Raw genomic sequence first — 56,433 nt, forward strand, 5'->3', positions numbered from 1 at the left:
CAATGGTAGCAAATAATGCCGCGTTTGAGGTAGCCTTTTTCCAGAAGAAGCCCAAAATAAACATGGCAAATATACCCGGCGATACAAAGCCGGTGTACTCCTGTATGTATTGAAAGCCCTGCTTGCCTTCGCCCATTAACCGCTCACCAATAACCAGCGACATTATAACGCCCAGTGCCATGGCAACAACCACGGAGTATTTACCCAGCTTTACCAGCTTAGCGTCAGTAGCTGCAGGGTTAATTGCTTTTTTATAGATATCCAGTGTGAAAATGGTGGCAATACTATTTGCTTTACCAGCCAGCGAAGCCACTATAGCCGCTGTAAGCGCCGCAAATGACAACCCCTTTAAACCGGCAGGCAACAGGTTTAACACCGATGGATAAGCTTTATTTACATCAGTAACACCCGATGAACTCATCATCTCCTGGTGGAACATTCCCTTTTGGTATAGTAAATATGCGGCAATACCTGGTAATACCACTATTATCGGCATCAGCAACTTTAAAAAAGCAGCGAATAAGATACCGGCACGTGCTGTTTTTAAGTTTGCGCCTAATGCGCGTTGGGTAATGTATTGGTTACAACCCCAATAGTTCAGGTTCACTATCCACATACCACCTATTAGTACTGATAGGCCCGGCAGATCCATATAATTAGCATTATCTTTTTTGAAGATCATATGGAAGTGGTCGCTTGCTTCGCTTCGCATAATGCTAAGGCCGTTCCACATACCTGTAGTACCCGAAACTTCGCTTATTTTATTTAATGCTAAATAGGTTGCAACCAAGCCGCCTAATACCAAAACAAATACCTGTATAACATCGGTATAACCAATAACCTTCATCCCTCCCAAAGTAATAACAACCGCAAATACTGCCAGCAGGGAGATACATAAGGTAACATCAAGCCCGGATATACCCGATATAGCCAATGCACCCAGGTAAAGAATAGACATGAGGTTAACTATGATGTATAGCAATAACCAAAATATGGCCATAACCATTGCCACCGTACCGTTATACCGCTGATGCAGAAACTGCGGCATGGTGAAGATCTTATTTTTAAGATAAATTGGGATAAAGAAAATAGCTACAATAATTAATGTAGCGGCAGCCATCCACTCGTAAGTAGAAATGGCCAAACCCATTTTAAATGCAGACCCGCTGGTGCCTATAAATTGTTCGGCAGAGATGTTGGATGCGATCAGCGATGCACCAATAGCCCACCAGGTAAGTGAACCTTCGGCCAAAAAATAATCTTTTGAAGTAGCATCGGCGTTGTGCTTACGTTTGTATATCCAGTATCCGTATAGAGATACAATTATAAAGTAAACAAAAAATACAGCGTAATCGCCATTAGATAAGGTCTTCATTTAACTCTTCAGTTTAAAAATTTGATTCAATTATTGGGAGGGCTATTATAGTTATATATATCGGTTAATCAAATTTTCCAGGTACTCCTGTTTCCCGCTTTTCGCGGCAGGTTCGCCATTTGTAGCAGCATAGTTACGCAAGTCTTCTAACGACAATTTACCGGCTTCAAAATCTTTACCTGCGCCGCTATCAAACGAAGCATAACGATCGGTCCTTATCTTTTTGTAGTCTGATTTTTGGAGAATATTATCCGCGATTATCAGTGCCCTTGCAAAAACATCCATGCCACCAACATGCGCATAGAAAAGATCGGTAGGGTCTGTAGAGTTACGGCGGATCTTGGCATCAAAGTTTATCCCTCCGCCTGCAAAACCGCCGGCCTCTAAAATGATCAGCATATATTCAGTAACCTCGGTAACGTCATTCGGGAACTGGTCAGTATCCCAGCCGTTTTGGGTATCACCACGGTTAGCATCAATTGAACCTAATAAGCCGTTATCTGCAGCTACCTGCAGCTCATGCTGAAAAGTATGGCCGGCAAGCGTAGCGTGGTTAACTTCAAGGTTCAGCTTAAAATCATTCATCAGGTCATATTTCTGCAAAAAGCCTAATACGGTGGCTGCATCATAATCATACTGGTGCTTGGTAGGTTCACAAGGTTTTGGTTCAATAAAGAAAGTGCCTTTAAAGCCTTGCTTGCGTGCATAGTCTTTTGCTGTATGTAAAAATTTAGCAAGGTGTTCCTGCTCACGTTTCATATCTGTGTTCAGCAAGCTCATATAACCTTCTCTTCCACCCCAGAAAACATAGTTCTCTCCGCCTAAGGCGATGGTGGCATCCAAAGCCGCCTTTACCTGTGCACCAGCATGTGCCAATACATGAAAATCGGGATTGGTAGATGCTCCGTTCATATACCTGCGGTTGCTAAACAGATTGGCGGTACCCCAAAGCAGCTTTACACCACTTGCGGCTTGTTTTTGTTTAGCATATTCAACCATAGCCTGCAGGCGACGATCGTTCTCGTTCACATCGTTAGTATAATCAACCACATCCACATCATGGAAACAGTAGTATCCTAATCCCATTTTGGTGATGAACTCAAAGGCAGCGTCCATTTTATCTTTAGCGCGTTCAACAGCATCGGCCTTAACAGCCCATGGAAACAAGTGGGTAGGCTCACCAAACGGATCGGCACCATTGCCACAGAACGAGTGCCAGTAAGCACAAGCAAAACGCAGGTGGTCTTTCATAGACTTACCTGCTACCACCTTATCTGCATCATACCAGCGGAATGCCAGTGGATTATCAGATTGTGGCCCTTCATACTTAATTTGTCCTATCTCTTTAAAAAATTCCTTTTCTCCGGTTACAATTGACATAGTAGTAGATTTATGATTTTTAATTATTTATTAGATAAATGCTGATCAAGTACTGCTTTCCAATCCTGGTAAACCTCTTCAAAAGCATCTGTTGCGGCAGGTTCAACATAAGCAACCACTTTACTGTTACTAAAAGCCTCTGCCGCTGATGAAAATATTTCGGCACCGATGCCTGCACCCAGCGCTGCGCCCATGCTGCCATCGTTATTGTACAGCTCAACCGGGACACCGGTAGCGTTCACAAAAGTTTCGGTAAACAGTTCGCTCAGGAACATATTGGTTTTACCCGCACGTATCATTGTTGGCTGCATACCGTTTTCGCGCATAATATCCAGCCCATATCTAAACGCGCAGGCAATACCTTCCTGCGCTGCCCTAAAAATGTGTGCTTGTGTATGTAAGTTAAGATCTATGTTTTGTAAGTGGGCGCCCACCTGCTTATTGTTTAGCATGCGTTCGGCACCATTGCCAAATGGTAACATGCGCAGACCGTCGCTTCCCAGTGGTGCTTTTTTTGCGATCTCGTTCATTTGCGGGTAGCTTACCGCCGAACCAAAGGCGTTTTTAACCCATCGGTATAAACTCCCTGTGCCGTTTATGCATAGTAACACGCCTAATCGTTTACGTTCATTGGCATAGTTGACATGCGCGAAAGTATTTACACGTGATTGCGGATCATAAGCCAGCTGATCGCTTATTCCATATATAACACCAGATGTGCCCGCTGTGGCTGCCACTTCGCCGGGCTTTAGCACGTTTAAGGATAATGCGTTATTGGGCTGGTCGCCGGCTTTGTATGTAACAGGGATACCTGTAGTTAATTGCAAAGCCGCTGCAACTTCTGTGGTTATGCGGCCATGCGACGAAAATACGGGCTTAACAGTTGGAAACAAGCCATCGCTAAAACCGAAATAATCGATAATATCTTTGGAGAGGCCGTTAAACTGAAAATCAAAAAAGATACCTTCAGATAAAGCTGAAGCCGAAGTGGTGATCTCGCCGGTTAATTTCATGGCGATATAATCGCCCGGCAGCATTATTTTATCTATCTGGTCGTATATCTCCGGTTCGTTCTGCTTTACCCAGGCCAGTTTTGCCGCGGTAAAGTTGCCGGGTGAGTTCAGCATATGCGATAAGCAGGCCTCGTGGCCGATGTCTTCAAACGCTTTATCGCCTATTTCTACCGCCCGACTGTCGCACCAAATGATGCTGTTTCGTAAAACCTGGTGGTTCTTATCAACCAAAACCAGTCCGTGCATTTGATAAGCAATGCCTATTGCTGAAATATCTTTAGGGTCATAACCGCCTTTTTTATGGCATAATGCAATGGCCTGGCCGGTTTGCTGCCACCACATATCAGGCGATTGCTCGGCCCATCCTGTTTGTAGAGAAATAATAGGTGATTCCGTCTCCGGGTAGTGGGCGGAAGCTATAACCTGCTGATCTTCAGAATTAACAACGCATACCTTTACTGATGAAGTGCCTATATCAATGCCTAATAAGAGCATGTTTTTGTGTTTAAGAAGTTACTAACCGGTTGATAGCTGGTGTTAAGCAACGAATTTAAGGTATTTTTTGAAAATATAGCAGGATGCCCCAAATAATGCCAAAAACTAATTATTTGATAATTTTTTAAAAACGACTTGTGTAAAACAAAAAGGTGCGTATATTTGCAATCCCAAACGGAGTGGTAGTTCAGCTGGTTAGAATGCCTGCCTGTCACGCAGGAGGTCGCGGGTTCGAGTCCCGTCCATTCCGCTAAATATGTTAGCAAAAACATCAAAAAGGCCTTTAATCGTAGATTAAGGGCCTTTTTCGTTTCAGCACTTTACCAAAACTCGCATTAAAACACATAATTCTATTGCGTCATTCATTGAGTACTTTGTAACGACAAAAAAGACGCAATGAAAACGCCATAATGAATTGATTGTGAGCATGTCCAGCGCGTGGACATCTTGTTTGGGTGATGATCTAAACCGACATTTGTTTAACCTTTAAATGTTAGTTTATGTTAGAAAAAAGCTTCGGACTACTTTTTTACTTGAAACAGTCCAAAAACCAAAAAAAAGGCCCGCTTTACATTTACCTGAAAATTACTGTAGATGGTAAATCAGTTGAATTATCTTCCAAAAGGAAATGGGAATCTTCCAAATGGAACTCATCAGCTGCAAGAGCCGTGGGCACCAAAGAAGATGCCAGAGAATTGAATTATTACCTGGACGCTTTAGAGCAGCAAATTTTCCAGGCTAAAAGATCACTAATCGAGGCTGGTCGCGAGATTTCCGCACAGTCCATTAAGGACATTCTTACCGGCAATGTCGAAAAACGGAAAAAAATCCTCGAAGTATTCGCCATGCATAATGACCAGATGAAGGCATTAGTAGGCGTTGATTTTGCACCGAGCACGATGCAACGTTACAGTATATGCTATAATCACACGAGGGATTTTATAAAATGGAAGTATGGTACAGAAGACCGGGATATCAAAGACCTTGACCACGATTTCATTTCACAGTATGCCTTCTGGTTAAAGACCGTCAGGAATTGCGATCACAATACCACAATGAAATACTTAGTAAATTTTAAAAAGATTGTGCTGATCTGTGTAAAAAGCAAATGGCTGCCGGACGACCCGTTCTCCAATTTCAAGTTAACGAGAAAGCAGGTAGAAAGAACCGCATTGACGGAGGCTGAACTGCAACGAATAGCGGAAAAGGACTTTGAAAATGTCAGATTAAGCAATGTCAGGGATATTTTTATTTTTAGCTGCTATACAGGTCTTGCCTACGTTGACGTCAAAAACTTAAAACGGACAGATATACAAAAAGGGGTGGACGGCGAAAATTGGATATTCATCAACCGGCAAAAAACAAATGCTTTATCAAGAATCCCGCTATTAAAGGAGGCTTTGAGAATCATAAAAAAATATGAAAAGCATCCAAAATGTGTAGCTGATGGTGTGGTGCTGCCAGTGCTTACTAACCAGAAAATGAACTCCTACCTGAAAGAGATAGCCGATTGTTGTGGGATCAATATTGAACTTACTTATCATTTGGCCCGTCATACATTCGCAACGACCGTTACCTTAAATAATGGCGTACCAATAGAAACAGTGTCGAAAATACTGGGACATGCTACGATAAAGCAAACGCAACATTATGCAAAGACACTTGACTTTAAAGTTAGTGAGGATATGAACAGGCTTAAAAAGCGGTTGGTTCGAAAAAAACAGGTATTAGCTTAATTAAAAATTGGAAGCATAAGATCATTATCGTCTTATGCTTCCTTATGAATAAATTAGTAAAAGGATGGGGAATTTGCCGGAACGGCAATTTGAGGAGAGAGTTAGGCAAAACCTGACTTTGATGTGCTATAGCATAATCTCAATAATACTACCCGCATAACAGTCGTAAGTAGGTTGGTATAGAATGTATCCAAAGTCGCATAGTTGGTTAATACATTTATGATAAGTTGTTATACTGCCAAAGTGTGCCTTGGTCATTAAATTTTTTCGCGATATTCTGACCTGTTTTTTGAATCCCGCTTGCTGCCATAAAATAAGCATGGTCATATAAAGACTGATATGCCATACTGTTACACGGGGGTCTTCAGTTATCTTTCCATGGAGTTCTGGAATAATATGTTTCTGGCGCATTACGAATCAGTTTTACCACCAAGCATGTTTTGAATGTCGGAGAGCTTATAAAAATGCATTCCGCCGATTTTTTGGGATTTTAATTTCCCGGTGATCCTTAAATTTTGAACGGTGCCAGTCGAAACTTTAAGCATTTTCCTAACATCCGCGCATCTTAGCCATTCCTTCGTTTCAGGTTTATTATTTGCTAACAAGGTGCGGATATCATTCAAAAGCGTTTGCCGAAACGCTTCGAGATCGTCTTTAGTGACTACTTCTATTGCCATGATGATAAATCAGGAGGTTTGATGCGTAACCGACGACTGCGGTGCGCTATTATGAGGCAGGTATTGGTACCTGAAATATTTCCCTTTCGGTTGTTGTTACCGGGAATGCAATATTGATGAATCAGCTGGCGTCAGCTCATTCTGACTCATCCTGGTCGGACGGCATGTCTTCCCAACGAACACCGTAGGGAGCGCCGCCGCTTGTATAGCCAACAATAAAAGCAAAATCGTCGTTGCTATCGCCCAGCTCTTCCGCGCCCAAAGATGCTTTTTGCTCTTCCCTCAGTTTCTTCTGGGCCGCCAGAGCTGCCAAAGTTTGCTGAACAGCTTGCTCATATTGGTCGGTTATCATGACGCCGAGCAGCCTAAGTTCCTTGATTGCGCATAACAAATCCACCCGGAAATGTTTAGCGTACCCGCGAACGATATTTTTGCCGTTGTAACTTCCGATCCAGGTTTTGCCTTTCAGCAGTCGCCGGGAACGGGGCTGTGTTCTTTTTGCCGGGTTGTTATTTTTTTTGTTCCTTTTAGCTGCCATTGGTGTATGCAAATATATCGTGTTCATTGATGCAATTCTATTTCGAGCCATCGACAAATTTCTTTTTTGTTCTGGCACGTACCAGGTCATATTTAGGGGGGATGACCTCTGCATAGAACCCACGATAATTAAACCGGTGTTCACCGCGCAAATAACGATTGATAAAAATAGTATAGTCTTCATTTGGTGCCGCCACCTTTCTGCGGTAATGCTCTTTTACAAAATGAACCATCTGTTTTTTGCTCTCAAACTTCATGAGCGAAGTTTTATACAGTTCAGAAAGTATTTGAGGCTCTATCGGCACGATCAGGCCTATGTTGTCGTACTCTTTGATGTAAATTGACCACTCGTAATACATGGACATGGCCACCTGGTAAGACATGGCGATTAGTTTCATTACATCAACGATCTGGTCTTTAGGCAATAAGGTAACCGCATTGGGTGGCATTGTGTAATTCGGATGGAGCGAGATGGGATTCGGTATTTCCGTGAATGACAACTTATCCGCATTCTCGACCTTAGCACCTAATGAAAAGAAACCCCTGTTAAACTCGTATCCGTTTTTGAAACCATAGAATGCCTCTGTTTTCTTATTATAAAACGCAGAGGAGATTTCATAGGCATATTGAAGTTTTGAACGTAACGCTTGTTTCGTGCGGATATCAAGCTGCTTAACCTTATTGAGTTGTATCGTTTCCTCAAACGTCATTACTTTGATGTTCAGGTCAGGAAAAATCTCGGGCGTTGCCTGCAGATCAGTAAAAGGCCTGAAAAATTTTACGTTATTGTTCAGCGCGTCATCGCCGCCAGCCATGAGATACGCCTTGTCAAAGTGGTTGCGTGTTACGGTCGGAAGGTATTCCGCCAGGCGCATTTGGTTAAAATTTTGCTGTATCATCAGCATGGCCCATTCCAGGCGGTCTACAAAGTTCGTACCGATAAAGTCGTTGGTGACGGCTTCTGTAAACTGCTCCTCGTTAAGCGCTAAATCTTTATTTAATAAACTGGTGGTTTTCATGATATTAAGTTCTTTTGTTCAGGTAACTGTTCTTTTACCGAACCGGTAGAAATCGGGGTATTCATCCCGTTTTATCTGCCGCGTTTAGAGCCGCGGTCCTGCTGCTGATCGTTCCGGTTTTTGATATTTTCTTCAATGAATTTGGAAAGCCCGGTTTCTGACAAGGGTGTAACCTTGGCCGCTAATTTCATCTGAAAAGGATGGTCGGCTAATAAATCAGTTTCCCCGATCCCATATTCCCTTGCAACCGCAACCGGGTCTAATTTTATTTCGTAAGGTATTTCCAGTACAACTACATTTTCCGGCATTTCAAAGAGGTCTTCATCCGGTTCAAACAACTCGTGGGTTTCGGTATGATAAAAGCAGAGGTATTCCTCTCCGCTATCCGACATTTCCATATCCCTTAGACTGATATTTTTCCAGGGTTCTTCGGTTTCCCTTAGCTCCTTTAAACGCCAGTCAACGGTAAAATCGGTACCAGCCAGATCAATATGCGGCAATACACCCGATAAGCGGAGCGCGGTAGGCTCATCAGCGAGGTAAAATCCCCATTCCCTGTCATGGCTTAACCTGTTCAGATCCTGTTTAAAATCATCAGACAATTCCTCTGAGGCATCGAGAATAGGCGCCGGAATGATCACGTTAATAATGTGATCGTAATGTTTACCAAATTCCAGCCATTCAGTTGACAGGTTATTCCGGTTCTTGTCGAACTTGGTAGAATAATAACCCTCTTCCTCTTTCAGGTCATCGAAGCGTATAATATTGTCCGGTTTGTTAAACTGCTTTAGTTCGCGCTGATCTTTATCGATGATAAAAGGAGTCGCGCCAATCGCAATTAATTCCAATTTATCTTCCATGATACATGCTGATTTGTGTAATGTTTATCGGCCAATTAGTTAGCCGCTTGTAGCTATTCCTGAAATTGTGGTGGGAATGCTGAAGTGTAAGGATTAAAAAGAAAGGCCCCTAAGCGTTCGCCGCCGGGACCTTTCAACCTAAACCTTATCACAATTGCAGGCGAGGAGCCCGCTTTAAGATGATGTAAAAATAGTTATTTATTGTTCTACGATCAATAATAACGGTTAAATGCAGAACTGCGCATATATTCGTTGAACCGGCGCTGGTATTCCCGTTCTTCATTTAATCTTCGATTGAGCACGCTGCACCGCCAGGCACACAACCCGCAGGCTAAAAAAGCTACCGATAAACAGGTCAGTGTTTCTTTTCTTGCCTCCGCCTTCTGCGCCGGCGTCATTTTTTCTTTGGGATGCTTTCGGCCAACAGCGCCGAAAAAGCAAAACATAGAAATTAAACATGCCAATAAAATATTGCGTACAATGGCTTTCATGACTCTAATTATTACTTAAAATTACTAATTTATTTAGCAATCCGCAAGGTTTTTTTCAATTTAATTCGTAAATATTGTTGTTTTTCCGGGCGGACAATACCCTGTCCCTGATGGTATCGGTAATGGTGGATTCAGGGATACCCTGGAACTGGAAAACCGGGTTTTCGGGATCAGTACTTTTTAGCGTAAGGTACATCAGCCTGCATAACTGTAATAGGAAAGACTGGGTAATGATGTAATCTTTCACCCTGAACATTTCCACCTGGTCAACCCGTTTGAAGAACAGGCCACGGGTTATCCGGATATATTCCGACGTTATTAAATATTGAAAACTGCGGATGTACAACAACCTGTACCAGGCCATGCCGCATACAGCCAGGCCGAATAAAATAAAGTAGGGCGACAGCCACCAGGCCAGTAAAAGAAAAGTGATGGCCAGTAAAATCAGCGGCAAGGCTTTCAGGAACGCGAACAGCATGGCCGGCTTTAATAAAATATCATCGTTGTGCGTCATATTTCAATTGATCTAAAAATGTTAAGGATTGAACCGGCTTAGCGGTCCGGAAACGCGGACGGATGCTGAAGGCCTCCTGGAAAGCATGCAGGCTGAGTTGTTCGCTGTTAAAAACCTGTAGCTGCTCCCCCCGGTAAATCATGACCTGGTGACCGGCATGAAATATGCTGATCGGGATTTTTTTTATTCCGGCGGTTAATTTGATATCGGTGATATGACCAAGGAGGTCTTTACCGAATACCAGCGTAAACTTACGTCCCGGAAAACTTTTCCCGATCCAGGCTACCTGTTCAGCGTGCAGCCTGTTGCCAATGGCCACAAAAGCAAGCTGGTCCAGCCGGGCACACCGGTGGCGGTTAAGTGTGATAAATGCCACCGCCTCCATGGCCGAATAGGTAATGATCACCTGCGACGCATAATCCCCTCCGGCTATCCAGAGGTTTTGTGTAGTCGGGACTTTATGAAAACCGTCGCCATAATGTTCCCACTGGTCACCATAACTAAATGAGAGGTCGGCTGTGACATTAAAAAAGGCCTGGATCTCCGGGGAGACGCCAAGCCTTGTTAACAGCCTGTTCATCAGCGTGAGCGGCCGCCACGGGTATAGGTGCGGTCAAACTGGTGCGGAACAAAGCCATGTTGATTTTCAATGTCCTTGATCGCTTTGTAATAACCGGGACTCAGTTTTTCAGCTGCTTTAGGTTCTCGCTTCTGGTTAAATAAAGCGTTCAGTCCTTTATACACCATGTACGAAAGGCCGCCATCGATCAGGATGGACGCAACCAGCGCCAGCTTGTTGGAGCGGATGCCATGGTGGTCTGTTCCGGAATAACTGAATTTGGTGCCGTCTGCAATCTGCACTTCCTTGCCTTTGCGGTAATTTTCCTTTTGCGCAGGGGTCAGAAACTCATTATTCACCATATCCGGCGCTAGTATTTTATCCGTATCGGAAACGATATATTCCTTGGTTTCAGGATCATATTCGACCAGCATTTCTTTTTTATTACCGTGGTTATCGAGCGTGATCTTTAGTAAGCTGCCGACCTCGCCCTTGCGTAATTGTTGGGCCTCGCTGTCGGTTAACAAATCGGGAACTTCCGCTTTGCGGTAAATCGGGTGAATGAGTAGATCCAGTTTGCCCTGTTCATTCGGCTTTAGTGAGATCTTGGCATTGATGGATTTGATCTTGATGTTATCGGTTTCAAGATCATGCAATTCAAGTAAACCTGTCCGGCGACCGGAAAGCAACGCTTTCAGGTCATCGACATTTAACAGGAGCTGGCCGCCAGCGGCCAGCCCGATGGTTTCCAGATCCTGGATCGGGAGATCATCTTCATGAAAACTAACGAGGTTCATTTATCGTCCTATTCTGTGGTTTTGCCCATGTTCCTCGACCTGGCCCTGTTCTTCCTCCAGTACCAGGTCAGGCTCCCGTGGATTGGCCTTAGCCTCTAACAGTGATTTATATAGGCCATATTCCGGCTTCAGCACTTTACGTGCGCCAACGCCATCTTCCACCTTGATGCTTTTGGTCTTGTAAGTTTCCAAAACTTTATAGGTGGTATCCATATAAGCGATCTCATCGCCTTTCTGGAAGCCTGCGACTACAGGAGCCTGCTTTTGCTCCCGTTTTTGAGTAACGCCCAATAGCAGGTTGGCAATCTTTTGGGCATCCCTGGAAGCTTTGGCAATTTCAAAAGGCTCGTCCTTAAGGATCTTGGCGAAGGTGCTCATATAGGCCGCCTGCTGACCGAAATTATGACCGATCTTCAGTTCTCCGCCGATCAGGATGCCAGCGATCGCCGCACGTAATTCTTCACGGGCGTAATCCAGAGAAGCAAATTTGCCCTCCATCGGGCGGTTTAAACGATCCTCATGTCCTGTCCAATGTGCCAGTTGATGGATAGCAGCCTGGTAGTATTTGGTTTCGTTCTCAAACTGTTCCGGTTCCGGCATGAAAATAACATCCCGCTGCTTTTCATAATAGGCCTCCTGGCCGCCGTGAATGATCACCGCCTTGCTGTCTTCAATTAATTTTGCGGCCCGCTCGATGGGTGACAGCGTTTGAGCTTCACTTTGTTTGGCCAGGAACTCTTCCAACGGCGGCATGTCCTTCAGCTGGCTTCCATTAAACAAGAAAGCCTGGCCGCGCTGCGGTTTGTCAAATTCTACCGTTTTCGTTTGGGTTACGCCTGCATCGTCTTTGATCACCTTGCCCTCAGCGGTGCGGATGGCCTGAATATCACTTGTTTTCGGGAACTCGATCAGGGTGCCTTTTTCATCCTTTTTTACCCAGTTGCCGGCATAGCGGGCGGCATCGGCTGACATCCAGCGCGGGTCATCATGGCGTTGCATACCCAGGATCAGCGCATTCATGGCGCTGTAACCTTTTCCTGTCACCGGGTTAACCGGAGTAACAAAGGCTGGCAGGCCGTTTTCTTTAACCGGTTTTTGAAACAGGGAATTTCCCTCTTTGATTTCCGCTACCAGCTTATTCGAAAGTTGGATCGGGAGTGCTTTGAAATTTTTGTCGTTCATGTTCTTGTTTTTTTAGCAGTTCATATAAAAATTTTATTGGATTGATGTATTTGTGCCTGTAGCAGATACTGAGGTGCAGGTGCTCGCCCGTCACATGCCCTGAGGCGCCGGTTATCCCAATGGGATCACCTGCAGCAACGCTATCGTTCGTGCCGACCAGGATCTGGCTCAGGTGACCATAAACAGATGCTACTTCACCGTGATCTAATTTGATATAGACACCGAGTCCATCGTCATATCCCGTTGATCTGACCTGGCCATCCAGGATAGCATAGACCGTATCGTGGCGGGCCTTGAGGTCCACGCCTTCATGCATGGCATATTTGCCCGTTAGCGGGTGAATGCGATAGCCGTAATCAGAATTTATTTTGAGGTGTTTGAGCGGAAGGCAGACCAGCCAAAAGCTGATCAGTATTTTCATCGGCCGTACGTTTTGGCCAGTTCCTGTTTTTCGACGGGATGAATGGATTCCAATACCTTTTCCTGCACGCCAGGCTGATCGTTCGCTATGGCCAATGCCGAGTATAAAGCTTGTGAGGTGCCCCTGTCCTGAAGGAGCATGATCTTGTACATGGCCTTAAAATCGTCGAGCGGCATGGAGGAACCGTTTTTTGTCAGGTCGTCAAAGACCTGCTGTTTATCTTTCAGCATGAGCACCTGACCGGCGGGATAAAATGCCTCACCGCCCTCGGGAAAACGCACATAGTTTTCCGTTTCAGACCTGGCATACATCAGTACCCCGACCTGTCCTTTTTTTTCACCGGGACTATTTTCAGCGTCCGGTAATACCAGAACCAGTGTTCCGGCCAAATTTTCATTAATCATCGGTTTGTTGTTTAGATTTGTTATCTGCCCCGTTTATAGATTTGGTTAAGGCCGAGGCTTTCCTCCAGGCTTATCATGCCGTAAAGGGTTAAATTATCATCGCTTTGGGCAAGCTCAAAAGCAGTCTTCAGATGCTTGAGCCGTCCATGTTCCTGCAATAGCGCCATGCTGTTCAGGTCTTTTAAAATTTCCGGGGATAAGGTGGCAGAATGGTTCTCTATATATTCAAAAAGCTGATCAGGCGATTTTAGCACCAACAGGGCGTCAGCGCTGTAAGCCGACTTTTCCTTGTCGTCAAAGCGCACAATGAAATAGTCGTGCGCCGTATCTGCTTCATAAATAACGCCTATCTGCCCCATGCGATTTGCAGGGTCATCCCATAACACCGGGTTTACCATAACCAGCGTTCCGTTTAAAGTTTCGTCATCCATCATATGCTGTTCTAAGGTTATCTGCCCCGTTTATAGGATTGGTTGAGGCCGAGGCTGTCTTCAAGCGACACCATTGCGTAGGTAATCACCTGCGTATTATGCTGTGCGATTTCCATGGCCTTTTGCTGAAAATCGGTTCTTTTATAGTCCAGCAGTAAGGCGATAGCTTTCAGGTCCTTAAAAACATCCGGCGATAAAATCATTACGTCCTGTTTCAGATGCTGATAGATCTCGTCGGATGGTTTAAACACCAACAAAGCATTCGTGGCATATAGCCCGCGTCGGTCGTCATCAAATTTCACCCGGACCAGGTCCTCCGCTATATCGGCAGCGGTTATCGTTCCCATCTCGCCCATTTTTTCCGCAGGGTCGTCCAGGAGTTCCGGATGGACCATTACGATCCGACCCGTTAAATCTTCATTTGTCATGATTTTGGATTTTAAGGTTTCAGCAAGGAGGGCTGGTGCTTATGGATTTTTTTTCATAGAGGCCTTGACCGGACCGGCCGAAACCTTTGGCTTAAAGCCGATCACCATGTCCTGAATCTCCTGGCTGATGTGGTTGAAATTCTGACGAAGCTTTTCATCGAGCTTGCCTCCAAAGTCATAAAAGGCCGGGAGCGGCCTGTAGCTTTTTTCTTCCCGCCTGATCTCCTCCATATTGAGGTTCACCCGGCAGTTGATGGCAGAGGTTTCAAACTGGCCGGTAAACTTCTCCTGCGCGTCAGCGGCGATCATGCCAACCATCTCGCCCGCATTTAAAGAGGCGATCTTGCCTGCGGGAATCAGCGCCTCCAATTTTTCATTAAGGGATGTCGATGTTTTGTTGCGGTCTATGGAAAGGCTCTCACCCAGCTGTTTGGACTTGCCAAACAAGCGTTCCAGCCACTCTAATGTATCTTTATTGCGTACCGAACCGGATAGCACATTACCTACTACGGACACCATGGTGGCAGCCGTATCCTTGCCGTACTGCTGGCTGAATTGCGTTAACTCCTGCAAGCCCATCACAAATGCCACTTTGTTACTCCTCGCGGTCGCGATCAGGTTCTCGGCCTTATTCACAAAAATTGTGGGAATTTCGTCAACGATCAGCGCAGAAGGCAGGTTACCCTTTGAGTTGATCAGCTTGGTGAGACGGTTCAGCACAATGGAATAGCAGGCAGAGTTAATATTCTGTGTGCTGGGGTCATTGGCCAGCACCAGCATGCCCGGGTTTTCCTCCGCTGAAATTTTCAGGTCGAAGTCATTGCCTGAAAAGACCCAAAACGTTTCTTTCGTGGCGAGCCTGCTGATAAATATCTTCAGCGTACCGATCTGTCCCTCTAACTGGTCGAACGCTTTTGCGTTATAAGCGGTCATGAATGGCGACAATAGGGAGCGGAGTTCCGGCTCCGAGGTCAGGGCATCAAATATCTCTTCATAGGAGCGGTTCAGCAAAGCCAGCACATGAGGCAAACTGGAATAAATACCGCCTTTGTACTTACTCATGAAGTACACACAGGATGCTAAGAAATTGATGGCCGATTGCGTAAAAAACTGGTCGCTGCCACCGGAACGATCCCCTTTTTTTAAAGCTTCCACCAGTGCCTCGGCTGTTTCAGCCGCATCGGCCAGTGACCTGATATAATCTGCGCGCCAGGGGTTGATGCGGCGGCTTTTCTCCATGTCATTCAAATTAATGACATGAAAGGCAAAGCCTTTTAGCTTGCCGTTCTGCTTGGCGAGCAGGTAATGGTAATAAGCGATCTGGCCGAGGTCGGGAAACTTGAAATCATATAAGCATACCGCAAATTGTTTGGCGATCAATTGCTTAATAAATGGGTTGATGATCGAGAAGCTCTTGCCGCTGCCTGGCGTCCCGATTACCATCGTTGCGCGAAAAACGTTGCAGATATTGATCCAGCCGTCTCGTACCTTCCCTTTATAATAGAATTGCATAGGGATGTTCACCGAATACGGGGTATCGATGCACTTTACCGGCTGCATAAAACTTTCAGCCTCGGTGTTCCATATATCTTTACCCAAGCCGGATTTGATAAACTTGGAGATATTGTCCATAGACAGGCTCATCAGAAGTGCGCCAATGAAAGAGCAGATCATGTAAAGCAATTCATACCAGCTGGTATAGGCGAACGCTTCAGGTGAGGCGCGCCCCTGAAAGACCAGGCTGCCGAAGAACAAAAACAGACCGAGCGCAAGGGGGTAAACAATATGCTTTTTAGGGTCGAGGTCTGTTTTCTTTTTTGCCAGCGTACCGATACTGACCAGGCAGATCAGGCCAAACGTTGCCAATTTGCTGTAGACCAGATTCGAGTAAATAATAAGGTGACTGATCTTATCCAGCGGGGTAAAAAAGATACCCCAGAAAGGGGCATCGTGGTAGATAAAAATCGCTGCTTCCAATAGCAGGGATAAGTAGATCGCACATTGCAAAAACCCGTGGAGTTTTTGCTGCTCACGCGTTTCGTCCATTTCATAAATTGTGTAGATGAAAAAGCCACCGGTTTATTACGGGTGGCTTGTAAGGCAAAATTGAAGTCAGCGACCTATTCGGTCATGTAGAATCGGAACGTTATCCGGATTTTCTTTCCGGCTTTGGTGTTCGAGTAATAACTGTGCTAACTGGCGACCGTCCGGAACCTCTGCAAATACAATATGCCCGGGTAGTGTATCCGGCGGGTTATAGCTATCAAATTCATGCGGAAAAGGGACCTGCGTTACCCGTTTATCAATATAGATCCCGGTTTTTTGGTCAACCATGGTTACATCCGTAAAAGCGATCATGTTCCAGTTGTTCTTCGTGTCGCGGAAGCCATTTCGCCTGTCATCCACGAAGAAATCTTTGCCCGCAATTGATATGACTGGCAAATCTGTCACATAATCCGCTTCCCATCCCGGGCGGTTTTCGTCTAACCAGGCTGTTTTCCCGAGCGGGTCCATTGCAGCTAAAGGATATAGCCAATAAAGCTCCACGGTGCCGGGCATTTGATCGGCAGGTCCGTCATAGGCCTTTTTGGTTTCAGCGTCATACCAGAGTTCCACGTGATCGTCCAGCACTAACATTTCCATCATATCAATGCGATTTTCCGGCTGACCGACCTGGATAAGCGCTAATTCGTAACCATTGATATAAAATTCAGTTCCGGCCAGTTCCAAAACGGGAAAAGGCCCTTTGTAACTATTATCCTGTTCCATCTGTTGTGTTACTTAACGTTTTATAGTTGCCGTAAGGACTTCGGCGCCTTCATTTAGTTCGCCGGCTTTCTCAGCCTGCATATCGAGTTCATGTTGTGCCGCCGCCTTTTTATCGTTTTCAGCGATCTTATGGCTGATTTCAGCTTCAAGCCTTTCCTTTTCCTTCTTGAGCGAAGCCAGTTCATATTCCTGGTCAAATGGCCGCTGGGTAAGTTCACGAATTTCCGGTATCTGACGGTTGATGTCCTCCAGCTCTTTTTCGTAGCGTTCGGCCATACCGACCACCCGGTTAATGGCATCCAGAAAATACCGCGCTGCCAGCTTAGGATTGTCGATATTCGGTGCCCCGCCATTCTGCATATATTTGATGGCCGTGGTGCGGCTTTCCGCATATAGCGAGGTGACATGCTCGATCCGGCTGGTAAGGCCCTTTTCCACTAACTGTGCTTTCCGCCTGATAAAAAGGTCAAATCCATACAACTCTCCTAAAGGCAGTTCGGGTTTGTTTACATCTTCAGGGGTCCAGCTTTTGTACAATTCGATCAGTTGCTGACCGATCGCTGCCACATCCACCGGGAAACCGTCTGTCAGTTTCAGGGCATTAAGTTTCGTTCCGTCTTCATCGAATTTTAATGCCTTTTTGTAGGCGGCTTCGTCCTGGTGAACCAGTTGCAGCGTGGCCTGCGTTTCCCTGCTTTTCTTTTCCAGGTCTTCCAATAAATACCGGCTTCGGGAAACCTCTTTGAAATGTGCACTTTTATAACCTTCGAGTTCGGCTACCTTTTTTTCAAGCCGGGTCTTTTCCAGTAAGGAAGTATCCCCCGATAGAATGGCGATGTACTCGGAAAAGCTCATGCCGCTTTGCTCGTCCAGGGCGCCCTCGTCAATCGTTCTCCTGCCTGCCAGCTCGTTATTTTTCATCTGGCTGATGAAGATCTGTTTATTTTTTAGCAGGTTGAATTTGTAATTGTCCAACGATTGCTCCACGGCATAAATAAAGTTTCTGACCTTATTGCCGTAAAACTGCTTAGCCAGCCAGTTACGCTGCCGGGCGCCGCGGCCATTGCGTTGTTCCAGTTCAGATGGCTTCCAGGGAATATCCAAATGGTGCATGGCAATGACCCGCTCCTGTACATTCAGTCCTGTTCCTGCTTTTTCCGTGCTGCCCATCAGAATCCTGATATCGCCCGCGTTCATTTTCTTAAAGAGTTCCTTGCGGCGGGTTGCAGAATCCCAGTTGTGAATAAAAGCGATCTGGGCAGCCGGGATATCGTATTCGGTAATCAGTTTACCATGCAGCGCGTCATAAACATTAAATTCATCAGTCTTGGGTGTGCCAATATCGCAGAAAATGATTTGTGTACCCTTGTGCTGGGTGCTTTCGTGGTAAATTTCCGCTACGTTACTGGCGCAGACATTGACTTTGTTCCCGGTGTTATCTGCATATTTCTCCGGGTCGATCAGGCGCATATCCACCGCCATTTTTTTGGCATAGTTGGTGGCGATCAGCATCCGGCCTTTATCTTCCTTTTTGGTCAGCGGCCGCCTGCCGATCAACCGGGCGTCGCCCGTTCTGGCAAATTGCATCAGCCGTTTGATAAATTCCTGCTGGTCTGCGGTCGGTTTGATATTAACCAGCGTTTCATCAATTTCCGGCTTATCGAGATTGATATGGATGGCGGTTTTATAATCAGTGATCTGGTTATAAAACAGGGCCAGTTCCGGCACCTTGATAAAGTGGCGGAATCGTTCCTTGGCCTTGATCTCGTTAGTGACCGTAAACTCAAAATCGACCGTCTTCCTCGCGTATACTGCCGCCCAGGAGTCAAAATTGGAGATACGCTGTCTTTCGAGTTCGCGTGGCCGGAGGTATTTGAAGATCAGGTACATTTCGGTCAGGCTATTGGAGATCGGCGTGCCGGAAAGAAAGGTGGCGCACAGGTCACTGTCGGCGCGGTCCTGTAAAGTGCGGATGGCAAAAAGCATGTTGAGCGTTTTTTGTGCGCCTGCCGTATTGCCCAAACCCGCGACCTTTTTATGTCGCGTGGTAAAGGTCAGGTTCTTAAACTTATGGGATTCGTCAATAAAAATATGATCGACATTCATTTCCCGGAAAGTAATTCCGGTGTCTTTCCGCTGATTGATCTTATTTATAGCCTCTTTCAGCCTGGCTTCAAGGTTTTCCTTCACGATTTCCAGGCCCTTGAGCATTTCCCGGGAAACATCCTCATCGGATTCTTCCATAGCCTTCAAATCAAGCTCGGTGTTAGTCAGTTCAATTTCAAGGATCTGTTTTTCAATTTCAGGGTCCTGGGGTATTTTACCGAACTGGTCATGCGTTAAGATGATACAATCCCAGTTATTGTTCTTGATCTCATGAAAGATGCGTTTACGCTTAGCCGGTTCAAAATCGCTTGGACCGACAGCCAGCAGTTTGGCGTTGGGATAGGCCAGTCTGAACGTATCTGCAATTTCCCGTACATTGGCCTTCATAGCCAATATCATCGGCTTATGGACGATACCGAGGCGTTTCATTTCCATAGCCGAAATGATCATCGTCAGCGTTTTGCCCAAACCGACCTCATGGTCGATCAGCCCGCCATTGTTCTGGATAAGCCGCCAGGCCGCGTTGCTTTGCGAGTCGAAGAGCGCGGGAATTTTAAGCGCATTCAGGTCAAGGCCCGGAAAGGTCAGGTGGCTGCCGTCATATTCCCGGAGGGCGTAACAATTGTAAGTATCGTTATATAGTTTTTCTAAAAATTGCTTGTCCTCATTGGGCAGTTCCAACAACCAAAGAAGATAGCGCGCCCTGATATTGTCGATCTTCCGGTGTGCATTTTGTATCGCCTCGGTATCCGGCACCTTGACCACTGTGCCGTATTGCTCAACGGGATAGGTGAAATGCGGGGTGGTGTTCAGGAGTGCGTATTCCAGCAGGGTACGGCCTTTGACCTTATGGCTTTCTTTTGGCGTAACCGAAAATTCTTCGTTGGTAATGGTGTTACCCTTCTTATCGTAACTTACCGCATACTCATCGAGGGAACCCAGGTATTTTACCTTGGTATCCAGCTTGAAGAGCTCTGTCGCGAAGCGCTGATAATAGTCAACCGGCACCCATCTCTCGCCAAGGTTGAAATCAAGCCGCTCAAAGGGTATCCTTTCGGGCTGCACCCTGCGGATGGCAGCGAGGCTCCTGGCGAATTGCAGGTTTTGCGGATCTTCCCCGGCCAGCTTTTCAGCGATCGCCAGTTTTTCCACGACATTGCCGGACAAGTAGTTGTCGGCGGTTTCCCATGCTGATGTTTTGGGGTTTAAGTAGATCTGGTTATCCAGCTGATAGACGACCTCATCGGCTGTCAGGCCTGTGATCCGCGAAATAACCGGCAGGTCAACCCGCCCGGTATCATTCAGGCTGCGTGCCAGCGCTTCATTAGGGTTATCCGTCTTCAGCATTTCCTTTTGCTGGAAAACCGGGCCATAAAAAATATCAGAACGGACAAATTTATCCTGGTCCCTGACTTCAAGGGAGGAAATGATCTTAAAACCTAAAGCAGCATCATTAAATATGCGGTTCCGGTTGCTGTTTTTGTTCAGCTCCCCGTATTTGGCGATAAAGTCTTCGTAATAAAAGTTCAGCGATTTACGCAGTTCGGGGAACTGGATCGCATGTTCATTTTCATAGCCGGAAAGTTCCAGGTAGATATCCCGCAGCTTCAGGTAATCCTGATAAAAAGGCAGTTCCGGCTGTGGGTCAAGCGGTTCAAATGCGGCCTCAAAGTTATGCGGCTCACCAATCAGGCCAAGCTTACCGTTAAAGATGACCAGGGTGTCCTTGATGTAGAAAGGTTTCAGGTCGGTGAACGCCTTTGGCCGGTCTGGTAATAATTTAAAGGCGGGCTCCAAAGAGGAATCTCCCTCATAGCGGTAGTCATGGCCGAATTGCTTCAGCTTTACGGACAGCGCATCCAGTTCCTGACCAAGAGTAACGCCGGACGACCATTTTGCGGGGAATGAAATCTCCGAAAGGTTACTATACAGTTTATAGTTATACCGGTTGTTCGCTTTGCCACGGGCAGTTACCAGTACAATGCTGTCGTGCACCGGCCTGGCGGTGGTGCGGATGGTACTGATGATGCGCGCTGTCCCGGCGTCCACAAATTGCCTGTCCAGATCATCCAGGTACGCCAGCGCTTTATTATCCTGGTCGGCAGGTAAAGGCGCATCGAACAAACCTAACTGCCCAAAGCTCATCCCGCCTTTATCTGCTACTTTTCCTTGCACGGGTACAGGTAAAAAGGTAAACTGCTTCAGTTGTCCCTCTTTTTTGGTAAAGGAAATCGCTTCCCATTTGGCATAATCCAGGTTAGCAAAACCGCCTATCAATTGTTCTTTAAGCGCGGGTACGATATCCAGCATATCGCCATTTTGCCACGCCACCCGTGAAGCTTTTCCCCTGGCGTTCGTACCTTCAATGATCTCGTCGGCATAAACCAGTTCATTTTTATCTGCCAGCCAGGCGTTCAAATGGTATTTGCCAAATGAGTTTTCTACTTCCACGGTATCGATCAGCTGACTTTCCGCTTCGGTAAGGGTTTCCTTGGTATCGTTTTTCTGAACCAGTATCAGGTGCATACCCACTTCGACGTTCGCATTTTCCTTCATCAGGTTCGCTGGTAAAACAGCTACCGTTAAGAGGTCCGCCGAGGTAAACAAGTATTTCCGGGCGACCTCGTTAGAAGGGTTATTAAGGAAAGCGTCGGTAACGATATAGGCCAGGATGCCGCCGTCTTTGATCTTATCCAGCCCTTTGGCGAAGAAATAAGTATGAACTTTGGCAGAGATGCCGCTTTTGTTATAGGCCGGGTCGTGTACAGCGATCTTGCCAAAGGGTATATTGCTGATGACGATATCCGATTGCGCCTTTTCGGTGGCTGCCGTTTCTTCCAGCTTTTTGATCTGTACCTCAACAGGAATGGCATGAACAGAACTGATTGCCGTCAGGATCTTACCTGTTATGATGTCTTTTTCTACGGCGGTTACCTGTTCGATATTCCCGAATGCCCGCACCGCTTCATCAATGAAGACACCAGCCCCGGCACTTGGCTCATACAATCGTTTCGGCAAAATATTACATTCGGCCATAGCCGAATAAATGGCCCGGGGAATATAGTCCGGTGTATAATAAGCGGTTTGGGAGCTGCTCTTCAAAGCATCAATGGCAGTCTTGTATTCCTTCGCAGGTAATTTTTCTTTGAGCAGGGCATGTAATTCCATGACCTGGGGGTAAAGTTTGATGTCGGCGGCAGACGCGCCGTACTTTTCCCATCCGGCTAATTCGCCGGGAGGAAACAATACGGCTTTGAGGCCGCCAAAACCAGCATATTTCTTTAGTGTTTCCAAATCGGTTTCAGAAAGCGCCTGGCCGGTAAATTCCAGGGCGATCCGGATGGCCGCAATATTGTCTGCCATCTTCCTTACCGGGTTAAATGCCATGTCACACCTCCTGTAAATAATTGGCTATGGTTCCGATCACTTCATATTTTAAAAAGCGGTCGTCCTCGTCAAGGCCTGTGACCAAAGGCGCACAGAGTTCGAGGATATTCGTAAGCTCGTAGTGGAGAATCCCGTGGTTGGAGAACCTCAGATAGGTCCTGAAAAATTCTTCTTCCAATACCAGCTTTACATAATCGTAGGCTATGGAGTCAGTCATAAGAAAATGCTAAAAAATTAATTGGGCAGCGTATCTGCATCAAGGATGTCCTGGTAGGAAATACTTAAGGTAACGATGCGGCCGGATAGCTGCTTTTCGCTGAGTTCCGCGCGAAGCACCTTATTTCCGGGGAAAGACATCTTTTTAAAGACAAAGATGTTCCGGTAATTTTTGGAGAAAGCGGGCAGGGTTAAGAGCACAAACTCCGGCTTGACCTCTACCGACTGATTATTGGCGGCCTTGGTTACTTTTTTATCATCTACCTTGAACCGGAAGTCGGCGATGTCGTATCTCAGATTCGTTTTGTTGTGATAGGAAATATCCAGGAAGATATAATCGCCAACGGTATAGACGTGGTTTAGCTGGCCTTTGATCCCGAAGGCTTTCACTTTTTCCATCCGCTTATCGGGACTTTTGGCAATGAGGCCCAGCGCTAAACTTTTCAGTTGGTTTTGGGAGAATCCAATGCCTGAGATGTCCAAAGGTTTCATGTCGTCCTGAACGATGTTTATCTCGGTGGGTACGCCGGGATAACCTGGTAATATCTTGTATTGGGCAATAAATTTTTCGCCTGCTATGGTGACGACGGAGCCATAAAAAGATTTTAGGGAGTCCCGTAGTTTTAAACGCAATACGTTTTTGAACGGCAGGTCACCGGTCAGCTCCTTGGTGGAAATATCCACGTACTGAATGGGTTCCGGTGAGATAAAATGGATGGTCAGGTTTTCAGGCAAATAAACTACAGAGAGTTTGTCCTGTGCATATAATCTTGGTGCGCAAAGCACTAAAAAGAAGAATAAGATCGTTTTCATGGTTAATAATTTTTTTGCGCGTTTTGCAACGCGTCGGCGTCTATTAAAAAGAGGTAGGAATTGTATTTAAGCTTTGCTTTGTTTTTGCGTATGAGGTCTGCGATGGCTGAAGAGGTGGACTGAAATACTTTGTCCAGTGAGCTCATGATAAACTGGCTGTTGCCCGAACTGCCATCGATGGTTACTCCCTGCACTGAATTACTACCTAAATCTTTGGTAAAATCACGAAAGGCTGATGACGGAACGTATAAGCCGGGAAGGCCATCCATATCGTAAATCTCCAATTTGACCGGGAGGATCCTTCCGTCGAAAAGAATGGAGCTCACCGCCAGCGTAACGCGCTGTTCCGAAAACCCGTTAATCTGGGCATAGAGGTAGGTCCCTTTTTTGATCAGGTTATTACCGGCTTTAATGTCTTCCAACAATTTCAGCCTTAACCGGGAGCCGGCGTAACCTGTAACATTTTCATCAATGACGGCACTGATAAAGGCAGGTTCTTTTACAGGAAGCACTGTATTAAATTCACCGGATACGGCATCCGCTTTTTCGACGGTCAGTTTGATCTGATTTTCTTTCAGCTTCGCAACTTTTTCGGCAGCCTGCCTTTTCTTGAGTTCTTCTTTGTAAGCCGGGTCATTTTGCTTATTGATGCTGTCCATGATGGCCATTTGCTGCTTGAAAACTTCCATTGGATCTTTATCTTTTGGTGTGATTTCTACAGGGTGCGCCACGTTTGATTGCCGACGGCTCATGGCCTCTATGGCTTTGGCAACCTGCCGGTCATGATTGACAGGCCCCTCCTGTATATTCCTTGCCACCGGGTCGGCATCAGGACCGAACTTTATTTTCATGACCTGACGGATGGAATCCAGCTTTTTCTTCTGCTGGTCAGAATAGTCATTGCTGTAAGCCGGGTTACTGGAATTTTCCCTCGGAATTACATTTACAGCGGTTAAACCATCGGCTTCCTTGTAGGTATTTCGATAGGCATCAAGTTTATCGGCCAATTGCTTTTTACGTACGTCGGCGGAGACCTGACCAACGGAACCATTTAGCCCAACGGTCTCTTTCACGGTCGGCTTTGGCTTTGAAAAACCGCTGTGCCATGCATAAAAGAAGAGGCAGAGAAAGGGCAAAAGGATGACGGGCAGCACATACTTGGGCTGCTTAAAATTGATTTTCATAAGATTTAATTAGTTACATGGTTTAAGAGCGTCATCAGGCTAATTTTTAGCCCTCGCTTTCTTATTGATCCTGGAAAGCCTGTCCAGGGCGCTATCCAGTAAGGTGCTGTCACGCACTGTTAATAGCTTTTTAGCTGTAAGGCTATCAACCAGTTTTTTGAGGCGGATAGTTTCCCGAATATTGCCGGTAACCTGTATGATCTGGTCAAAGCCATCGGCTACGGGATTGACTTTTTGCGTCGCTGTCATGTTAGTTTTTTCCGGGTGGCGGAAAACCGTAAACGATAGGACAAGCGACATTGCCATTAATAAGATCATGCAGCCAAATAGGAACTTCGGGTAAGCAGCCGCCAGACGTTTACCGGCATTCCCGGCTATTAAAAAGTAGGCAGCGAATTCTTTGTGGATTTCGCTATAGAGGGTATCCCTTGGATCCCTGTTAGAATGAATTCTTTTCCACATCTTGCAGGTCTTTATTTTCCAATGTTTTCCAGTTGGTGATCAGGACACCGTGAGGGTTATTATCACTTCGGGGGATGTCTTTCAGGTATCCTTCGGTAATCAGGGAGCGGACAACGGTAGAGCTGCGCCGGTCAATTTTTAGCTTGCCGTAGTAACGGAAATAATGCCGGGGCATATCCACTGAGATGGAGTCTGTTTGCAGCGTTAATACAGAACTTGAAGAAAGAATGGAGTTAAAAAAACCATTTTCCTTTAAATTATTGTATTGCTGCATACCTGATTCATCCACGAGATACATGGCCTTTTTCATCTGGTACTCCATGTAGTTATCATCCGGCGTTAAGGAGAAGAACAGCGAATGAAACAGATCGACGTCAGCCCTGTATTCAGCGGGCCGGTTCATCTGCACGTCGGTCTGCCTGGCCAAGATGGGAATATTGTTATCCAGTATATAAATGCTTTTCTGCGCATTGGAAACCAGTTTAAAGGCATACAGGCAATTCATACCAACAATGATCAGTGAGGTTATCAAGCTGCCTGCCGCAATAAAGGTGGCCAGTCTTACCTTGGCTTCTATATTTTTTATGATCATAATAAATGGGTTAATAAAAAAGGCCGGCCCGCTTTTGCGGGACAGCCTGGAATTAAAAGGAGAAAGGAAGAAACTTTAGAAAAAGCTGCCGGTAGCCTTCCGGGCCATACTGACCACTGTACCTGCACTGCGGCCAAAAGTGGAAGTGGCCGAACTGATACCGGAGGTAGAAATGATCCAGGTAGAGATGCTGGGCACGGTAAACATACAGATCGCGCCGATCAGGAATACAATAATCACGGTCCCAAAGGACAGGATACCGTTTCCCGCAAACCAGGCCATTTTTTCGAGGTTGGCGCTCAGGCCATTTTCACCGACCAGTTCTTTATACTTGCTGATTTCGGATGTCAGCGCATATTCCTGCATCAGCCCGGTGAGGTACATGATCAGGTAGGCGATGCCGCTATATAGGTTAACTGAAATAAACCGCGCTACCCATGTGCTGAAACTATCACGAAACGCCGGAAGGATGCTGACCGCGACTGCAAAAGGCCCGAGAATTACCAGGATTGACGAGTAAATGATCTGTATCATAAAGATGATGTAAACCGCGATCCGGAGTATCCAGATACCCAATAACTCCAGGAGCTGGGTAAATAGCAGTTGGAGCCCCACCTGCAGCCGGTTCTTTAATTCAAGCAAGGAAGTAACCACGCCGCTGATCCCCTGCTTAACCGGGCTGGTGATGGTATCCCAGGCCTGGCCGTACCAGGTGTCGCTCTCTTTTTCAGCGACTTCGGTTTGTGCCTGGTAAGTATAGAGAGAATTGGCGACCGCCAGCATCAGGTTGGAGCGGTTTAGCCGTAGCTTGTCTACGGTCACCTGCTCACTATTGAACATTTGTTCGGTTTGATTAGTTACAATATCCGTAGGAAACGCGATCATTTTAACGAACACGCCCCACCATAAAATAATCATGGCCAATCCGAAAGGCCTTAAAAGTGGCATGATCTCTAATTGCTTATCCCCAACCATCATCTCATATGACTTGATGGCGAAAAAGATGATCATAAAAATGGCGGAAAGGGCTTTGGCATCGGTGATGAAAAGATCAAAATGTGTCCAAATGGACTTTTTGAGCCCTTTTAAAAATACCATTACACCGGCTTCATAGACACCGTCGCCCTGTAAAAACTGTAATGCTTTGCCGTCATCAGGCAGCGTAGCCGTTTGGGCAAATACTGCTGTGATACAAAAGCATAGCAGTAGTAACAAAATTATTTTCTTTTTCATTGCAGGTGTTGTAAAACTTGATTAGCGATCTGGATGTCCGTTTGCGGCGTCCAGTTGGTTACCGTCACCTGGTTAGCTTTGAGCTTTTGCTGCTGTGCGGTCATAGTTAAGGTAGCTTGCGCCGATGATGTCCGGATCGCCCAAACACCGGCCAGCCTTCGATATTCCATCAGGTAGCGGTGATAAGCAAGGATGCGGGAACCCCGGTCCATGGTGGTCGTGTGCGCGGCCTGGATTCGTTCTTTCAACATATCCAGCTCATTTTTATACCAGCCGTACAGGCCCTCGGAAACGAGTTTGGCGCTCACCTGTGGAGAGAGCCCGGCTAAGATGGACGCCATGGAATTATTCAGGACTGGTTTTAGCTCGCTGCTGTAATAGAGCTGCCATAACGGGTCAGCCTCTGAAACCAGGCCGGATTGGTTGGCTACTTCTGATAACGCCGTGTTTCGAACGGTATCTGATTGCAGTTTATATTTGCTATCTGTACTGCTCATAGCACCGACTAATGCCAGCCGTTGGGTCTGCGGCCCTGTCGCGCTTAACGGGCGAAGGTCCGTTTTATGGTAACTGGGGTGAAATAAACCCCAGGTTAGCCAGTAATAAGGGTTAAGGCTAAGAAACCCGGCCTTAGGTTCAAACTTGTTCTGGTCCCATTGCAGATAGACCATACGTTCCTGCTGGTACCGGACGGCTTTGTCCTGAGCCGCAGATTGACCGAGACACTGATGGATCAATGCTATCCATATCAATGGCAGTGGAATTAAGAATTTTTTCATGATTTAATTTGTTTTTTAAAAGGCAATCAGGCTATCACCCGGTTATACCGGATAATGGTCATTGTTTTAAATACTTGGCGTTTTGAATGATTTGATCGACGATCCGGATATCCTGGCTGATGAAACCAGCGAATGGATCAAGGGAAGCGATCACCCCGCGTTCCTTTGCCCAATACATGGCCTTCCAGGCGCCATAGGCCAAGCCATCCAATATTTGTAGTTGGGTAACCACTTTTCTTAACAGCTGGTCGCGGGAATTATAATCAGCCAGTACATTGTCGCCCTCTTTTAGGATGTACCCCGAAACATCAGTAATAAGGGCAAATGACCGCGTTCGCATTTCCGAGGCGATATTTCCGGCAACTAACAGCAGATAAGGTTCGCTCCTGGCCATATCCAGGGCCTGATTGATATAACCGGTCATATCTGCAATGATCATCGCCATGTTTTTAACGGCAAGCCCGTCCTTCAGGGCTGAATTCACGTTGGAGAGCCCCTCATAGATCATCGTTTGCGCCAGCACCACGGAACCTATATTGGTATTGAGATCATTAATATTGGTATTGATCTTGCCGAGATACTGGTCATGGGTGGTTTCGGCGCTGCTTCTGACAGCCGCATTTTGAGAAACCGCTACCAGGTGTTGGTAGTCGATTACATACTGCTGCGCTTTTACAGCTTGAAAAGCAACCGTTAATAAGCATGTTATAAGTAAGCTTTTCATTTTAAATATTTGGCGTTTTGAATGATGTCACCGGCGATAGACTTATCGGCGTCAATAAAATTCTGGAAAGGATTTGCGGCTCTTAGCAGGGAGGCCATGGTGGAATACTGCATCATACCCAGCATGTTACCGGATAAATCCTGGATATTGCTGAGTTCAGAGATCACGTAGTCAAAAAGCAGCTTCCGATCGGATGCTTTCATCTGGTTGACATCGCCCAGTGAAAGGGACAAACCCGTAACATAAGCCACGAGGCTTTTGGCCTGTGATGCGAATTGCAGGGCGGATTGGTATCCGATAGCAATTAGCGCAGGATTCTTTTGTACCAGCTGGATGATCTGTGCCTGGTTGCTGACGATTCTGCTCACCATGGGTGTCGCGTAAATGCCGATGTCTGCGATATTAATGGCAGTCCCCAGGGTGTTATAGCGCTGCTGCAATGTGCGGTACATCGCCTTTGTTTTATCCAGTAAGGTAAGGTTGGCCTGTTCGTTCGCCGTCGCCAGCGCTTGTTGGTTCTTTGCTTTTACCTGAAGTTTATTTTCAGATTCCGACTCGTCGACCAGTTGATGCAAGGCTGGGATATCCAGTATTTTTTGCTGGGCAAAGGTCTTAGCGGTCAGGTTTAATAGGAAGGCGAGGATGAAGAATAGTGATTTCATAAGTTAAGAATTTTCTTAGGATTATAGTGGATCGAGGTCCAACTGCTCCGGTTCACAAAGCCAAAAATTTGCAGCTTGCTGCTAAAGGGAAAAAGGTTTTCGATGAACTTATAGACATCCTCGGGCTTTTCTCTCTTTTGCGACACCAGGCCAGTGAAGGGTGAGTTAATCGCGTCTGGCAATTCTATTTCAGTGGCTTGCTGATCACCCTTCGCATACACCATGAGGTATTCCAGAGTTTTTCCGGAACTTCCCCGCTTCCACCTGGCGCGGTACCACATGAGGTAGCCTCTATAATGGTAACCTAAGCGTTTCATATATACCCGGCATTCCTCAGCGAACTTTCCTTTCGCCCATATAAATAGGTAGTGTTCTTCCGAGGTCATGTCCCTCAGGCACGCATCCAGAAATTCGAAGGTCCTGGCTGCCCTGAAAGCGTTCCGTGAAATGTTATCTGTCAGCCCTGTGTGCGACCTCCGGTAAATGCAGTATTGCTTCCATGGCGGACAGGCCATAATTACGTTGTGTTTCATTGCTTTAGGTATTTGGCGTTGGTCAGTACATCATTGGCGATCCTGACGTCCTGGTTCTGCCATTCCGCCCAGGGATTAAGGGAGCGGAAAATGCCATTGATCTTTGCCCAGTACATGGCCCTGTCCATGCCGTATGCTATACCACGCAGGATGCGCATTTCATCGGCGATGTGGTTCAGGAGCTTCCCGCGTTCACCGGAATCCATGAGGTTATTTGTTCCTCCTTTCAGGACAAAAGCACTTACGTCTGCCGCGAGCGTTGCCGCTCTTGTTTGAAAGTCACGTGCGCCCTGTTCGGCAAACAGCAGCAATACCGGGTCGGATTTGGCCAGTGTGACCGATGCCTCCACATCATTGACAATGTCGATACCGCATTCCGCGATCTCCTTGATCGTAGTGAGATTATTAATAACAGAAGCTACCTGGCTCAAGCCCTGATAGATCTTGTTTTGCAGGTTGTTGACAATAACCAATTGGCTGCTGACTGCGAGCTGTCCCTTTTGGATGAGGTCTAATTTGTTGTTCGTGGTGTTGAGTTGTCCGTTAATGGTGCTGGCATTAACAGCAATTGCAGCGGATACGGTGGGATCAACCGTCAATGTCTGTGCACGTGTGTTATGATGGGTTATGAACAATAACAAAACAGTTAAAAGCGACCATCTAAAAATGTTTGTTTTCATGAATGTTGATCTTGGTTAACCTGTGAAATGAAGGCGGGCAATGATTTACCGCTTTCTTTAAGATCCCGGATAAAGGCGTCAAGGCCTTCGGGATAAGAACCGAAGCGGTTGGTGTAGCTCTCTACAGCCGACTTCTCCGGTTTTTCTGTTGTATAAGTGAGGTACTGGTGCAAGGACACTTCTACGCCATATACTTCGCCAACCGCGCCCCGGCGGATATATACCTCCTTAAACCGGCCGCGATTTTCGGTATTATCCAGCTGATTGATGGTGAATATCTTCCGGCGTTCGGTTTCATTGATGGCAAGCAAGGAAGCGATGTCGTTGTAATTATCCTTGAATTTGGTTTGATCCAGCAGGCAGATGGTATCGGAATTATTAATAATACTGTCCTTTACTACAGCATTTCCGATGATGTCACCAAGTTCCTGCGTAACGACAATTGCCTCGCCCCAAAACTTTCTAACGGTTTTGTAGAGGTAGAGTAAATAGCCCGCCATTAAAGGGCTTGCTATCGCTTTCCATGCTTCTTCGACAACCAAAGCTTTGCGCCGGTTCGACCGGTATCGCATTTTCTGGATGAAAACGTCCATAATCGATAGCGTGACGAGTGGAAAGAGGGTCTTATTTTCCTTGATCGAATCAATTTCATAGACAATAAAGCGCTCGGTAAACAATGATTTATCGGTGTCTTCATTCAGTAACCGGGCAAACTCACCGTCCTTGTAGAACTTTTTCAGGACATATTTAAACTCGTCAAAATCGAACACGATCCTTTCCTCAGTCTTGATGTCCGGGATTTTTTTTAATGAGAATTCATAAAAAGTATTGAAGCTTAAATCGCCATTTTCAGCAAAGAACTGGCTGTAGTAGGCAGAGATCACGTTAGCGATCACATCGCGTTCTACCGGGCTTAGCGTTCCTTCGGCCCCTTTCCAGGTTACCCCGATCAGCGTACAGAGGAAATCCTTCTTTTCAATGTTATATTCCGCCTCGGTAATGCGGAACGGGTTCATCGTAATGGGGTTTTTATCTGTGTAGGTAATATATTTTCCTTTGTAATAGGAACACAGACCTGAATAAGAGTGTCCGGTATCCACGATCACCATATCCATATTATAGAGCATATACTGCTCAATCATGGCGTTCATAAAGAAGCTTTTACCTGACCCGCTGGGGCCGAGCACGAATTTATTGCGGTTGTTGATCCGGCCTGTGCGCATCGGCAGGTCTGCCGGATCCATCCCAACCGGAATACCCTGGCGGTCGGTAAACCTTAATAGGAAATCAGAGGGCTCGTCCCTCGGCAGTGACTCTTTAAAAAAGAAGCAGATAGCCGCATCACAGGTAGTGAGGAACCAATCGTATTCCTTCAGCTCTACACCATTTCCCGGCAAGGCTGTACGAAAAAGCTCCATCTGGTTGTAAGCATTTTTGCTGGGTATGATGCCTAACTGAAAGAGCGAGCTCTCTATAAAATTGACCACCTTTTGGATGGCGAAAGCAGGTGCCGCCACCAGTATATTAAAATGGCAGTTTACCAATAACTGGTTTTCGCGGGCGACATCATTTAGCAGAAGATCAATATCCTCTACGCATAGCTGGTTGGCAGGATCAGGTATACCGGCATGCCTTTTCTTTTTTTGTTCCAGCTTTCGGAGTGTCACTACCTGATTAGGTATTTCAATGACCTGGTTATAAACGATCACATCCACACCCGGCACCTTAAAAAGAAAGGACAGGAAATCTACGGGGAACCCGCGCATGCTCTCCTTATCATTTAGCTCTATATGTGTTGCTACCTCCGGTGGCAGGTCGATGCTGTCAATATTCACCAGGCTGATGCTGCGCACCGATTTTTCACCGATTCTTACCTCATTTTCAGATGGTAAAAGATTATTGAGCACAATGTTGGGCCGGCCAAAGTCCATGCTGAGCAGCTGTAACACCAATTGGTTGAGCTGACGTTCATTGAGCGCTATTGAAGAAGTAACAATATCCAGAACTTTGCCAATGGCCTGTCTGAAATCCCTTAAAACGCGGGCGTCATAAATATAAAACGCGCCTTTTTTTACCTGGCGAGTTATGGTTAGATAGGTGGTGACCTGCAGACATTCCCGGCCATCGAAATGAGCATTATACTGTTTTTGCAGGTATTCGCTTGCCGGTGGTGATTTGTAAGGCGAGCGGCTGATGATGTCCTGCTTTTGCAGGACGTAACCATCACCTAAAACTTTAACGACATTAATAAGCAGATGGTGAAATTCTTCATATCCTGCCGGGTAGGCGGAATAGCGGATGACCGGGTTTACCATTTGGATAACTACCGAACATTCGCCATTGAGGCCGATGAGCAGATCGTATTCACCATCTCTATCCACTCCTGCATAAGGAATGTTAAACAAGGTTTTTACGGCCATAATGATTAAGGATGTAAATGTTTGAGCTGCGGCTCTTAGAGTGAAGGCCGCCTTTTTGTTTGCTGGCGGTAAATAGCAAGCCGCCGACAATAAAGCCGATCAAGACCATGGCACCCAGCCACATATTGACCAGTGACATCGTTAGTGCGCCGAATACCAGGCCCGCAAGAAGGGAGGCAATACCCCAATAAATGAATTTGCCTTTAAACCCTTTGAATATAAGGGGCCGTTGCAGCCCCTTATATACAGGATACTTCCGGACCATTATAAGCCGAAGAAAGCTTTGATCACCAACGCGGAAACAACGAGAAAGACGCAACTGCCGCCCCAACCCATTAATTCCTTATTGATGTCGTTATCACCTGAATTCCATTTGGAATACACGCGAATGGCACCGACAATGCCGACGATACCGCCGATCACCAATGTGATGTTTGTTACCGGGGCGACATAGGTTTTTAAGGTGGAGGTAGCTGTGTTCAGGCCGTTGACGCCGCTTTGCGCAAATACCGGAAGTGACAGGGCCAGCAATACGGCTGAAGCCCATAATTTTTTTGTTTTTGTAAACATTAAATTGGAGAAAAAATAAAGGCGGAGATCTTTTAAGGCCAACCTGGAGAAAGCCGGTTATCGTAAAAGAGCGTTCAGATCACGAACAACGCCCCGATTAAATCACCCAAGGGGATGGCAGCATTAACGCTGCATGGTTAAACCTGTAACGGTTTTTTTTTGGAGGAGGTAAAGACAGAAATCTTTTATAGCTTCCGGGTGGAAGCTTCAGTATAGGCAGGCATTCAGATTCCGAATAATGCCCGTAAAAATGGACCCGCAAGGATCATGAAAAATGAAGCGAAAAACCACGCGGCCACGGCCGAATCCATCCGGTCCTTGCCCATTTGCCAGTTATGGTATATTCTGAGTGCGCCTAACAGGCCGAACAAGACAGCGAGGATCATCGCGCAATCGAAGGCCGAGAAGAAGGATGAAGACAGGTCTTGTTTAGCCTGCTGCATTTCGGCGATGCCGGGTTGCGCGGATGCCGCTGCGCTTAAAAAGCAGCAGCAACCTGACAGGAAGAGTTTCATTCATTAAAAGCTTACCGATTTGATGTACTCGACCGATTCCTCACGGGCGAGATTAAAAAGCTGTTTAAGGCTCACACCACCTGAAAAGGCAACCGAAGATTCCTTTCCTGAAGCAGAAACTTCATCTGTTGGTGGTTTCACGGGTTCGATATCTTCAACAAAAGTGAGTTCATGCTTATCGTGTCCGGGTTCCCCACTATTAGTTCGCAGGTGATCCCAAAAGATGAGTATTGCATAATAACTGGTATAGATACCAAGCAGCCAAAGGGCAAATTTTATCCAGGTCATAATTCTGTGTTTTTTATAAATTGTTTGATGATAGTTTTGAGCTCGGGATTCGTCTCGAAAAGATATTTAACCGCAAAGGCAACCAATTTGGTGATGTCAGTGCCGGTCGCCATTTTAAACTTGTTCAGCAGGTCCACTGTCTGCGCGTCAAACCGAACGTGAACCATGGTATTATGGTTACTGTTATCATAAGCATAAATAGACCTGGCTACCGTATTGTGCACGAGTACCGTTCTTGACTTACTTGCCTGCTGTTTAAAGGGTTCGGTTTCGAAAGTCTGATCATTTACTGCTTTTTCGTCAGGAGGCTTTGCCGCTGATGGTTTTTCCGTTCTTTGGTCACAAAGATTGACCACCGTGTAATAGGCTGCGTAGGTACATAGCAACCCAAGTAAAGATTTAAAGCGCGTCATAAGTATGATTTTTGAATAAATTGTTTAATGATCGTTTTTAATTCGGGATGGTCGTTGATGAACTGCCGGACAGCGTAGGCAACGAACTTGGTGGCGTCAATGCCTGTTGCTATTTTAAACTGGTTGAGGAAATCCGCGGTCTGTTTATCAAAACGAAAATGCACTGCCGTTTTATGGTCGCTGTTATCATAGTCCATCAGTACCTTTAGTATCGGAACTTCCGGCGCCCCGATTTCCTTCTTTTTGATAGGGGCAGTTTTTTTAGTGTTATGATCCGATTGATCGCTGCCTCGCTTTTCGCCCGGCTTAACCATTTTCTCACGCAGCTGGTCTGCTAATGATTTCATTTTTTCCATAAGCGGTTGGCAAATATTTCGTCAAGGATGGGTGTAATAATAACGTCGAGGGATAAAGGAGTTTGAAAGGTGGTGATCCGCTGGAAGTCGATACGGTCCGGAATCGCCATCGTGATCTTTCCGAACTTGGAGAGCTGTTCGTTGACCTCACTCATGATCTCAAACTTTACGTTTGCTTTGATCCGGTTGGGGATAAAAACTACTTCCACATTGGGATTGACTTTTTTCAGTACAACCGCGAATAATACGGTCGACTCAAACGTAAATTCATCATAAGTAAAAGGGCAGATGACCAGGTCGGCGGATTTAAATACCGGGATCAGGCCGTCATCATCAAGTTTACCGGGCAGGTCGATCAATACAGCGTCTTTTTTATTCTTTGTCAGTACGGGAATTAACAGTGAAAAGCTTTCGAGATTTGCTGGTAAGACGTCATACGGTTCTTCATTCTCCAAAACCTTGGCCTTTTCAAACTTCTGGGAGATGGATTGCTGGTAATCCATATCAATAATGGTTACCGGCCAATCTTTGGCCAGGCTCAGGTAATTCCCTGATACGACGGTGAGCGTACTTTTTCCTACGCCACCCTTTTGGTTTCCAAATAAACAGATCATAAGTTTTCATGGGTTTATTCCCTTACCGGGTATTTGTTCTTGCTTTCCTTTGTCTACGGCGTTTCATGCCGAGAACCTGCTGGTCGTCTACATCGTCGGCGATCCAGACCGGCCTGATGTGTACCGGTTCTGGCGCATATTCAGAATAGTAGGTAATGGCTTCCTCCTGCAGGTAATCATGTAAATCGACCTTTGGTGGTATATATACCGGACCGGTCTCGATATGCGTTTCCAGGAGATGTTGCAGTTTTAAAATTTCGCTTCCTTTAAAAACCTGTTTGGTTGCATGATCAATCACCGTATAGCCATAGGGCGTTTTCCCTTCAGAAGCATGGAAAACCAGGTCGAGCTTATAGCGAGATCGCATGTATTCAACAAAACCGGGAGATGCTTTATGCGCGATAAATAAGTCTTTTAGCTCAGCTATTCTTGCCTTATCCGGCTTATACGCATTTATTTTTTTCTGAAGTTTAGCTTCGTTTAAATAATCCCGTCCCAGAAAGCCCTGGTTTTCCAGGATCAAATAAAACTGTGCTTTGGTACTGAACCGGTATTGCATCGCGAAATCATAGCCCAAGACCTTATTGATATTTCGTACGGCCCAAACGTGTTCGTAATCGCGGTCGATTTGTTTTCCATCTTTTCCTACACGGGACGTAACTACATGTACATGGTTATTATCGGTGTCTTTATGGAAGACAATGAGGTAGGGCTGGTCGCCGTATTTCATTTCCTTCAGCCACATGACAGCCGCTTTGGTCAGTTCTTGTTTGTTATAGTTACGTCCCGTAGCAGAAATTACCGCATGGAGCTGGGTGTTTTTGATGGCCTTGTTTTGAGCTGACACCATGAGCAGGTAATTCACGAGGTCCTGTGGCCGGGGATTACTCAGGGCATGCATCGCCCCGAAGTTGGCTATCAGCATCAGTTCCCCGGTATTCCTGTCAACTTTATTTGTATTGTACTTAACACCGGCAAATGTCCTGGAAGGTTTTTCAAGAATATGCGCTATCATTATCTTGATGTTTTAAGAAAACCGAACTGCTAAATCTGTTGATCGCCAAATCCGCTGATCTTAGTAGTAGATAAGCTAAGAGCCGGGCATCGATAAAGCAGCTAAGCTAATCATCCCGTAATCTGCCAATCTTGCGAGCCGCCGACCTCATAAGCAGGTAATCTAATAAGCTGTTAATCTTGCGAGTCGCCGACCTCATAAGCGGGTAATCCGGTAATCTGTTCATCTTGCGAGCTGCTGATCTCATAAGCAGGTAATCCACTAAGCTGTTGATCTTGCGAGCCGTCGAGCTCATTAGCGGGTAAACCTTTCCATACTGGCGATGGTATCATGAATTGCTCCCCCGTGACTGAATATGGCAAGTTTTTCTAAAGTGTAACCACGGTTCCTACCCATCGATACAGAATGGTAGCCGAAAGTGATGACTATGCCGTTTGGCATGATGCACTTTCCGATAGCGTCTTTTAGCTGCCTGAAGGGACTGCAGACTGCGCCATTATACAATTCCATGCTCTTGCGATAGGCATATGGCGGGTCTAACAGGATGGTTTGAAACCTGGGGCCGTTCCAGGTACGCAACAATTCCAACGCATCAAGGTGAAAATCGGCCTCTATTTCCAAATTAAGGTCGTTTCGCGTTTCGTTTACGGCCAGAGGGGTTTTGCCGCAAAAAAGATTTAACACATTTCCTTCGCAATTATTTTCAACCCAATCCCGAATAGGCTTGATGGTAAAGGTATAGCGATGCAGCGGACACCTGATATGATCGATAACAATCATTCCATATTGATAAGTTGATTTACATCCATTACAAGGCTATGTAATGGTAACTGTCTCATTTTGAGACAGAAAAAGTTAAACACCCATGGAGCGTATGATTTTCCGAAGGGCTGCTTCGAACCGCTGCTTTACCTGTATGTATTCCTCAAATAATTGGTTGAATTGTTTCACTATCGCAGGATGTAATGCGCCTCGTAGTTTCAGGACATTGGCATGTTTAGCTAACTGATTGATATTGTTGCCGATCCGGCCCATTTCGGCACCAGCGCTGTCCAGGTATTTAATTAACTCTTTTGAATTAATTACTGTTTGTTTAGTATTGGATAAAATCCGCATCCTGATAAGGTCAGTTTTAGATACCGCTAACTCTTTTTCCAATTCGGTAATTTCCCTGTACTCTTCTTCGGTAAACCTGACATTGATAAATTTGGTGCGTTTCCCCTCCTTTAATTTAGGCCTTCCATTCAGTTTCTTGAAGTGCTCCATGAAAAAACGAGTTGCGAAGTTTTTTTAAGTCCCCCCGGGAGGGCAAGAGACTTTTTGTGAAACAAAAAGACATCTTGCCGTTGCAAAAGCAACAGAAATCCTGATAATCAATTTGGATTTTCAACCATCAAACAGGAAGTTGGGTGGCGGCTCTGCCGCTATCCGTTCCCTGGCTATTTTGACAAAATCTATGGGCTTTAACTTCTGGTGATAGGCTCCGGTGTTTTTTTCGATGCCAATAAATTTGCGGCCCTCACGGATGGCTGCGACCAGAAAGGAGCCGCAGCCGCAGGCATTGTCCAGCACCACCGCACCAGGAAAGGTAAAAGTACGGATGAGGTAACGGCCCAGGTCAACCGGCTTTTGGGTCGGGTGAAAAGGCCAGGTTTCCTCATGCTCACAGGTCCTGCAATAAAACCAGTCGTCAGGCTCTTCCTCATCAAAAAATAAAATATCATATGGATAGCGATTGCCGTCACTTTTGGCCTGTGAGGTATGGTATTTTCCATAGCAGCCGGTTGTCTGTTCCTTTCGCCATCCTTTATTGTATGGTTTCCCAGGAATCATTTGTGGTTGATATAATGGCTGCTTATTATAAAAAATACAGATATCCTCATGCCTGCGGAGCGGCTGCTTTTTGGCATTTAAGAAGTTGGTGGACTTTGATTTGATCCAGACAATCTTGTATTTAAACCAGCAGGGGTTACTGAGAATAGTTATTCCGGTGAAGACACCCGCCGAGGTCAGTGCGATAACTCCATTGGGTTTAATGATCCGCTCATATTGCTGCCACAACAGGTTAAAGTCGATCGGAATATCCCAGGGATTCAGGGTTGTCCCGTAGGGCAGATCACATAGAATAAGGTTAATGGAACCATTGGGAAGATCTTTCATCACTTCCAGGCAATCCCCTTCGGTTACCTGGTTTAAGTATCGTTCAAGTGATAACATAGGCCCTACCTTATAAAAGGCACCCGTACATTGGCAAAGAAATTTGATTTGTTTTCCTGCGCTGTGGCAACAACTTTAAGCTGCGCCTTGATCTTATCGTTATAATCATTAAAACCGTCATAAACCGCCGAACGGTCGGTAGCATACGGTAAAGCCTTTAGAAAGTCCCTGCTGGATGATTTACCTGCTTTATCCCGGTCAAAATAAATATCCAGCGAAGAGAAAGCTTTTGCTTTATTGATACCTTGTTGTAATAGGGTCAGGGTGTTTAACACGATTACGCTATGATCTGCTTCGGGATGCTCATAACGCCAGCTCAGGAAATTAATAAAGCCTTCAAAAACCACGGCATTTTTAGGATGGCCAGGAATAAAGGTAATGCCTTTATGACCCATGCAGCCCTTAAAATAACGGTTGCGAACTTCCCAGGAATTATTCTCATTAAGCCAGCCCGCAGCGAAATAATGTTTACGTACTTCGTTTTCATCTTCGACATAATAATACACTTCGCTCAGGTAAAATTTAGCGACCTCAAAAACGCCGCGACCTTTAAGATAGTCGGTAATTGCAGGATGTGTCCCTAATGGTTTTACCCGTTCGACCACATGCTGGACCTTGACCGGCTTCCGCGGCCTTGGCGCTCTTTGCTGTACCGGTTCTATTGAACAAACCTCCTGGATTTTTTTAACGACCTCGTTAAACCCTAAGTTCTTCCAGTAGGCCAATCCAAAATCAATAATGTTTCCGCCCTTTCCATCGCCATGGTCAAACCAAACGCCGAGGTCATCATTAACGCTGAATGACGGATTGGTATCGTTATCCCTCAGCATACTGATATACATTTTTTCACGACCACGTTTGGGAACGGGCTGATATCCCAAACGGCTTAACAGGTCTACCAAAGAGCCCTGTTCCTTGAGCTCTTTGGCCGTTAATAAATTAGACATAAATAATGGGTTTGAATAAAAGGAACCGGGGATGGTATATCTGCCGGCAAAAAATAAAAGACACTGGTATTAGAAGTTCAGTGCAGCAGCTGTATGAGCCACTCGTACCGGCAGCGGGTATCGGTCCCGAAAAAATTCGCTTCTGCCGGTATATATATTTCGGGACTACTCGCGTCGGGTTAGTCTTTCCCCCGCCATCGCTGGTGCCAATGCGCTTTCAGCAGGCCAATATGCCTTGCCTTCGCAAAATTTCCTGTTGGTTCTCACAGGATAATGCTTTGTCCCCGCCTTTCAAATAACGCTTGCTGGACAACCGACTAAAGCCGATTGACCGATTACCATCGTGGTAATTATGAGAGCAAAGCAAGCGGATATGGGGATGCGCAACCAGTGAAAGGGGGTGAAATGAATTTTTCACCCCCCTGTCTACGGACACGGATTTGACTAAAATGATAATCAGTAATTAATTGATAAATAATATGTTACTTCAAATCATCCGCATCCATTAATTCGGCTAAGGTAATTTCGAGGCCTTTGCATAAAGCTGAAATTGTGCTGATGGAAGCATCGGTTTGTCCCAGTTCTACATAGGAGATCTGGCGATAATCTATATCACATAATTCAGCCAGTTTTTCCATGGAAAGTTTTTTTTGGATTCTAAGTTGCCTGACACGCTGGCCAAGTGCTTTGATGACAGGTTCATTTCGGACGTTCTTCACACAACGAATGTGCGATACAAATACGTTGTTTAGTATGAAGTATATTTCATATCTATATTTTTGTTTTTAGGTTTGTATGATAATAGCCAATTTTGATATATTCAAAATGAATTTAATTTCCAACAACAATGGTAGAAGTGAGTAAGCTTAATTGTTCCTTTTCAACACTGGGTGTGGGGAATCAATTTATCCAGCAGGCAGAGCGGTTAGGATTATTCAACCTCGGCGATGTAATGGAGGTGAATCTTGCTAAATTGAAGAAACATAAGGAATTTACGTTTACCTGGTATGCGGATATGCTTGACCTGTTGAAGGAACAGGACTTGCTCCGGCAATTCCAGGAAAAGCAGTTATGATCAATTATAGTTCGATAGGTTGAAGTTTGTATTTAACCAGTTTAGCATGCCGATCAGCTGGCTTTTCATCTTTTGCGCTGTAGAAAATTCCACGTTGGTCGATTTCTTTTGTAAGCTTTCTGCAGAGATGAACAAGGTATGCGGTGTATAAAAGTGAAGGGCAAAAAAGCTGAATAACTCACCCACTTTCTCTTTTGGCAATAACCCTTTTTCGATCTGCATCCTGATAAAAAGCCCGAACTGCGGTACCGGCAAATTCATTAAAAACCGAACACCGGCCCTGGCTTTTTCTGTATCCATCGCCGCTTCCCTTCTGAGCCTCAATAATTGCTTTACATACTGATATTTTTCAGAAAGAAACCCGGATAAATCATCATATAAAACGGATGAGGCATCGGGCATTCGCAAGCCTTTATCTATATGCAGGTTATAAAGCATGTCCTTTTCAATCAGCAACATTTCCTGCTGCTCATGCAGTCCCGGGATGTCGGACATTCTGTTCCGCCAGTAATTGATGCAATAATGGAAGAATTCAGCAAGGTTAAAGTCATTGGTTATTAAGAGATCCATGAGCTGCCGTGTATCAAACTTATCCATCTTCAGAATGAGTGCGGATAAGTGGTTAAAATAATCCTGATCAACTGTCCTCAGGTCCTTCTGAGTTATCAACTGGGAGAATCCTGTCAGTACCAATTCTTTTAATTCTTCATCTATATGGGCAGGATTTAAATGCGAGGTCAATAATCTTAGCCTTTCTTTGAGTTGCATTTTTACCTGCGGCAGGTTATAATGGGAGATCTTTATCGCAGTCCTTGCATTAGCACGGCGTGCTAACAATGATGTTATTAATTCTTCTAAAGCATTACAGGTAAAAATGTAATTCGCCTTGATTTGATCGGCCTGCGGGTGGTCTTTCCAAATAGGGCGGAGTTTGTTAAGATAAAAATTGACCAGATTGCTTAAATCAACAATTTGATTGATAAACGCTGCGGTGAAAGCTATCCTCTTGTTATATCTTAATTCAGAGAAAGGGCACGGCAAATGTTTTAACACAGCAATTTCCTTTGTTAAAAAGACCTTCCATCCTTCAAACTCTTTATTTGAAATATGGTGTCCAGCAAATTTTTGTGGATCTAATGAATCGCTCACAAAAAGCTGAAGCTGTTCGGATATTAAATTCATAGTTGACTTCAGATAAATTTTCCTCTTGCAATAAATAATTGGGGATTACGGATTTAAGGTAGAAACCTTGAAATATATTGGAGAATACGTGAATTTTTTGATGCAACATTTTATTTACTGCTTGATGGATTATTTTTAATAATGATTGATAAAGAGACAAATGGATTTCTGCAATTATTTAATGTGTTTATTGGAAATAAACAATTGCCTGTCAACCTCAATAAAAGCGTTTAGCACCTTATCAAGATGTTCTTTGGTATGTGTAGCCATGATATTCATCCTGATGCGCGCATTCTTTTTGGACACGGCCGGGTACATGATCGGGTTGGTATAGATCCCTAATTTTAACAATAACCTGCCCGCTTCCAATGTTTTCATAATATCGCCTACCTTGACAGGAACTACGGCGGAGGCGGTTGTACCAACGTCAAATCCTAAGCTGATCAATCCATTTTTCAAATAATTTATATTTTCCCAAAGACGTTCCTTCCAAATGGGTTCTTCGTCGATCAGGTCAATGGCTTTTAGGATACCCATTACGGAGGGTGTGGCGGTAGTAGAAAACAAGTGCTGTTTAGACTGGTATTTCAGGTAGGTAATAAGCTCAGGGCTGGCAATAACGTAGCCGCCGATGTTGCCAAGCGCCTTACTAAAGGTGCCGGTAATGATATCGACTTTATCAAAGGCATTGTACATTTCGATTACGCCCCGGCCCGTATTACCGACAACCCCTATGCCATGGGCATCGTCAACAACCAGGTAAGCGCCATAACGGTGCGTCAATTCTGCGATTTCATCAATCGGTGCCACGTCCCCATCCTGGCTGTAAACGCCATCGATAATCACCATTTTGGTGCGGTAATTGTCTTTTGCATGTTTAAGTACATGTTCCAGCATAACCAGGTCATTGTGCAGGAAAGTCTTTGCCGTGGTGGTATTGAGCACACCTTCGTATACACTGGCGTGTACATTCATATCCAGGATGGCAATGTCGTTCTTTTTAGGATCGTTATCTTTATTATCCCTATACAGGATACATTGAAGGGTCGCACTATTAGCCGTGTAACCGGTGGTATAGAGTATTGCATCTGTTCGGTTATAAAACGCTGCTATTTTTTTTTCAAGTTGTTCATGATAGACAAAATGCCCGCCGATTGCCGGAGGTGCCCCGGAACCTGTACCGAACATTTCCACCCCTTTTATGACCGCTGACTTGACCAGCGGGTGTTGGCTAAATCCGAGATAGTCATTGGATACCAAACAGACACACCAGGTCGGGTGGCTATCGCCTGGCAGCATTAAATTCATTTCCGGTCCAACCGGGGACAGCGATTCAATACGGTAATTGAGATGCCCGTTATCTTTTAGGAAATTAAGATATGCTACAAATTCCTTAGCAGTAGCGTAGATATCCTGCTCTGGAATATTTTCAAAATCCTTGAAGCTTGCCGTTGTAAAATCAATTGCTTTCATACTTATAAAATTTAGATGTAGAACTAAAAATAAGTCTCGGAAAATTGAAAAACTGGGACATGCAACTTTTTTTTAACATTTTATTAACCATTAGTAAATATTTTACGATGTCCCCGTTTTTGAGATTCTGGTCATTTATTTTTGCAACCTTTCTTTCAAAAGCCTTTTTTTCGTGCTAATGATTTGAATTGATGAGAAGTTGAACCATTAAATAGTCTGTAATATGAATACAGAAAGACTAATAAAATTCATAACTGAGCATGGCGATCTATCGCCAGAGTTAATTACTGACCTGGAAGGAAGGTTGAAAGAAGAATATTATAAAACGCATCAAATCCTTCATGCTGCCGGGCAACAGGAAAACCGCATTTATTTTTTAGAAAAAGGGCTAATCAGAAATTATTATTATGACCATCATGGCAATGAACACACGGTCAAGTTTTGGGAAGCAAATGACATCTTGTTTTCCTATCAGGGCTATTATGCAGTGCCGTCCTATTTCTACACGGAAATCATAGAGGCATCTACGCTAATTACGTTAAGTTATACCTCATTGCGCGAACTGGATACTAAATACCCTGAAACTACAGGCCTCATTAAAAACATGCTGCTCCGTTATCAGCACGAGGAATATGAAATACAAAAATTGATAGCCCTACCACCGGAAGAACGATATATCACTCTTCGTACAAAAAGACCCAATCTTTTCAAAAAAGTGCCGGCGAGAATAATAGCATCCTACCTTCACCTCACCAGGGAAACCCTTACCCGTTACATCAGCCGTAACTAAGATTACCATAAAACGATTTTCAATTGTGATTTGCATCACACTTCACTGAGAAAATTTCATTTAAAACTGCGAGAAACCTCCTTGTAAATAGCGATTTGAATCACAAGGCCGAAACAAACCGCCTGCGTAATTTTACAACGCAGTTTACCTAGCTATGAAAAGTAAAACCGTCACCGATATCATTTCCTTTTTGCTCATACTACTATTTGTGTATACCGCGACGAGCAAACTAATTGATTTTAACCAATTCAAAGGGCAGATGTACAATCAAACGCTACCGCACCCCGTGGAAACATTATTAATTTGGACACTTCCGGAAATCGAAATTGTAACGGCGTTGCTTTTGCTTTTTGAGAAAACTAAAGTTTACGGCTTTTATTTGTCCCTTTTCCTTATGACGATATTTACAGGATATATCGCTTTAGTGCTTTTAAACTATTTCGGCCGTGTACCTTGCTCTTGTGGCGGGGTAATTAAAGCCCTTGGCTGGAAAATGCATCTTGTATTTAATCTTTGCTTCCTGCTGTTAAGTATCCTCGCCATATTCATTACAAACAGAGAAAGGAGGCTTGTTGTTAAAGAAGAATAAAATACAAACGCCTTTCACCAGCAACAGTTTGCTGCAGATGAAATGCACAGGCGGAGCCGAAAACCCGAAAACAGAGTAGGCAACAAATCTCAAATACACACTGAAGTTTTTCTGAATGTTTTTTGATTTAATAAAGCATTCGATATTATGAAAAAACAAATTTTAGGAGTACTGGCAATTGTTATTGCAGTTACTGCAAGTGCATTTACTACAAGTCATAATGTAGCCCACAAAAAAAAAGCAGCCCTGTATTGGTATAAAGTTACCTATGACGCGATGCATACTGGCGGTTATATCCCTAATGAGGATGCGTTTTATGTACAGTCCGAAAAAAGCCAGGTCAATTCACCTTGCGCATCAGGCACTGTAAAAGACTGTTTACGCGGATTTTCTTCTGAACTGACTTCATTCCCCGAAAGTTCCGGGGGTACCGACGACATCAAAAAGCCTAATTAAGGCAATAACGTAAAAAAGAAAGCCATAATCGTTTATATGGCTTTCTTTTTTAGAATCCTTTCCGGTTTAACGCTTTGTCTAAATGAGGTTTCCGGCCTGCTAATAAATCCTTTATAGCCTGTTTATCTAAATGAGTTGTTACTGCCCTGACAATTCCCGATGGGTCAATCACGATAACGTACGGACAAGGGCCTACTTCAAACCGATGGAAGAGTACCGAATCATAAGCAATCGGCAAATTAATATTCAGGTTTTTTTTGAGCTTCGGGTATAAATCATGAATTACTTTATTATCCGAGCGATGCGTGTACCTTGAACCGGTATAACCGACAAGCATAAAGCATATCTGCTTCGGGAACAGTTTCGACAAACTGTCCAGTCCCGGCATCCTTTCCAAGCAAACTGAACAATAACGATTCCAACAATCCAGGACCAGCCACCGGCCTTTAAAGTCTTTTAATGACATTTTGCTTCTTGAATAATACTGCACATCTTCGAAAATAAAGGAAGGGCATTTTCGGCCGATTTTAGGATATGAAGTAGTATCTATTTCTTTGCATATGGGAGTTGCACAAAGTAGATGCAGTGTTAAAATTAATTGAATCATTGCTTTTTCTTTTATACTTTAATAACCTGGGTTTTGCGTCAGAAATGGATTAAGCTTGATCTCTGCAAGGGGGATTGGGTATAACGCATCGCTTGGTTGCCACGAATCGCCTTTTAATACACTGAGCGTAATATCAATCGTTCCTGTTCTTTTGAGGTCCAGCCAGCGGCTCCCCCATTCTGTAAAGAGTTCCACCTGTCTTTCCTGTTTAATTGCCTGTAGTAAGTCTGATTGCCTGATTGCGGGTGAAGTGCCTAATCCGGCGCGGTTTCTGATCTTGTTAAGATCAGCCAATGCTTCGGCTAATTTATTTTGCTGGGCTGCTGCTTCCGCGCGATCCAAATAAATTTCACCCAATCGCAATACAACTTCATTTTCGGTAACTGTCGTGCTGTTTCTTATCTTGTATTTGTACGGGTAATAATAAGTGATTCCATTAGCCACACTTTTGTTTACCCAACTGGTTCTCCGGCTATCGCCTGGCTGAAATGCATTCAATAGCGAAGCTGTGAGCATGAATGAAGGTTTTGAAGATGAAGTAAGGGGATTGAATGTCATACCTTCGGAGGTATTGCTGCTTGGCCTCCCTAACTGGAAAATCGTTTCGGCAGAAGTGTTGAGAAACACTTTATTGACATCAGCTTCCAGTCGGTAATTGCCGGAACTAATCACTGTTGTTGCCGCTGCTTCCGCATTTGTCCAATCTTTTTGAGACAGGTAAATCCTGGCCAATAGCGCAGCGGCGGCCATTTCGTTTGGTCTTAAATTGGAGGCACTCCCATAACTGTCCGCAAGTAATTGCTTGGCTTCAACTAAATCAGCGGATAGTTGTTGAAATATCTTTTCCGTGGATGTCCTCGGAGCGGAACCGTTTACGGTATAATCGGCAGTTAACAACAATGGCACATCGCCAAACAAGCTAACAAGGTAATAGTAGTTAAGAGCTCTGGTGAACAGCATTTCCCCACGCAACTGGTTCTTTAACGCCACTGACATTCCAGTGGAGTTCTTAATTCCTTCCATAACGGAATTTGTCTGATAGATATACTTATAGGCTGCTGTCCAGAACTTTGTCTCTACATCATCGTTATCTGCTAAAAGTGCGTTGGTCCGAAAAACGTCATAACTTGGATTTGGATTAACATTGCTGATTTCATCAGCCGACAAACCGGCAAAAACTGTGATCGCGCCATTCAGGTAGGTTAGGTTATAAGTAACCATTTGATTGTAAACTCCAACGGTTGCAGCAGTAGCGGAGGGATCAGCAGCAAATACGTTTTCCGAAACTGCCTGTGTTTTCGGTGGGTCGATGTCTACGAATTTTTTGCAGGAGGCGATTGAAGCGATAAGCCCCATGGCTATGACAAAAAGTAACTGTTTTTGATTTTTCATGGTTGTTACATTAAAAATTAAACTGGATGCCGCCAACGATTGTCCGTAGCGGCGGCAATACGTAAAAATTCTGAGTTTCGGGATCGGAGCCTTTAAAATGAGTGATCGTAAAAACATTTTGTGCTTCAACAAATAACCGGCAATTCTGGATATGGGTCTTACTTAACAAGGTTAAGGGCAGACGATACGAGAGGGAAACATTTTTAAGGCGAATAAAAGAGGCATCCGAGTAAATTCCGTTTGAATAGCTCATTTGGCCTATTGCCGAATAGGCGTCGGTATACCCTGATGTAAATTGTTGAACCAGCGCTATGTTTCCCGGCTTTTGCCATCTGTTTAAAACCAAATTAGGCTGGTTATAAATCCATCCCGGAGGATTAAACGCTAATTGACTCAGATAATTTGCACCTAATTGTTTTCGAAACTCAAAGAAGAAAGTCAGATCGAATTGCTTATAGGTAACATTATTTTGGAGGCCACCATAATATTTAGGGTCAAGGTTACCAAGTACCTGGTAATCATCCGTAGTTAACTGCCCGTCCTTGTTCTTATCATCGTAAGCATATAATCCGGTTTGAGGATCAACGCCATTATATTTCAGGGCATAAATCAAGTTTAGGGATTGACCGATTACATAACGGCTGCTATAGCTGGAACTGCTTAAATTAGGAAAGGCAAGCAGCTTATTTTTAGGGATGGTCAGGCTGAATGAAGTTGTCCAGGTGAAATCTTTTTTATGAAAGTTCTTAGTTGCAAGCGTAAACTCCCATCCGGAATTACTGACCAGGCCAGGGAAATTACGGACAACATTAAAGAAGCCGGTCTGGCTTGGCAGGGAATAACTGATAAGCTGATTATCACTACGGTTATTGTAATAAGCGGTGGTAAACAACAGGTCATCATGGAAAAAACCGAGCTCTAAAGCCGCTTCCGCCTTCTTATTGATCTCCCATTTATAGTCAGGGTTGTAAAGCCCTTTAGGGTATAGACCCGATAATCCGTCGTAAGTATTAAATGTATTAGACCATAAGTTTAAGAATTTATAATCACCGATCTGGTCATTACCCGTACGGCCATAACTGCCTCTTAATTTTCCAAAGCTTAAGAAAGGGAGTGAATTTTTAACGAACGGTTCATTAGTAAATAACCAGGCGCCACCCACAGCACCAAAATTTGCAAACCTGTTTTCAGGCGCAAACCTGCTGGAGCCGTCTCTGCGGGCTGTAATGTTTAGTATATATTTATCGTGGAGGTTGTAATTGATGCGGCCAAAAAATGCAGTGTAACGGTATTGTACAAAATCGTTGAAGGCGTTGATCACTGGTGCCGCAGCAATGGAATTAAGAAGCAGATCGGAATTATAATTACTTCCATACATGGAACTCATGGTGCCAGATCTGTTCTGAAATGTACTTCCGATCAATATATCCAGTTTATCATGGGCTGTGCTCCGGTTATACTCAAGCTGCGGTTCAATTATCCAGTTCTTATTTTCCGAGCTGGCGAAGGCTGCCGATGGCAGTGTCCCGAAGTTGGGATCAATAGCAGTGGAAGGCGTTGTGCTTGTTTCATTCGAACTGAATGTATTATAGCCCAGGCTGGTACGAAAAACCAGATTAGGAAGTATCTTGTAACTTAGCTGCATATTTCCAAGCAGGTTCTCGTTGACAGACTGATACTTCTGCAAAAGCAGCGACAGCGGATTGACAATATCACTGCCCAGTGAAGAATATACAACACCGCCGTCCTCCCAGGCCAGTTTTCCTGAACTGTCATACAACTTAAGGTTCGGCGGCAGGTTGATATACCTGGTGAGATCAAATTGCGGCAGTTGATTGTTATCATTTGAATATAGCCCGGAAAACAACAGATTGAAACGTTTATCGGCAGAAGAATGGGTTACGCTGAAATGAACCGATGCTACAGCATCTGAAAAATCACTGCCGTATGCAGTTGTTTCCCTGTGGTAACCGCCACCAACCAGGAATTGCGTATTTTCATTACCACCGGAGACAGACGCCTGAACATCCGTTGCATACGCGGGTTTGCCGATCAGCAGCTTTTTAAAGTTGGTATAACGCGTAGTATCCCATAATGTAATATCGGGTGCAAATCCCGGATCACCAGGATTATTGCTCAGTGGAATACCATCATTAGCGAAAGCCTCTTTTCGCATTTGTACATACTGCTGCGTGTTCAACAGATTTACGGAACGCCCGACTTTACTGACCCCTGTATTGGCGCTTATATTAAATTTTGTTGCGCCGGCCTTACCTTTTTTTGTCGTGATCAGGATAACACCATTCGCGCCGCGGCTGCCATATATAGCCGTCGCATCGGCATCCTTTAAAACATCTATACTTTGTATATCGGCTGGATTGATGCTGTTAAGCGGACTCAAACCCCCGGCACTTATGGAAATGGGATTGTTCGCCGCTGAATTGATTTGATTTGTGGCGCTGTTTCCACTCTCAAACGGCACCCCGTCAACTATAAACAACGGGTCATTTTTGGACAAAGTAAGATCAAGTGCGCTTTGGCCCCGGATCTGAACATTAAATGATGATCCGGGAACACCGCTTGTCTGAGAGATGACCATGCCTGGTATTCTTCCTTCCAAAGCGGCCATTACGTTCGATACAGGCTGATTACCCAAGTCATCGGCGGTGACCGTCGTCACGTTACCTGTGTTAAAACGTTTTGTTGTTTTGCCGTATGCGATAATTTGGATTTCATCAAGCGCGTTCGAAGATCGTTTTAATAAAATAACGAGGGGTTTCAGATCAGTTGCTTTTAAAACATACTTGAAATCTTTGTAGCCAATAAAAGTGACTAATAAACTTTGGCCGATTTTCCCCGTAATACTGAACGTACCGTCTGGGCCTGTAATCACTGTTTGCTTATTTTCAAGCAAGTACACTGTTGCGCCGGGCAATGGATTACCTTGTTCATCAGTAATTTTACCCATTACAGGAGCAGGGATAGGGCGCTGGATTTCCTGGGCTGAAAGCTTATAAAAAGGGCAAAGCATAGCCAGTACTATGATTAGTATAATTTTTTTCATGAATTATTCTTTGAGAGTTAAAAAGAAAGAATTAACAAAACAATAGAGAAAAAAATGGCAACCGATTATTAATTAACTAAACTGACTTATTACCAGTTGCCATTGAATAGACTATTCAGGGGCACAGATTTTAAGTTGATAAATGTAATTGGGGAAATGATTCATATTTCAAATGTTTATGCCATTTGAAAAATTATTAATCATTTATTTGAGAGGGTTTACAATAATAGTGGAGCCCACCCAAGTACGCTTTGAAGCCTGTAGGAGGCCGAGGTGCATACAAGAGCGAGCCCACCATTATCGCAAAGATAATGAATGGGCACTTTTCTCTTGCACCTTGCACCTCTAAAAATTCCTACATTTTCAAAGCAAGATCCAAAATCCAAATGCCAGTATAAAGAATTTCACAAGCACTCTCGCGTAAATGACATCGATTACCAATGTTTTTTAATGTTTTGAGTGACCTTGTTTATCAAAATTACATAATTAAACATTATAAACAAATATTTTAACACTAAATTGATGTTATTAATTCGGTATATGGTGTTATTTGCCGCTTCCTAAACTTACGGGTCAGATTTTTGGGCCAATTAATAAATATTATGGCAAAGAAACCGAGAGTTAATCCGTCAAAATTAAAAAGCACTTTGATTTCAATACAGTCGCGATTTGAAACTGGAAAGGTGGATAAAATGGCGGACATTGGTGAAATGTACATGACGGGCATGATCGCGGCTATGGGCATTGGAAATAACGGTTATATCACAAAGTTTAATGCACCAGAAAATTTCACCGTTAATGACTTGCTTAAACTTGCGGATATTTCAAATACGGATGTCGAACTGATTTGGAAAGTGGTTAAGAAACAGGCTTTACAAAATTACAAGAAAAGGGATATCAGTAATTTGCTCGGGGATGAAGAATCTTTAGATGATAATAGTAAATAGGATTTTTTTTAATCCATTTTCAACTTCTGATAATCATACGCATTATTTTTGTCCAATAAGGCTAATTCATCATAGTATTTGTTAGCCAACCCTTTATAAGTATTGTACTTTATCTTTCTATCCGAAATTTGCTTACTTGTAAACTTCCAGGTTTCACTAACCGAAAATCGATAAACCAAATCTGCATAGATCTGGGATCGCAAAACTTTCAGTTTGATATCCTTCATATTTAATGCTATTGCGTGCTCCGCCATATCTTTTGCTATGGTGAGATTTTCAATCGGGTCTTTGGTAAAAGAGGTAGCTTTAGCTAATTGGTTATTGAATTGCTCTAATAATAAGGCCCGCTCAAACAAACTGGTGGTGTCATCCGGATGCGCCCTCAGAATTTTATCGAGACTGTCTACTTTCGCACTGTACTTCTTCGCGTCAGGAGGGCCAAAGCCGCCGTCCTTAATATAAATTACCCCATTTTCTATGACTACATTAAGTTGCGCATCTGCCCGTATGGGGCCCATTAACAATAAAATGGGGATTAGATAAAATATGTTATTCTTCATTTTTTTGAGATTAAAAAAGTACAATCGCGAAGTTAAGTCCCATTTTCGTGCAATGTTGGGACATGTGAAATTTTATTAACCTTCTTGGGACTTGAAAGGAAAGGATGGCACAAAAGGAACTGATCTATATAATAAAAAAGCAGCTAATTTAACCGGGACTGGTCCTTCTCTTCCGCGAGCTTATAAATCTTCTCGATTAAATCAAAGAGGCCTGGTGGCAGATCAATATCCCCGTTCGGTTTAACGAGGTCCGGCCGCTTTTCCGGAAGTTCTTTCAGAAACCAGTCATTCAACTTCTCCTTAAAGGTTTCAAAAGGCACCTTGTTAAAGTAATCCATGATACCGGAAAGCGTGCTAAAATCCGGGGATTCATCGTCTGATAATTTCGCCACCATTTTGCCTTTGTGAATAAAAAGTGTTTATTTATTACAAATATAGAGATATTCTCTATAAAAATAGAGAATAAACAATCATTTAAACATATTTTATATGTAACGAATGTGCGGGTTTATTTTTAAGAAAAAAATAGACTTGCACAAGGAAACGCTCACAAAATTAGGACTTTATTTAGCTAAAAAATCAGTTAATAAGGCAGATGTTGCCAGGAAAACAGGATTAAGCGCATTCAGATTAAGTCAGCTTTCAATTAACCCGAAATCGCAGCTGCGCGTTGATGAGCTTTATCTCATTGCGTTGGCCATAGAGGCTGACCCTGCTGAGATATTATCAGCAGTCTGCATTGATATTGCGCTCCCTCAAAATAAGAGATAGTTGCTGCCCTGCAGGTACATCATAATTACTATGACCTGTCGGCATCTTTATAAGCCCATTCCACGATTTGCCCGATAGCTTTTATGATCTCTTGTTGCCCCTGCTCGGAGGCAATATCCAGGTCTGTAAAAGTACCGCCATTATATATGGTATGTAAGATGGTATAATAGATCCCGCCCACAACCAACGCGCCTATAGCCCTGAAATTTACATTGGAGTTTTTGAAATGGAGGTCTGTAAGTTCAAGGAGCCTTTGACCCATGCTTTCCCTGGCATTGTGAATGCTTTTCATTAACGGACTATTCGCCGTCAGCTCCCAAAGAATCAAGCGCTGCATATCTTTTTCCGCAAAGAAAAAGCTGAACTGGTTTTGAAGAACGCTTGTGATCAATTCTTTGCTACCAGGGAAGTTGGTTGAGTTAATGACCTCGTTTACACGGTTCGTGAACAGGAGCCAGTAATCATTTTCTGCAACATAGGCTTCTATTAATTGATTTAACCCTCCGAAATAGCGGTTGATTAATTTTCTGTCAACGTTCGCCTTCCTTGCAATGTTGCTTGCGCTAAGTGAATCGAATCCTTCGGTCCTGATGACTTCGCCCACTGCCCAAATAAGTTTCCGTTTTGTTTCCTCTTTATCTTTCATATGTATTAATTTGGATATTGCACTTTGCAATATCCAAATATAAATACTAATTTACTTTCCGACACTATTTAATAATTAAATTTGTATTGCAAAACGCAATATCAGTTCTTATGAATGCAGAAATAAATAATCACGGCAGGTCAAATTGCCCGATTAGCCACGCACTTGATCTTTTTGGCGACAAATGGACTTTATTAATTATTAGGGATATTGTTCTTTTTGGAAAGAATAAATTTTCAGAATTTCTGACCTCTGATGAAAGGATCGCCACCAATATTGCACGAAATCGATTACAGAAGCTTACAGAGAATGGATTTTTGACAAAAAAAATCATGACAGGTAAGCACTGGACCATTCCTTATACCTTAACTGAAAAAGCGATTGATCTCGTACCGCTCCTAATTGATTTAACTGAATGGGGCGCAAAATACGGGACGGCCGGCGCCTTGGCCGATCTGGCAGAAAGCATAAACATAAACAAGGAGAAAACCATCGCAGAAATACAAAAAAAATTGCGTGACCAGGTTAGCCTGCCAGCTTAGTGGTTATCAAGTTAACGCCGCAGGTTTAAAAACCTCCTATCGAAAAATAAACCTGCGTGGCATTTAACTTAGTAGCTATAATTGGAGCTAACCATTTCTTTATATTTCTTCCCCAATTGTTCGTGGTCCATGCCTTTGGTATTGGCCAGTGCGACAAAAGACTTTACGACATTCTCTCTGGTACGCCAGCCAAAAGAATACACCAGCGTTTTTTTATTAAAGGTAACGGCTAATGGAATCGGCAAACGTTGGTCGTGCGCACGTTGAATCATGACCATCCGGCAGCAGGTCTGGTGATATTCCTGCTCGTTAAGTACGCCCGAACGCAGGCGGGAGGCTAATTTCTCTAACTGGCAACGGCGCAGATCAGTGATAGGTTTGTGCTTTTTATTTTTCTTTATGCGGGATTTAAGCTGTAGATCAGCTATGAGCATATCTTCGGTATAGCTGGGATAGCGCAAACGTATTTCTGCTAAAGCAAACAGCTTGTTTTTATGATAGATGCGCCTGACAAAATTTTTGCGGGTACGTTGTTCAGATAGCTGCACCTTGCGATGGATAAATGTCTCGTCTGGCCAAACCTTTTTGTCGTTCGGCAATTGCTTGTTTTTAAGGTATTGCCGGAGCAGGAACAGGATGGCCGATCTATTCATTCCCTGCCGCTCTGTTTCCATCAGGTTCACGATTTCGGACGTGGTGAGGCTTTCACTTGCGGCCATCAGTTCCTTGAAATACCTGCTATCTTGGCTTTCCGGTGGCGAGGCCGCTACCCGCGGTTTAGCAATAGGCTGTTTACCGATGGCATACCGTTCCCTAAAACTTTTCAGCTTATCAAAAAAGACCACACCTGTACCGGGGTTTTCTTTGTCCAGTTCTTCTGCTTCCTGTTCTTCCGCATAAATCAGCTTATCCCAATCTTCATATTGGTAACTACACAGGCGAATATTGAAATGGTGATATTCAATTTCCCCCTTGTTCATCGGGCGGGAAAGAAAGGGAACCGCATTTTGCAAGCCCATCGGCCTGCGGTTACGTGACCGCCACAGTTCGGCATCCATGAAAACGTAAATGCGCGGCGGGTATTTGGTTTGGGGTTTAAAATAATAATCCACACGACCTTCCTCTTTTCGTGGTAAGGCGTTTACCCTGTCAAACTCCACTTTCTCACGGGCGGTCATCACAATGCCCTCTTTAATCTTAACCATATCCTTAACTTTTGAAATATGCCTGTGTTTCGGTAAAGCAATCGTGGGCGAAGCCAGGCTTTGCTTTGTTGGAAGTCAGGCGACCCAACACGCCGGACTGCCTGTTGCGGATGAAAGCAGCAAGTGGCAGTCCGGCGCGATTTTTATTTGTTTTTTAGCCTGAGTAGCTTTTGATATAATTTCCCCGACAGGCCAGCCCTCATCCAAAGATTTGAATGAGGGGTCAATGTGTTCATTGTGGCGATAATCATTTATGGCCCACTACCTTTCGGGTGTCTCCGTTGATAATGCGCCCACAGGCTGCACAGGCATATAAGCCTTTCCAGTCGGAACCAATAAGCGGTTCCATTTCCTCACCCTGCGTGTCGCAGGTATAAAAACCATCATCGAAGGCCACATTTGCGCAAAGGCACAGCCATTCCCCGGTGCCGTCCTCCAAACCGATATATTCGGGGTTTTGCAGCAATTCGATGAGCGCAGCTTCACTATCGGCTTGCCGCCAACCACTGCGGTAATTTTCTGCGCCTTTGAGTTTGAAGAAGATATGATATGTCCATTCCTCAACGGGATCGGGCAGCGTTTTGAACCATTCAATTTCAGTATAGGCCATACCCGTTTCGGGTAACTGCTCGGTAACAAACTGACTGATCGCCATTTCCTGTAAATCAGTAGAAAAACACCAAAGCACACCGTCAACCTCGAAAGTCGTAAGCAGAATAATGCCATTGTCTACCACAATACGCCAGTTTTGGTTTCCATCATCCGTAATGGGAATTGCTGCACCATTGTAGATAACAGCGGTGTCGGCGGTCACTTCATAAAATTTATGATCAATCAATGTTTTCATGTTTATCCAGTTTGAGTTTTAATTGTTCTAATTTGTCGTACACATCCTGCCAGTAGGCACGCTGCTTTTCGTCCAGTTGGGCGAATGTTGTTATCTATATGATGGTAATGGCGGTAATCATCGGCTTGTAACAAGGCAAATCCAAATCCGTTACTTCGATCTCCCTGCCGTCTAGGTCTTTAATTTTCATAGTGCGGTTTGATTAAGCGGCTGTCTTTTTGGCTCGGTTGGGCTTCATCGGCATAATGACCGCCAAAGGTTTGGTGACTTTCAAAGGCTGCATCCTGAACTCTTTCAGGTTGACAAAAAATCCCCGGTTGAACAGCATTCCCTCACGGAAAAGCTGCCACAGCAGCGATGCGCCTGTATTGGCCAATGCCGAATTGATAAACAAGTCCTGTTTGGTCAGTGCTTCCGCTAAGGAACAGCTTGGCGTTCTGTCGCTGCTTTCCGAAGCCAGTAACAGTTCCCGA

Annotated in this window: 63 protein-coding genes and 1 tRNA gene (2 of these 64 only partly in view); 9 read left to right on the forward strand and 55 right to left on the reverse strand. The window is 44.6% G+C overall.

The window, feature by feature from the left end; genetic code table 11:
* The 3 genes in view from WC743_RS03440 to WC743_RS03450 are tightly spaced (at most 51 nt apart) and all read right to left on the reverse strand, a layout consistent with a single transcriptional unit that may run on beyond the window.
* On the reverse strand, positions 1-1,375 hold the 5' portion of the coding sequence (locus WC743_RS03440) for a sodium/sugar symporter (RefSeq protein WP_373010383.1). It extends 311 nt beyond the left edge of the window; only the first 1,375 of its 1,686 coding nucleotides appear in the window; its start codon is at positions 1,373-1,375; its stop codon lies off the left edge, out of view.
* A gap of 51 nt (positions 1,376-1,426) precedes the next feature.
* Positions 1,427-2,755 (reverse strand): xylose isomerase, encoded by a 1,329-nt coding sequence (gene xylA, locus WC743_RS03445; protein ID WP_373010384.1) that lies wholly within the window; start codon positions 2,753-2,755, stop codon positions 1,427-1,429.
* A gap of 23 nt (positions 2,756-2,778) precedes the next feature.
* Positions 2,779-4,263, reverse strand: a complete 1,485-nt coding sequence (locus WC743_RS03450; RefSeq protein ID WP_373010385.1) for a xylulokinase — start codon at positions 4,261-4,263, stop codon at positions 2,779-2,781.
* 176 nt (positions 4,264-4,439) lie between these two features.
* Between WC743_RS03450 and WC743_RS03455 the strand changes: the two genes are divergently transcribed.
* Together WC743_RS03455 and WC743_RS03460 are read left to right on the forward strand one after the other, a co-directional pair.
* Positions 4,440-4,513: transfer RNA gene (locus WC743_RS03455), tRNA-Asp, on the forward strand.
* Positions 4,514-4,796: 283 nt separating this feature from the next.
* Positions 4,797-5,999, forward strand: coding sequence for a site-specific integrase (locus WC743_RS03460; protein ID WP_373010386.1), 1,203 nt, complete (start codon positions 4,797-4,799; stop codon positions 5,997-5,999).
* Between the two features lie 410 nt (positions 6,000-6,409).
* Here the strand turns inward: WC743_RS03460 and WC743_RS03465 are convergent, their stop codons facing one another.
* The 41 genes from WC743_RS03465 to WC743_RS03665 form a co-directional block, all read right to left on the reverse strand.
* On the reverse strand, positions 6,410-6,676 hold the full coding sequence (locus tag WC743_RS03465) for a helix-turn-helix domain-containing protein (protein WP_373010387.1): 267 nt from the start codon (positions 6,674-6,676) through the stop codon (positions 6,410-6,412).
* A 136-nt stretch (positions 6,677-6,812) separates the two neighbouring features.
* On the reverse strand, positions 6,813-7,214 hold the full coding sequence (locus WC743_RS03470; protein ID WP_373010388.1) for a hypothetical protein: 402 nt from the start codon (positions 7,212-7,214) through the stop codon (positions 6,813-6,815).
* A gap of 37 nt (positions 7,215-7,251) precedes the next feature.
* Positions 7,252-8,232, reverse strand: a complete 981-nt coding sequence (locus tag WC743_RS03475; protein WP_373010389.1) for a hypothetical protein — start codon at positions 8,230-8,232, stop codon at positions 7,252-7,254.
* Positions 8,233-8,303: 71 nt separating this feature from the next.
* Positions 8,304-9,092, reverse strand: a complete 789-nt coding sequence (locus tag WC743_RS03480; protein ID WP_373010390.1) for a hypothetical protein — start codon at positions 9,090-9,092, stop codon at positions 8,304-8,306.
* Between the two features lie 212 nt (positions 9,093-9,304).
* Complete coding sequence (locus WC743_RS03485) at positions 9,305-9,583, reverse strand: hypothetical protein (protein ID WP_373010391.1); 279 nt, start codon at positions 9,581-9,583, stop codon at positions 9,305-9,307.
* 55 nt (positions 9,584-9,638) lie between these two features.
* Complete coding sequence (locus WC743_RS03490; RefSeq protein ID WP_373010392.1) at positions 9,639-10,097, reverse strand: PH domain-containing protein; 459 nt, start codon at positions 10,095-10,097, stop codon at positions 9,639-9,641.
* Positions 10,081-10,677, reverse strand: coding sequence for a hypothetical protein (locus WC743_RS03495; protein WP_373010394.1), 597 nt, complete (start codon positions 10,675-10,677; stop codon positions 10,081-10,083). The genes WC743_RS03490 and WC743_RS03495 overlap by 17 nt, the downstream gene beginning before the upstream one ends.
* The gene (locus tag WC743_RS03500) at positions 10,677-11,453 is read right to left on the reverse strand and encodes a DUF4099 domain-containing protein (protein WP_373010395.1); all 777 of its coding nucleotides are present in this window, start codon (positions 11,451-11,453) and stop codon (positions 10,677-10,679) included. The genes WC743_RS03495 and WC743_RS03500 overlap by 1 nt, the downstream gene beginning before the upstream one ends.
* A complete protein-coding gene (locus tag WC743_RS03505; RefSeq protein WP_373010396.1) occupies positions 11,454-12,635 on the reverse strand; it encodes a zincin-like metallopeptidase domain-containing protein in 1,182 nt (393 codons plus the stop codon). It abuts the gene before it with no gap.
* A complete protein-coding gene (locus WC743_RS03510; RefSeq protein ID WP_373010397.1) occupies positions 12,589-13,056 on the reverse strand; it encodes a M23 family metallopeptidase in 468 nt (155 codons plus the stop codon). The genes WC743_RS03505 and WC743_RS03510 overlap by 47 nt, the downstream gene beginning before the upstream one ends.
* On the reverse strand, positions 13,053-13,460 hold the full coding sequence (locus WC743_RS03515; RefSeq protein ID WP_373010398.1) for a hypothetical protein: 408 nt from the start codon (positions 13,458-13,460) through the stop codon (positions 13,053-13,055). The genes WC743_RS03510 and WC743_RS03515 overlap by 4 nt, the downstream gene beginning before the upstream one ends.
* 20 nt (positions 13,461-13,480) lie before the next feature.
* Positions 13,481-13,894 (reverse strand): hypothetical protein, encoded by a 414-nt coding sequence (locus WC743_RS03520; RefSeq protein ID WP_373010399.1) that lies wholly within the window; start codon positions 13,892-13,894, stop codon positions 13,481-13,483.
* 14 nt (positions 13,895-13,908) lie between these two features.
* Positions 13,909-14,286 carry a hypothetical protein gene (locus WC743_RS03525; RefSeq protein WP_373010400.1) on the reverse strand — a complete coding sequence of 126 codons (378 nt, stop codon included), beginning with the start codon at positions 14,284-14,286 and terminating at the stop codon, positions 13,909-13,911.
* Positions 14,287-14,358: 72 nt separating this feature from the next.
* The gene (locus tag WC743_RS03530) at positions 14,359-16,365 is read right to left on the reverse strand and encodes a type IV secretion system DNA-binding domain-containing protein (RefSeq protein ID WP_373010401.1); all 2,007 of its coding nucleotides are present in this window, start codon (positions 16,363-16,365) and stop codon (positions 14,359-14,361) included.
* A gap of 66 nt (positions 16,366-16,431) precedes the next feature.
* Entirely contained in the window at positions 16,432-17,088 is a 657-nt protein-coding gene (locus WC743_RS03535; RefSeq protein WP_373010402.1) for a hypothetical protein, read from the reverse strand.
* A gap of 12 nt (positions 17,089-17,100) precedes the next feature.
* Positions 17,101-22,581: a helicase-related protein gene (locus tag WC743_RS03540; protein WP_373010403.1), complete on the reverse strand. Its 5,481-nt coding sequence runs from the start codon at positions 22,579-22,581 to the stop codon at positions 17,101-17,103.
* Between the two features lies 1 nt (position 22,582).
* Positions 22,583-22,798, reverse strand: a complete 216-nt coding sequence (locus tag WC743_RS03545; protein WP_373010404.1) for a hypothetical protein — start codon at positions 22,796-22,798, stop codon at positions 22,583-22,585.
* Between the two features lie 17 nt (positions 22,799-22,815).
* Positions 22,816-23,610, reverse strand: coding sequence for a DUF4138 domain-containing protein (locus WC743_RS03550; RefSeq protein WP_373010405.1), 795 nt, complete (start codon positions 23,608-23,610; stop codon positions 22,816-22,818).
* A gap of 2 nt (positions 23,611-23,612) precedes the next feature.
* Entirely contained in the window at positions 23,613-24,794 is a 1,182-nt protein-coding gene (traM, locus tag WC743_RS03555; RefSeq protein WP_373010406.1) for a conjugative transposon protein TraM, read from the reverse strand.
* 39 nt (positions 24,795-24,833) lie between these two features.
* The gene (locus WC743_RS03560) at positions 24,834-25,256 is read right to left on the reverse strand and encodes a hypothetical protein (RefSeq protein ID WP_373010407.1); all 423 of its coding nucleotides are present in this window, start codon (positions 25,254-25,256) and stop codon (positions 24,834-24,836) included.
* Entirely contained in the window at positions 25,234-25,848 is a 615-nt protein-coding gene (gene traK / locus WC743_RS03565; RefSeq protein ID WP_373010408.1) for a conjugative transposon protein TraK, read from the reverse strand. The genes WC743_RS03560 and traK overlap by 23 nt, the downstream gene beginning before the upstream one ends.
* Positions 25,849-25,923: 75 nt before the next feature.
* A complete protein-coding gene (locus tag WC743_RS03570; RefSeq protein WP_373010409.1) occupies positions 25,924-27,081 on the reverse strand; it encodes a plasmid transfer protein in 1,158 nt (385 codons plus the stop codon).
* Positions 27,078-27,752, reverse strand: coding sequence for a hypothetical protein (locus WC743_RS03575; protein ID WP_373010410.1), 675 nt, complete (start codon positions 27,750-27,752; stop codon positions 27,078-27,080). The genes WC743_RS03570 and WC743_RS03575 overlap by 4 nt, the downstream gene beginning before the upstream one ends.
* A 166-nt stretch (positions 27,753-27,918) precedes the next feature.
* Positions 27,919-28,584: a hypothetical protein gene (locus WC743_RS03580; RefSeq protein ID WP_373010411.1), complete on the reverse strand. Its 666-nt coding sequence runs from the start codon at positions 28,582-28,584 to the stop codon at positions 27,919-27,921.
* Positions 28,581-29,246, reverse strand: coding sequence for a hypothetical protein (locus WC743_RS03585; RefSeq protein WP_373010412.1), 666 nt, complete (start codon positions 29,244-29,246; stop codon positions 28,581-28,583). Before WC743_RS03585 ends, WC743_RS03580 begins: the two co-directional genes overlap by 4 nt.
* Positions 29,243-29,779 carry an MT-A70 family methyltransferase gene (locus tag WC743_RS03590; protein ID WP_373010413.1) on the reverse strand — a complete coding sequence of 179 codons (537 nt, stop codon included), beginning with the start codon at positions 29,777-29,779 and terminating at the stop codon, positions 29,243-29,245. The genes WC743_RS03585 and WC743_RS03590 overlap by 4 nt, the downstream gene beginning before the upstream one ends.
* A complete protein-coding gene (locus WC743_RS03595; protein WP_373010414.1) occupies positions 29,776-30,459 on the reverse strand; it encodes a hypothetical protein in 684 nt (227 codons plus the stop codon). The genes WC743_RS03590 and WC743_RS03595 overlap by 4 nt, the downstream gene beginning before the upstream one ends.
* Entirely contained in the window at positions 30,456-32,879 is a 2,424-nt protein-coding gene (locus tag WC743_RS03600; protein ID WP_373010416.1) for a TraG family conjugative transposon ATPase, read from the reverse strand. Before WC743_RS03600 ends, WC743_RS03595 begins: the two co-directional genes overlap by 4 nt.
* Positions 32,857-33,144, reverse strand: coding sequence for a plasmid transfer protein (locus WC743_RS03605; RefSeq protein ID WP_373010417.1), 288 nt, complete (start codon positions 33,142-33,144; stop codon positions 32,857-32,859). The genes WC743_RS03600 and WC743_RS03605 overlap by 23 nt, the downstream gene beginning before the upstream one ends.
* A complete protein-coding gene (locus tag WC743_RS03610; protein WP_373010418.1) occupies positions 33,144-33,449 on the reverse strand; it encodes a DUF4134 domain-containing protein in 306 nt (101 codons plus the stop codon). Before WC743_RS03610 ends, WC743_RS03605 begins: the two co-directional genes overlap by 1 nt.
* Positions 33,450-33,673: 224 nt before the next feature.
* Entirely contained in the window at positions 33,674-33,964 is a 291-nt protein-coding gene (locus WC743_RS03615; protein ID WP_373010419.1) for a DUF4134 family protein, read from the reverse strand.
* Positions 33,965-33,967: 3 nt separating this feature from the next.
* Positions 33,968-34,252, reverse strand: coding sequence for a hypothetical protein (locus WC743_RS03620; RefSeq protein WP_373010420.1), 285 nt, complete (start codon positions 34,250-34,252; stop codon positions 33,968-33,970).
* Positions 34,249-34,665, reverse strand: a complete 417-nt coding sequence (locus WC743_RS03625; protein ID WP_373010421.1) for a hypothetical protein — start codon at positions 34,663-34,665, stop codon at positions 34,249-34,251. The genes WC743_RS03620 and WC743_RS03625 overlap by 4 nt, the downstream gene beginning before the upstream one ends.
* A complete protein-coding gene (locus WC743_RS03630; protein WP_373010422.1) occupies positions 34,662-35,021 on the reverse strand; it encodes a hypothetical protein in 360 nt (119 codons plus the stop codon). Before WC743_RS03630 ends, WC743_RS03625 begins: the two co-directional genes overlap by 4 nt.
* On the reverse strand, positions 35,009-35,635 hold the full coding sequence (locus WC743_RS03635; protein ID WP_373010423.1) for a ParA family protein: 627 nt from the start codon (positions 35,633-35,635) through the stop codon (positions 35,009-35,011). Before WC743_RS03635 ends, WC743_RS03630 begins: the two co-directional genes overlap by 13 nt.
* A 22-nt stretch (positions 35,636-35,657) precedes the next feature.
* A complete protein-coding gene (locus WC743_RS03640) occupies positions 35,658-36,650 on the reverse strand; it encodes a relaxase/mobilization nuclease domain-containing protein (protein WP_373010424.1) in 993 nt (330 codons plus the stop codon).
* Positions 36,651-36,944: 294 nt separating this feature from the next.
* Positions 36,945-37,430, reverse strand: a complete 486-nt coding sequence (locus WC743_RS03645; RefSeq protein WP_373010425.1) for a hypothetical protein — start codon at positions 37,428-37,430, stop codon at positions 36,945-36,947.
* Positions 37,431-37,505: 75 nt separating this feature from the next.
* Positions 37,506-37,916, reverse strand: coding sequence for a plasmid mobilization relaxosome protein MobC (mobC, locus tag WC743_RS03650; protein WP_373010426.1), 411 nt, complete (start codon positions 37,914-37,916; stop codon positions 37,506-37,508).
* Positions 37,917-38,036: 120 nt separating this feature from the next.
* A complete protein-coding gene (locus tag WC743_RS03655; RefSeq protein WP_373010428.1) occupies positions 38,037-38,867 on the reverse strand; it encodes a site-specific DNA-methyltransferase in 831 nt (276 codons plus the stop codon).
* 5 nt (positions 38,868-38,872) lie between these two features.
* Entirely contained in the window at positions 38,873-39,814 is a 942-nt protein-coding gene (locus tag WC743_RS03660) for a toprim domain-containing protein (protein WP_373010429.1), read from the reverse strand.
* 482 nt (positions 39,815-40,296) lie between these two features.
* On the reverse strand, positions 40,297-40,533 hold the full coding sequence (locus WC743_RS03665) for a helix-turn-helix domain-containing protein (RefSeq protein WP_373010430.1): 237 nt from the start codon (positions 40,531-40,533) through the stop codon (positions 40,297-40,299).
* Between the two features lie 128 nt (positions 40,534-40,661).
* Here WC743_RS03665 and WC743_RS03670 point away from each other — a divergent pair, with 128 nt between their 5' ends.
* Positions 40,662-40,889 (forward strand): hypothetical protein, encoded by a 228-nt coding sequence (locus tag WC743_RS03670; protein WP_373010431.1) that lies wholly within the window; start codon positions 40,662-40,664, stop codon positions 40,887-40,889.
* Here WC743_RS03670 and WC743_RS03675 read toward each other — a convergent pair whose 3' ends face one another.
* A complete protein-coding gene (locus WC743_RS03675) occupies positions 40,890-42,071 on the reverse strand; it encodes a hypothetical protein (RefSeq protein WP_373010432.1) in 1,182 nt (393 codons plus the stop codon). It abuts the gene before it with no gap.
* Positions 42,072-42,245: 174 nt separating this feature from the next.
* On the reverse strand, positions 42,246-43,544 hold the full coding sequence (locus tag WC743_RS03680) for an aminotransferase class I/II-fold pyridoxal phosphate-dependent enzyme (protein WP_373010433.1): 1,299 nt from the start codon (positions 43,542-43,544) through the stop codon (positions 42,246-42,248).
* A gap of 223 nt (positions 43,545-43,767) precedes the next feature.
* Between WC743_RS03680 and WC743_RS03685 the strand changes: the two genes are divergently transcribed.
* The 3 genes from WC743_RS03685 (at position 43,768) to WC743_RS03695 (ending at position 45,379) form a co-directional block, all read left to right on the forward strand.
* Complete coding sequence (locus WC743_RS03685; RefSeq protein ID WP_373010434.1) at positions 43,768-44,334, forward strand: Crp/Fnr family transcriptional regulator; 567 nt, start codon at positions 43,768-43,770, stop codon at positions 44,332-44,334.
* A 154-nt stretch (positions 44,335-44,488) separates the two neighbouring features.
* Positions 44,489-44,923, forward strand: a complete 435-nt coding sequence (locus WC743_RS03690) for a MauE/DoxX family redox-associated membrane protein (RefSeq protein WP_373010435.1) — start codon at positions 44,489-44,491, stop codon at positions 44,921-44,923.
* Between the two features lie 147 nt (positions 44,924-45,070).
* Positions 45,071-45,379, forward strand: coding sequence for a hypothetical protein (locus tag WC743_RS03695; protein WP_373010436.1), 309 nt, complete (start codon positions 45,071-45,073; stop codon positions 45,377-45,379).
* Between the two features lie 49 nt (positions 45,380-45,428).
* On the opposite strand, the gene WC743_RS03700 is transcribed toward WC743_RS03695, so the two are convergent.
* From WC743_RS03700 to WC743_RS03710, 3 genes are read right to left on the reverse strand one after another with little or no spacing between them, the layout of a single operon-like run.
* Positions 45,429-45,986 carry a TlpA family protein disulfide reductase gene (locus tag WC743_RS03700; protein WP_373010437.1) on the reverse strand — a complete coding sequence of 186 codons (558 nt, stop codon included), beginning with the start codon at positions 45,984-45,986 and terminating at the stop codon, positions 45,429-45,431.
* 18 nt (positions 45,987-46,004) lie between these two features.
* Complete coding sequence (locus WC743_RS03705) at positions 46,005-47,378, reverse strand: RagB/SusD family nutrient uptake outer membrane protein (protein ID WP_373010438.1); 1,374 nt, start codon at positions 47,376-47,378, stop codon at positions 46,005-46,007.
* 10 nt (positions 47,379-47,388) lie between these two features.
* Positions 47,389-50,442 carry a SusC/RagA family TonB-linked outer membrane protein gene (locus WC743_RS03710; RefSeq protein ID WP_373010439.1) on the reverse strand — a complete coding sequence of 1,018 codons (3,054 nt, stop codon included), beginning with the start codon at positions 50,440-50,442 and terminating at the stop codon, positions 47,389-47,391.
* Positions 50,443-51,044: 602 nt separating this feature from the next.
* On the opposite strand from WC743_RS03710, the gene WC743_RS03715 reads away from it, so the two are divergent.
* Positions 51,045-51,389 (forward strand): hypothetical protein, encoded by a 345-nt coding sequence (locus WC743_RS03715; protein WP_373010440.1) that lies wholly within the window; start codon positions 51,045-51,047, stop codon positions 51,387-51,389.
* Positions 51,390-51,397: 8 nt separating this feature from the next.
* Here the strand turns inward: WC743_RS03715 and WC743_RS03720 are convergent, their stop codons facing one another.
* The gene (locus WC743_RS03720) at positions 51,398-51,949 is read right to left on the reverse strand and encodes a hypothetical protein (RefSeq protein WP_373010441.1); all 552 of its coding nucleotides are present in this window, start codon (positions 51,947-51,949) and stop codon (positions 51,398-51,400) included.
* 143 nt (positions 51,950-52,092) lie between these two features.
* Positions 52,093-52,344, reverse strand: a complete 252-nt coding sequence (locus tag WC743_RS03725; RefSeq protein ID WP_373010442.1) for a hypothetical protein — start codon at positions 52,342-52,344, stop codon at positions 52,093-52,095.
* A 103-nt stretch (positions 52,345-52,447) separates the two neighbouring features.
* Between WC743_RS03725 and WC743_RS03730 the strand changes: the two genes are divergently transcribed.
* Entirely contained in the window at positions 52,448-52,720 is a 273-nt protein-coding gene (locus tag WC743_RS03730) for a helix-turn-helix domain-containing protein (RefSeq protein WP_373010443.1), read from the forward strand.
* Between the two features lie 28 nt (positions 52,721-52,748).
* Here WC743_RS03730 and WC743_RS03735 read toward each other — a convergent pair whose 3' ends face one another.
* On the reverse strand, positions 52,749-53,366 hold the full coding sequence (locus tag WC743_RS03735; RefSeq protein ID WP_373010444.1) for a TetR/AcrR family transcriptional regulator: 618 nt from the start codon (positions 53,364-53,366) through the stop codon (positions 52,749-52,751).
* 110 nt (positions 53,367-53,476) lie between these two features.
* On the opposite strand from WC743_RS03735, the gene WC743_RS03740 reads away from it, so the two are divergent.
* Complete coding sequence (locus tag WC743_RS03740; RefSeq protein ID WP_373010445.1) at positions 53,477-53,908, forward strand: winged helix-turn-helix transcriptional regulator; 432 nt, start codon at positions 53,477-53,479, stop codon at positions 53,906-53,908.
* A gap of 68 nt (positions 53,909-53,976) precedes the next feature.
* Here WC743_RS03740 and WC743_RS03745 read toward each other — a convergent pair whose 3' ends face one another.
* The 3 genes from WC743_RS03745 to WC743_RS03755 form a co-directional block, all read right to left on the reverse strand.
* Positions 53,977-55,113, reverse strand: coding sequence for a hypothetical protein (locus WC743_RS03745; protein WP_373010446.1), 1,137 nt, complete (start codon positions 55,111-55,113; stop codon positions 53,977-53,979).
* Between the two features lie 247 nt (positions 55,114-55,360).
* Positions 55,361-55,960 carry a hypothetical protein gene (locus tag WC743_RS03750; RefSeq protein ID WP_373010447.1) on the reverse strand — a complete coding sequence of 200 codons (600 nt, stop codon included), beginning with the start codon at positions 55,958-55,960 and terminating at the stop codon, positions 55,361-55,363.
* A gap of 202 nt (positions 55,961-56,162) precedes the next feature.
* A protein-coding gene (locus WC743_RS03755) for a PRTRC system ThiF family protein (protein WP_373010448.1) crosses the window boundary here: on the reverse strand, positions 56,163-56,433 show its 3' end. It continues 611 nt past the right edge of the window; the window shows 271 of its 882 coding nt (coding positions 612-882); the start codon falls outside the window, past its right edge; it ends in the stop codon at positions 56,163-56,165.

The organism is Mucilaginibacter sp., from assembly GCF_041660805.1.
Classification (GTDB): domain Bacteria; phylum Bacteroidota; class Bacteroidia; order Sphingobacteriales; family Sphingobacteriaceae; genus Mucilaginibacter.

Bases quoted from the DNA above. Each gene is read 5' to 3' on its own strand.
- xylA (WP_373010384.1), bottom strand. From the start codon at position 2,755: ATGTCAATTGTAACCGGAGAAAAGGAATTTTTTAAAGAGATAGGACAA.
- WC743_RS03450 (WP_373010385.1), bottom strand. From the start codon at position 4,263: ATGCTCTTATTAGGCATTGATATAGGCACTTCATCAGTAAAGGTATGC.
- WC743_RS03465 (WP_373010387.1), bottom strand. From the start codon at position 6,676: ATGGCAATAGAAGTAGTCACTAAAGACGATCTCGAAGCGTTTCGGCAA.
- WC743_RS03470 (WP_373010388.1), bottom strand. From the start codon at position 7,214: ATGGCAGCTAAAAGGAACAAAAAAAATAACAACCCGGCAAAAAGAACA.
- WC743_RS03475 (WP_373010389.1), bottom strand. From the start codon at position 8,232: ATGAAAACCACCAGTTTATTAAATAAAGATTTAGCGCTTAACGAGGAG.
- WC743_RS03480 (WP_373010390.1), bottom strand. From the start codon at position 9,092: ATGGAAGATAAATTGGAATTAATTGCGATTGGCGCGACTCCTTTTATC.
- WC743_RS03485 (WP_373010391.1), bottom strand. From the start codon at position 9,583: ATGAAAGCCATTGTACGCAATATTTTATTGGCATGTTTAATTTCTATG.
- WC743_RS03490 (WP_373010392.1), bottom strand. From the start codon at position 10,097: ATGACGCACAACGATGATATTTTATTAAAGCCGGCCATGCTGTTCGCG.
- WC743_RS03495 (WP_373010394.1), bottom strand. From the start codon at position 10,677: ATGAACAGGCTGTTAACAAGGCTTGGCGTCTCCCCGGAGATCCAGGCC.
- WC743_RS03500 (WP_373010395.1), bottom strand. From the start codon at position 11,453: ATGAACCTCGTTAGTTTTCATGAAGATGATCTCCCGATCCAGGATCTG.
- WC743_RS03505 (WP_373010396.1), bottom strand. From the start codon at position 12,635: ATGAACGACAAAAATTTCAAAGCACTCCCGATCCAACTTTCGAATAAG.
- WC743_RS03510 (WP_373010397.1), bottom strand. From the start codon at position 13,056: ATGAAAATACTGATCAGCTTTTGGCTGGTCTGCCTTCCGCTCAAACAC.
- WC743_RS03515 (WP_373010398.1), bottom strand. From the start codon at position 13,460: ATGATTAATGAAAATTTGGCCGGAACACTGGTTCTGGTATTACCGGAC.
- WC743_RS03520 (WP_373010399.1), bottom strand. From the start codon at position 13,894: ATGATGGATGACGAAACTTTAAACGGAACGCTGGTTATGGTAAACCCG.
- WC743_RS03525 (WP_373010400.1), bottom strand. From the start codon at position 14,286: ATGGTCCATCCGGAACTCCTGGACGACCCTGCGGAAAAAATGGGCGAG.
- WC743_RS03530 (WP_373010401.1), bottom strand. From the start codon at position 16,365: ATGGACGAAACGCGTGAGCAGCAAAAACTCCACGGGTTTTTGCAATGT.
- WC743_RS03535 (WP_373010402.1), bottom strand. From the start codon at position 17,088: ATGGAACAGGATAATAGTTACAAAGGGCCTTTTCCCGTTTTGGAACTG.
- WC743_RS03540 (WP_373010403.1), bottom strand. From the start codon at position 22,581: ATGGCATTTAACCCGGTAAGGAAGATGGCAGACAATATTGCGGCCATC.
- WC743_RS03545 (WP_373010404.1), bottom strand. From the start codon at position 22,798: ATGACTGACTCCATAGCCTACGATTATGTAAAGCTGGTATTGGAAGAA.
- WC743_RS03550 (WP_373010405.1), bottom strand. From the start codon at position 23,610: ATGAAAACGATCTTATTCTTCTTTTTAGTGCTTTGCGCACCAAGATTA.
- traM (WP_373010406.1), bottom strand. From the start codon at position 24,794: ATGAAAATCAATTTTAAGCAGCCCAAGTATGTGCTGCCCGTCATCCTT.
- WC743_RS03560 (WP_373010407.1), bottom strand. From the start codon at position 25,256: ATGTGGAAAAGAATTCATTCTAACAGGGATCCAAGGGATACCCTCTAT.
- traK (WP_373010408.1), bottom strand. From the start codon at position 25,848: ATGATCATAAAAAATATAGAAGCCAAGGTAAGACTGGCCACCTTTATT.
- WC743_RS03570 (WP_373010409.1), bottom strand. From the start codon at position 27,081: ATGAAAAAGAAAATAATTTTGTTACTACTGCTATGCTTTTGTATCACA.
- WC743_RS03575 (WP_373010410.1), bottom strand. From the start codon at position 27,752: ATGGTCTATCTGCAATGGGACCAGAACAAGTTTGAACCTAAGGCCGGG.
- WC743_RS03580 (WP_373010411.1), bottom strand. From the start codon at position 28,584: ATGAAAAGCTTACTTATAACATGCTTATTAACGGTTGCTTTTCAAGCT.
- WC743_RS03585 (WP_373010412.1), bottom strand. From the start codon at position 29,246: ATGAAATCACTATTCTTCATCCTCGCCTTCCTATTAAACCTGACCGCT.
- WC743_RS03590 (WP_373010413.1), bottom strand. From the start codon at position 29,779: ATGAAACACAACGTAATTATGGCCTGTCCGCCATGGAAGCAATACTGC.
- WC743_RS03595 (WP_373010414.1), bottom strand. From the start codon at position 30,459: ATGAAAACAAACATTTTTAGATGGTCGCTTTTAACTGTTTTGTTATTG.
- WC743_RS03600 (WP_373010416.1), bottom strand. From the start codon at position 32,879: ATGGCCGTAAAAACCTTGTTTAACATTCCTTATGCAGGAGTGGATAGA.
- WC743_RS03605 (WP_373010417.1), bottom strand. From the start codon at position 33,144: ATGGTCCGGAAGTATCCTGTATATAAGGGGCTGCAACGGCCCCTTATA.
- WC743_RS03610 (WP_373010418.1), bottom strand. From the start codon at position 33,449: ATGTTTACAAAAACAAAAAAATTATGGGCTTCAGCCGTATTGCTGGCC.
- WC743_RS03615 (WP_373010419.1), bottom strand. From the start codon at position 33,964: ATGAAACTCTTCCTGTCAGGTTGCTGCTGCTTTTTAAGCGCAGCGGCA.
- WC743_RS03620 (WP_373010420.1), bottom strand. From the start codon at position 34,252: ATGACCTGGATAAAATTTGCCCTTTGGCTGCTTGGTATCTATACCAGT.
- WC743_RS03625 (WP_373010421.1), bottom strand. From the start codon at position 34,665: ATGACGCGCTTTAAATCTTTACTTGGGTTGCTATGTACCTACGCAGCC.
- WC743_RS03630 (WP_373010422.1), bottom strand. From the start codon at position 35,021: ATGGAAAAAATGAAATCATTAGCAGACCAGCTGCGTGAGAAAATGGTT.
- WC743_RS03635 (WP_373010423.1), bottom strand. From the start codon at position 35,635: ATGATCTGTTTATTTGGAAACCAAAAGGGTGGCGTAGGAAAAAGTACG.
- WC743_RS03640 (WP_373010424.1), bottom strand. From the start codon at position 36,650: ATGATAGCGCATATTCTTGAAAAACCTTCCAGGACATTTGCCGGTGTT.
- WC743_RS03645 (WP_373010425.1), bottom strand. From the start codon at position 37,430: ATGATTGTTATCGATCATATCAGGTGTCCGCTGCATCGCTATACCTTT.
- mobC (WP_373010426.1), bottom strand. From the start codon at position 37,916: ATGGAGCACTTCAAGAAACTGAATGGAAGGCCTAAATTAAAGGAGGGG.
- WC743_RS03655 (WP_373010428.1), bottom strand. From the start codon at position 38,867: ATGTTATCACTTGAACGATACTTAAACCAGGTAACCGAAGGGGATTGC.
- WC743_RS03660 (WP_373010429.1), bottom strand. From the start codon at position 39,814: ATGTCTAATTTATTAACGGCCAAAGAGCTCAAGGAACAGGGCTCTTTG.
- WC743_RS03670 (WP_373010431.1), top strand. From the start codon at position 40,662: ATGGTAGAAGTGAGTAAGCTTAATTGTTCCTTTTCAACACTGGGTGTG.
- WC743_RS03675 (WP_373010432.1), bottom strand. From the start codon at position 42,071: ATGAATTTAATATCCGAACAGCTTCAGCTTTTTGTGAGCGATTCATTA.
- WC743_RS03680 (WP_373010433.1), bottom strand. From the start codon at position 43,544: ATGAAAGCAATTGATTTTACAACGGCAAGCTTCAAGGATTTTGAAAAT.
- WC743_RS03685 (WP_373010434.1), top strand. From the start codon at position 43,768: ATGAATACAGAAAGACTAATAAAATTCATAACTGAGCATGGCGATCTA.
- WC743_RS03690 (WP_373010435.1), top strand. From the start codon at position 44,489: ATGAAAAGTAAAACCGTCACCGATATCATTTCCTTTTTGCTCATACTA.
- WC743_RS03695 (WP_373010436.1), top strand. From the start codon at position 45,071: ATGAAAAAACAAATTTTAGGAGTACTGGCAATTGTTATTGCAGTTACT.
- WC743_RS03700 (WP_373010437.1), bottom strand. From the start codon at position 45,986: ATGATTCAATTAATTTTAACACTGCATCTACTTTGTGCAACTCCCATA.
- WC743_RS03705 (WP_373010438.1), bottom strand. From the start codon at position 47,378: ATGAAAAATCAAAAACAGTTACTTTTTGTCATAGCCATGGGGCTTATC.
- WC743_RS03710 (WP_373010439.1), bottom strand. From the start codon at position 50,442: ATGAAAAAAATTATACTAATCATAGTACTGGCTATGCTTTGCCCTTTT.
- WC743_RS03715 (WP_373010440.1), top strand. From the start codon at position 51,045: ATGGCAAAGAAACCGAGAGTTAATCCGTCAAAATTAAAAAGCACTTTG.
- WC743_RS03720 (WP_373010441.1), bottom strand. From the start codon at position 51,949: ATGAAGAATAACATATTTTATCTAATCCCCATTTTATTGTTAATGGGC.
- WC743_RS03725 (WP_373010442.1), bottom strand. From the start codon at position 52,344: ATGGTGGCGAAATTATCAGACGATGAATCCCCGGATTTTAGCACGCTT.
- WC743_RS03730 (WP_373010443.1), top strand. From the start codon at position 52,448: ATGTGCGGGTTTATTTTTAAGAAAAAAATAGACTTGCACAAGGAAACG.
- WC743_RS03735 (WP_373010444.1), bottom strand. From the start codon at position 53,366: ATGAAAGATAAAGAGGAAACAAAACGGAAACTTATTTGGGCAGTGGGC.
- WC743_RS03740 (WP_373010445.1), top strand. From the start codon at position 53,477: ATGAATGCAGAAATAAATAATCACGGCAGGTCAAATTGCCCGATTAGC.
- WC743_RS03745 (WP_373010446.1), bottom strand. From the start codon at position 55,113: ATGGTTAAGATTAAAGAGGGCATTGTGATGACCGCCCGTGAGAAAGTG.
- WC743_RS03750 (WP_373010447.1), bottom strand. From the start codon at position 55,960: ATGAAAACATTGATTGATCATAAATTTTATGAAGTGACCGCCGACACC.